This is a genomic window from Novosphingobium sp. 32-60-15, assembly GCF_002280675.1.
Lineage (GTDB): Bacteria > Pseudomonadota > Alphaproteobacteria > Sphingomonadales > Sphingomonadaceae > Novosphingobium.
Map to the genome: position 1 here is coordinate 57,672 of NZ_NCEN01000010.1, position 56,194 is coordinate 113,865.

A 56,194-nucleotide genomic window follows, 5' to 3' on the forward strand; every position below is an offset into this window, starting at 1 on the left:
TTTCTGCCTACAGGTTCCTGTACGAACGGCTATTCGGCGCTGAAGTGCGCCCATGGCTACCATCGGCATTCTGTGGTGCGGCGGCCTTGCCAATCATCCGCCCGGATCAGCGCCGCGTATTACTGCAATCGATCAGCGAAGCCGCTGCCACGGCGCATGGCTGGTCAACACGTGCGCCGTCATTCTATCCCGAATTCGTTGAAGCCGAAGCCGCATAAATCTATAATTTTTGATCCCGGTCAGTTGACGAGGGCGCACTTTTGGCCAAACCGAGCCGCACAGAGCGGAGGATTCGAATGGCCGAGAATACGCAGATCGAACATGCGGACGTCATTATCGTCGGCGCAGGCCACGGCGGCGCGCAAGCAGCTATTGCCTTGCGCCAGAATGGTTTTGAAGGGCGCGTGCTGGTTATCGGGCGTGAGCCTGAAATACCTTACGAACGCCCGCCGCTATCCAAGGAATATCTGGCGCGCGAAAAGACGTTTGAACGCATCTGCATCCGCCCCGAACAATTCTGGGTGGATAAGGCCATTGAAATGCGGCTTTCATCAGAAGTCGTCAGCATCGATCCGGCAGCGCACACCGTCAAGCTGGGTGATGGCACGCAAGTCCAATACGGCAAGCTGATCTGGGCCACCGGAGGCGATCCGCGCCGCTTGTCATGCATGGGCGCCGATCTTGCCGGCGTTCACGCCGTGCGCACCAAGGAAGACGCTGACCGTCTGATGCGCGAACTTGATGCTGGGGCCAAGCGCGCCGTGGTCATCGGTGGCGGCTATATCGGGCTGGAAGCGGCCGCCGTGCTGACCAAGTTTGATGTGCATGTAACCCTGCTCGAAGCGCTGCCGCGCGTGCTGGCGCGCGTTGCCGGTGAATCACTATCCGAATTCTATCAGGCCGAACACCGCGCCCACGGCGTTGATCTGCGCACCGGCGCAGCGATGGATCGCATCGAAGGCGATGGCGTTAAAGTGACCGGCGTTCGCATGGCGGATGGCAGCTTGCTCGCTGCCGATATCGTGATCGTGGGCATCGGCATCATCCCCTGCATCGGCCCCTTGATCATCGCGGGCGCAGCAGGCGGCAACGGGGTGGACGTGGACGAGTTTTGCCGCACGTCCTTGCCCGATGTCTATGCGATTGGCGATTGCGCGGCCCATGCCAATGACTTTGCCGATGGCGCGGTAATCCGCCTGGAATCCGTCCAGAACGCAAATGATATGGCCACCACGGCTGCCAAGGATATCTGCGGCGTGTCCGTGCCTTACAAGGCGACGCCGTGGTTCTGGTCCAACCAGTATGACTTGCGCTTGCAAACCGTCGGCCTTTCGACCGGCCACGATAACGCGGTGCTGCGCGGCGATCCCGCCACGCGTTCGTTCTCGGTCGTTTACCTCAAAGGCGGCAAGGTCATCGCGCTTGATTGCGTGAACATGGTCAAGGATTATGTGCAGGGCAAGAAACTGGTCGAAGCCCGCGCGCAGATCGCGCCTGAACTGCTGGCCGATGCGGGGGTGCCCTTGAAGGAAATGCTGGTTTAGGCGGCAACCACCGCCCCCAGCCTTTCTAAAGCCCAAGCCGCGGCGTCGGCCACCGCCAGATCGGCATCACCGGTCAACGCCTCGACTTGAGGCAACAGCGCGGCATCCCCGCTGTTGCCCGCGGCATAAAGGCAATTGCGCACCATCCGGTCACGCCCGATCCGTTTGATCGGCGATCCGGAAAATACCTTGCGGAATGCCGCATCGTCCAGCGCCAGCAGATCGGCCAGGCGGGGCGCGCTCAATTCCGCACGAGGCAGAAACGCGCGGTTGGCCTGCGCGCTGGCGGCAAAGCTGTTCCACGGGCAGGCGGCAAGGCAATCGTCGCAGCCATAGATGCGGTTGCCCAGCGCGGCGCGCAATTCTTCCGCCACCGGCCCCTTATGTTCAATTGTCAGGTATGAAATGCAGCGCCGCGCATCCAGCCGGTAAGGTGCGGGGAAAGCATCGGTCGGGCAAGCCGTCTGGCAGGCGGTGCATGATCCGCAGCGGTCGGCGTGGGGGGTGTCGGGGGCGAAGTCTATGGTGGTGTAGATCGCGCCGAGAAACAGCCAGGAACCATGTGTTCGGCTGACAAGGTTGGTGTGCTTGCCTTGCCAGCCGATGCCCGCCAATTGGCCCAGCGGTTTTTCCATGACAGGGGCCGTGTCGACGAAAACCTTGACCTCCTCGCCGGGGGCTTCTGCGACCAACCAACGCGCCAAAGCCTTGAGATTGCGCTTCACCACATCGTGATAATCGCCGCCCTGCGCATAGACCGAAATGCGCCCGTGATCGCCATGGGCGGCCAGATCGCGCGGGTCTTGCGCCGGGGCATAGCTCATGCCCAGCGCGATCACGCTTTGCGCATGTGGCCACAGCGATTGCGGCCCGCGCCGGTGGTGCAGGCGCGCCTCCATCCATTCCATCGTGCCGTGGTGGCCATCGCCCAGCCACTGTTCCAGCCGTTCGCCCAATTGCGGATCATCGGCGGCAGGCGCAATGCCGCAGGCCGCAAAGCCAAGCCGCGCCGCCTCGGCTTTCAGGCGTTCCTGCAAAAGTCCTGACGCGCGGTTAACCAAACTTGCTGTCCTGCCCGTTCACTGCTTATCGTTACGCCTATGAACCATGAAAATAGAGCTAGGGGAATGGCCTGTGTCCGGCAACGGGGCTGAGGCCGCGAATGTGGAACTCGCCATCGAGGCGCGCGGGCTGGTCAAACGCTTCGATGGTTTCACCGCGGTCGATGGGGTCGACATCGCGGTGCCCAAGGGGTCGATTTACGGCATTCTGGGGCCGAACGGCGCGGGCAAGACCACGACGTTGCGCATGTTGCTGGGCATCATTGATCCGGACGCCGGTTACCGCCGCGTGCTGGGCTGTGAACGCCCCACAGAAGTAGCGCGGCGTATCGGCTATCTGCCCGAAGAGCGCGGGCTGTACCCGGCGATGAAGGCTTATGAGGCCATCGCCTTTCTGGCCGCTTTGCGCGGGGTTCCGCTGAAAGACGGCCGCCGGTTGGGCCGCGAAATGCTGGAGGAGCACGGCCTTGGCTATGCCGCTGACCGGCAGATCCGGCAGATGTCCAAAGGCATGGCGCAACAGGTGCAATTGCTCGGCACGCTGGTCCACCAGCCCGATCTTGTGGTGTTTGATGAACCGTTCTCGGGCCTAGACGCGCTCAATCAGGGCAAGCTTGAACGCATGATCCGGGCCTTGGCAGCGCGCGGCACGACTGTGATTTTCTCCACCCACGTCATCGCCCATGCCGAACGGTTGTGCGATCAGGTGGCGATCATTGCGGGCGGCAAAGTGCCGTTTGCCGGGCCGGTTGATGTGGCGCGGGACCGTTTGCGCCCGCAAGTGCGGCTGGAAACGCGCGCGACCGACGGGCCGTGGCGCGCGGCCTTGCCCGCCGATGCGCGGCACGAAGGGGCGTTCTGGTACTTTACGCTGCCCGAAACGGGCATCGAACCGCTGCTGCGCGCGCTGATTGAAGGCAATGCGGGCATCCTCAGCCTGTCGATCGAGCGGGCGGGGCTGCACGATGCTTTCGTGGCGATTGCCGGTGAGGCAGCGGCCAAGGCGCTGGAAGAAGGCCCACTTGGTGAAAATGGGGGCGACACGCCATGACAATGTGGTCTGAAAAGCTGCGCGCGGCGCTGGTCATCGCGCGGCGCGATTTTGTGGCGGTGATCTGGTCCAAGACCTTCATCTTCTTTCTGATCGGGCCGCTGTTCCCGGTTCTGGTCGGCGGTTTGGCCGGAAACATCGGCGATAAAGTGCAGCAGAGCGCGGATCGCCCCAGCATCGGCCTTGCGATGGGCAGTGAAGACGTGGATCGTCTGCTTCGCGCGCGCGATGATCTGGACGGGCGGCTGGCTGGCCCAATCCCTGACATTGTGGTGCTCAAACGTCTGGAGGCGGGTGAGGCGTTCAACGCCCGCGCGGCTTTGGCCAGCAGTGATCGTCAGGTGACAGCCGTATTGAGCGGAACGCTGGACGCGCCGGTCCTGTCCGGCCCGCCGGAACGGCTGCGCCTGTGGAGCGGGCTGGTGTCGAATCTGGCTGCCACCGCGCGGTCTGACAAGGCCTTGGCCTATCCCGAAATAACGATGGACGAAGTGGCGGGCACGGTGGCCAAGGTACGCTCCGGCCAAGCCGCAACCGCGCAAGGCGGGCAAGTGATCCTGTTCCTACTGACCATGCTTCTGGCAGGCATGGTCCTGTCCAATCTGGTCGAGGAAAAGGGCAACAAGATCATCGAGGTGCTGGCCGCTGCCATCCCGATGGACGCAATGTTCATGGGCAAGCTGTTTGCCATGTTGGGCGTCAGCCTTGTCGGCATTGCGGTGTGGGGCGCGGCCGGGGCCACGCTTGTCATGCTGGGCGGGCAGGGCATGCCTGCGCTGGCGATACCGGCGGTCGGCTGGCCGCTGTTCCTGATGCTTGGCTTCCTCTATTTCGCCATGGCCTATCTGTTGCTGGGATCGCTGTTCCTGACGGTCGGCGGCATGGCCAGCACTGTGCGTGAAGTGCAGACGCTGTCGATGCCGGTGTCGATGTTCCAGTTGATGGTGTTCTTCTTCTCCAGCTATGCGCTGACGGCGGCGGGTACATGGGTGGAATGGGTTTCGTGGATATTCCCGGTCAGTTCGCCATACGCGATGCTGGCCCGTGCGGCGCAATATCCGGAAGTGTGGCCGCATATCCTGGCGCTGGCGTGGCAAGGGCTGTGGGTGCTCCTGATCGTGCGGGCAGGGGCGCAATTGTTCCGCCGCAGCGTGATGAAATCGGGGCCTTCACAGGGAAAAGGCGTCTTTGCGCGGCTGCTGCGGCGCGGAGCAGGCCAAACACGTTGAGAGCGTTGCGCAAGACCGAAGCCGGGCTTGAAAAATCGTGAAGTAGTCTCACTTATGACAGGGGTCACGATAGGTTTGGCACAAGGCGGCTAGTCTTGGCCGTGTCCTGCCGATAGGCTTCAGTCTTTGGGCCCTCTCACCCTTCCAGCCTGTCGGCAGGACACCAAGGTTATCGCCATCATGCGCAGTTTGACCGATCTTCCCCGCCGCCGGTTCCTCGCGTTTCTGGGCGCAAGCGTAGCGATGCCGTTTGCCAGTGCATGCAGCGCAAAGCCTGTCGCCAAGGGCAAGTTCCCGATCCAGAAAACCGAAGCCGAATGGCGCCGGTTGCTGACGCCCGCCCAATATTACATCCTGCGCGAAGAAGGCACGGAACGCCCCGGGACATCGGCGCTGAACAAGGAAAAGCGCAAAGGCACTTTTGTCTGTGCAGCCGATGGCAGCGCGCTGTTTGCATCATCGACCAAGTTTGACAGCGGCACCGGCTGGCCCAGCTTCTGGAAGCCGCTGCCGCGCGCTGTCGGCACCAGCACGGATCGTTCGTTGGGCATGGCCCGCACCGAAGTGCATTGCGCGCAATGTGGCGGGCACCTTGGCCATGTGTTCAACGATGGACCGATGCCCACCGGCCTGCGCTATTGCATCAATGGCGATGCGCTGAAATTCAAGCCCGCCTGAGTTTTCGCAAGTACCGGTTTTTTGGGCGCAAAGCCATTGACGCATCTTCCTGATCTGCCATCGGCGTGCCGTGCGCCGATTTACCCTTATGATGCTGTTGTTTGTCCCGCTTTTGTGGGTGACTTTGGGCTGGCATAGGCTTCCGGCTGAAGATGGCCGCGTTCGCATCACGTCTTTGACGGCAACGGTGCCCTTGGCAGACCGGACCGCGCTTGGCCCGTTTGTCTTGGAGCAATTGTGGCGGCTATCGTCGGGCAACAAGCGCTTCGGCGGCTATTCCGCGCTTGTCCCTTTGCCATCCGGGCAGTTCCTGGCGGTCAGTGACCGCAATGGCTGGTTCCGTTTTGTGCCTCCGCGTGCCGAAGGGACGGTGACGCTCCCGATGGGACGGATGCTGGTACATCGCCCGCGCAAGGATGATCGCGAGTATTTCGATACCGAGGCGGCGGTGCGTGATCCTGCGGATGGTTCGCTATGGATCGGGCTGGAAGATGACTGGCACGTGGCGCGCATCGGCCGCAAGGGTGGCCCGGCGCGGTTCTATCCGGTCCCTGCCTTGCGTGACTGGCCCGAAAACGGCGGGGCAGAGGCCATGGCGCGGCTGAATGACGGGCGCTGGGTCATGCTGTGCGAAACATGCGGCGGCGGCCGCGGGGGGCTGCACCTTGGCTTGCTGTTTGCAGGGCGTCCGGGCTTTTCGGCGGTGCAGAAGTTCGGCATCATCCTGCCTGCGGGCTTTGATCCGGTTGATGCAGTGCCGCTGCCCGATGGCCGGTTGCTGATCCTGACGCGCAGTTTCGGCCTGTTTCCGCCGCACTTTTCCAACCGCATCGTGCTGGCCGATCTGGCAAGGCTGGACGTGAAGCGCCCGCTGGCAACGCAAGAGCTGGCCCGGATCGAAGGCAGCGCAGTCCGTGAGAATTACGAAGGTATGGCTGTGCGTCCAACCGCAGACTGGCAATTGGCGGTCTGGCTGATTTCCGATGCCAATGATCTGGCGCTTCAGGAAACCCGGTTGATGCAATTGCGGCTCGATCCCGCCAAGTTGCCCGCTGAAAAATAGGCGGCTGTTCTCTCTGCAAGCGCACCCGTCGTAAACCGATTCTGGCCCCTGTTTAAAGGGAGTAGTTTGAGACTGCAGCCCGTCATGCTGAACTTGTTTCAGCATCCATTTCTCCCCACGCACCGGCGGTTTGAATGGAGGGATGGACCCTGAAACAAGTTCAGGGTGACGAAAGAGGGTGACATATGCAAGCGGGATAAGCGCCACAGACCAAAAGCCCCTTTTCCGCGATGGGAAAGAGGGCTTTTGAAATTTGCGTCCCTTGCGGGAGAAGGTCTTAGGCGGCAGAAGCCTTGACCAGATCGCGCTTCACCTTGAGGGCGCGCGAGCTGAGCTTCACGTCCGACTGCTTCAACAGCCAGTTATCAAGACCACCGTTGTGCTCAACCGAGCGCAGGCCGTGCGTCGAAACGCGGAACTTGAAGCTGCGATCCAGCTTCTCGCTCATCAGCGTGACGTTCTGCAGGTTGGGCAGGAACAGACGCTTGGTCTTGTTATTGGCGTGGCTTACGTTGTGACCGACTTGGCGGCCCTTACCGGTCAGTTCGCAGATACGCGACATGGCTAAAACTCACTTGTCTGGTCGATAACACTTATCGGGAAGGCGCGGCTCTTATCGATCCAACAGGCAAAGTCAAGGATTCGCACATTGCGAAATGCCACTTTGGCGATTAGCCCGATTGCGATGACCCGCTGGCCTCTTCCCGATCCGATGCGCGCAGCGCTGGAACAAGCCGCCCTTGCGCGCGATGCGGGCGAAGTGCCGATAGGTGCCGTCGTGGTGCGGCAGGGGCAGATCATCGCCATGGCCCACAACCAGCCGCGCGCGCTGTGCGATCCCACCGCCCATGCCGAAGTGCTGGCGATTCGCGCTGCGGCCCGTGCTTTGGGGCAGGAACGGCTGGACGATTGCGATTTGTGGGTCAGCCTTGAACCGTGCGCGATGTGTGCAGGCGCGATTGTCCACGCCCGGATTGCGCGGGTCTATTATGCCGCGCCCGATGCCAAAGGCGGTGCGGTGGAACATGGCAGCCGGGTGTTTGATCAACCAACCTGCCTGCACCGCCCCGAAGTCTATTCGGGCATGGGCGAGGCCGAGGCCGCAGACATGCTCCGCACGTTTTTTCGTGAACGGCGTTAGAAACTGCGCCAGATTTTCACCGGCACCGAATCGGGCGGGCCGTTGCCCGTGGGGCAGCGCACCGGTTTCATGGCGCGCGAATGGCACACGTGGACTTCGCGCAGCCAGCCGCTGCGGTTCAGCAGCAGCTTGACCATGTCGGGCTTCAGGCGCGGATTGGCGATGACCAGTGCCTGGCGCACCATTCCGGCATCAAGGCCCGGTTGCCGCGAAAGCCGCGCCATATCGGGGAACTGCATGGCCTGAAACAGGACGCGGCCCTGATCGAAATAGGCGGCAGGGTCTTTGGTCATGCACGATCCGTGCTTGGCCCATTCGTGCATGAGCAGATCGGCAGACGGCGTGGTGCACAAGTTGCGGCGCAGTGTGGCGGCATCAGGCGCGCGACGTACCGGGCACCACTGCGGGTAGGCCCCGCCTTTGCCATCGGGCCACAGTCCGTGCAGCACAAAGCCGAACCGCCCCATCGATCCTGAACATTGCGTGGCATGGGCAGGATCGGCCTTGCGCGTGCGGCAGAACTCGGGCGACCAGCTGAGCGCCAGCGTATAGCCGGTGGTCGGCACCACACGCGGCGGCGCGTCCGGTTCTGGCATGGCGGGCACAGAGACTTGTGGCGGCACCCGGCATTGCCAGCCCTGGCCAAGGGCCGGGGTGGCAGCGGCAAGGCACAGGGCCGTCAGGAGGCGTCGCATGGCGTCAGCTTGGCCTGTCACGCTTCAGCCAATCGTTCGAGGCTGGCAGGAACATCAGGATGGCGGCCGCTATCAACAGCAACACCGCAACCGTCGAGAACGCGGCAAACGGTACGCCGATCATGGCCGCAACCGAAGGAATGCCTGCAAGGCCAACAACATCCAGCGCAATCAACACAATCAAAAACCATCGCGCAAAGCCGAATTTGCCCCGGCTTATGGCCAGCCCCAAACCAATCAGCACCGCCGCATTCACAAACGGGCTGATCAGAAGCGTTTGCGGGGCAAGGCCGGTGATCTTGGCCATCACCTCAATATGCAGCGAAATTGTGGCGATGCGAATGATCTGGCTGGCAATCAGCGCATATTCGAACCAGCGCAGCGTGTCGGGTCGGTCAGGTTTCATAGGAAGCAGACTGTCAGCCCAGCGGCGTGAAGTCGAGGCCGATGTCGGCGGCGGGCGCGCTTTGCGTCAACCGGCCGACCGAGACGTAATCGACACCCGATGCGGCAATGGCGCCGATGGTATCAAGGCGGACGCCGCCCGATGCCTCGCACGGCACGCGGCCTGCAACCAGCGCCACAGCCTCGCGCAGCATGTCTGGCCCCATGTTGTCGAGCAGCAGGCGGGTGGCGCCAGCGGCCAGGGCAGGTTCGATCTGATTGATGTGGTCAACCTCGCAGATGACATCTTTGACGCCTGCTGACAGCGCACGGCGCACAGCTTCGGCCACGCCGCCCGCGACAAGGACGTGGTTGTCCTTGATCATCGCGGCATCCCACAGGCCCATGCGGTGATTGCTGCCGCCACCGGTGCGCACCGCGTATTTCTCAAGGTGGCGCAGGCCAGGGATGGTCTTGCGGGTGTCGAGCAGGCGGGCCTTGGTAGTGCCCCCAAATGCATCAATCGCGTCGACATACTGGCGGGTCAGCGTGGCGACGCCCGAGAGGTGCTGCACGGTGTTCAGCGCGCTGCGCTCTGCCGTCAGCATCGCGCGGGCATTGCCTTCCAGCCGCATAAGGTCTGATCCGGCAGGAACGCGCGCGCCCTCCTCGACCAGAATTTCGATGGTCATCTCAGGATCAAGCGCGCGGAAGAACGCTGCGGCAATGGGTAGCCCGCAGACGGTAATCGCATCGCGGCTGTCCATCACGCCGGTAAAGCGCGCATCGGCGGGGATCACGCTTTCGCAAGTGACGTCATGCCCGCCACCGGGCAGGCCATTGCCCAGATCCTCGGCAAGCGTGGCGGCGACGAAGGCTTCCAGATCAAAGCCGGGAATGGAGAAACTGCTCATGTGCAGCCCAATACCACCCCCACCGTTCGTGTCGAGCGTAGTCGAGACACATTGCACAGTGTCTCGACTACGCCGTGTTAGCGCAGGGTCAGTGAACGAAGCGCGCCACCACGTCGCGGTAGGAGCGGCTGACCTTCACCTCGGCCCCTGATTCCAGCACGAGGAAACATTCGCCGTTGGTGTGGGGGCGGACCTGGCGGACCTGATCGAGGTTGACGATTTTTGACCGGTGGACGCGCTGGAACACGCGGGGATCAAGGCGGCGTTCAAGGTCTTTCATCGTTTCGCGCAGGATCAGCGAATTGTCGCCGGTGTAAATGCACATGTAATCGCCCGCCGCCTCGATGCGTTCGATGGTGTCCACATCCACGCGGAAAATCTGCCCGCGATCCTTGATGTTGATCAGCTTTTCAAAGCGTCCGGCGACAGGTTCGCCTTCGTCCTCGCTGTCGGGCATGGCGTCAGGAGCCACTTCGGCCAGAACGATTTTAAGCTTGTCCGCTTCTTCGCGGCCACGCTTTTCGGCAATGCGGGTGCGGGCGCGGTCAAGCGCGTCGGCCAACCGGTCCACTTCCACAGGCTTGAGCAGGTAATCGACCGCATTTGCCTCAAACGCCTTGATAGCGTGTTCGGAATAGGCAGTGACGAAGACGAACAGTGGCGGATCGATTTCCATCACGCCTTTGACCACGGAAAAACCATCGAATCCGGGCATCTGGATGTCACAGAACACAAGGTCCGGTTTTTCGGTCTTGATCTTGCGGATTGCCTCGCGCCCGTTCGAGCAGGTGTCGATCACTTCGACATCAGGGAAGGCTTCAAGCCGCAATTGCAGCCCCTGGATAGCCAGTTTTTCGTCGTCGACGAGGATGGTTCGGATGGTCATGCGGTTCCCTTATGGATCACGTTTTGCCCCCGTGAATGCTCCCCTGTTAAAGCGCGCCGGATTACAGCAAATCCGGCAGGCCATATGACAGGACGATGGAAGTAGCGTTTGGTTCCCGTTATCATGCAGGTGCCCCTGCTGCACGCCGCACCGGAATGGCGGCGGCTGCAGGTTCGCGCGCTTCGAACGGTAGTTCTAGCACGACCTGAAATCCGCCTTCGGGACGATTGGAAATATCAAAACGCTGATTCTCGCCGTAAGCCTGCGCCAGCCTATCCCGAATGTTGGCAAGGCCAATACCGGTGGAATCACTGCTGGCTCCGAATACTGTTGAAGGGTCTGTGCCCGGTTGCAAGCCCGGTCCGGTATCAGACACGGTGACGCGCAGCATGGAGCCGACGAGTTGCGCCTCGATGGTGATTTCCGCGCCATATTCCAGCGGGCTGACCGCATATTTGATGGCGTTTTCAACCAGAGGCTGCAGCAAGAGTGAGGGCATCAGCGCATTGCGCACGGCGTCATCAACGCGAAATTCGGTGCGCAGCCGTTCTTCAAAGCGCATCAGTTCGATGTCGAGATAAAGCTTTAGCGTCTCGATTTCCTGCGCCACGGTAACGCGCGCGGTGGGCTCGTTAACCAGCGTGTAGCGCAAGAACGATGATAGCCGCGAAAGCATCGCGTTGGCAGGTTCGGTTTGCTTGAGCAGCACCAGAGTTGATATGGAATTGAGCGTGTTGAACAGGAAATGCGGGTTCAACTGATAGCGCAGCATGGCCAACTGGGCGCTGGTCGCTTGCGCCTCCAACCGCATCAATTGATCATTCTGCTCTTCCACCTGAAGGAAGAAGTTGATCGCGTAATAAAGCCCGGTCCACGAAATAAGCAGCGTGAGATCGAGGTAGAGCGCCCCGATGAACAATTGCGCAAAACTGACATCGCCACCTTGCAAGTAAAGACTGAACACCCATGAGTTGATGAAGGCAGACAAGCTCACTGCCAGCGACAGCACCAGCGCGGTTACTCCCCAAGTGAAAATGGGCCGCCTACCCATAACTGCACGGTAGATCACCGAAAGGATCAGCGAGATCGAAAATCCGGTGATCGTGGCGATGATCACAATGACAAGGAATGACCACGGCTGGGTATAGGCACTGGCGGATACCGCGCGCAGCAGCATTGCGCCGCCCCAGCCAAGGATCTGCAAGCGCCAGAAAGCGCGGTTCTTGTTGCCGAAGAAGGGCGTCGGTCTGAACGGCAATGCGGCCATGAACGGATTGTAACGGTTAGATGGCAGGGAAGCTAGCCTTAGCCGGAGACATCGGACCAGAAACGCAGATCATCCCTTGCGCGCCGTGTCGATGGCGGCCTGCAAGTCGGCTGCGGGGACTGCGCCGGAGATCATCCTGTCGCCAATCACCCATGCCGGTGTGCCGTTGACGCCCAATTGGCGGGCCACTTCCAGATTGCGCTTCAACTCGTCCTCCACACCGCTGCTGGCGCCAAAGCTGCGCGCGGTGGCAAGGTCCACTCCTGCGGCCGTTGCGGCGGCGGCGATACTTTCCTCGCTGGGGCGCGGGCCTTCGAACATCTGCTTGTGATAAGCGGCGTATTTGCCCTGTGCTGCGGCGGCCAGCGCCATGCGGGCGGCTGGCGCGCTTTCGGGGGCAATGATCGGCAATTCGCGGATGACCACGCGCAAATCAGGGTTCTTTGCGATCAGGCCTTCCAGCGTTTTCATGCTTTGGCGGCAATAAGTGCAGGCAAAATCGGTGAATTCCACCAGGGTGACTTTGCCGGCGGGATTGCCCAGCACCGCACCGGGGAAGGGCGTTTCCAGCGCGCCGCGCATGGGGGCGATCTGGGCGGCGGATTCACGCTGTTGCAGGCGTTCCATCGCTTGTGGCAGCACTTCGGGGTGTTCCAGAATATACTGGCGCACCAGCCCTTCGATGGCGGCGCGCTCTTTGCCGCTGATCCCGGCGCTGGCAAGCGAGGCTTCCAGTTGCGCATCGCTGCCTTCTGTGCCTGCTGAACGCTGGTTTTCAAACCACCATCCGGCACCAGCGCCACCTATGGCAAACAGCGCGGCGACAAGGACGAAAGCGCCAATGCGCCGGGGTTTGGTTTCAGTCATTGCAGCAGGCCCTAGCGCGACTTGCGCTGCCGCTCAATGATTGCGCGCGCAGACATGGCAATGTCTTGCGCCCGCAACCAATCAGGCGTTCCCTTGGGCAGGGCGGCCTCGGCGGCTTCGGCGCTGCGCAGCGCTTCGGGCAGGCGCATGTTCATAAGCTGCTGTTCTGCGCTGGCGAGTTGGGCGCGGGGAATATCGCCGCGCGCCTGATAGACCACGCCAAGCTGGTACCATGTGAACGGATTGTCCTTGTCGCGCGCAACGGCGGTGCGCAGAACCTTCTCGGCCTCGGCAAAGTTATCGGCGTCTTCGGTTGCGATCAGCGCGTGACCGAATGTGGTGGCGATCAAGGGTTCGTTATTGGTGGCGGCAACCGCCTTGCGCAGGGGAACGATTGCTTCGGCAGGGCGGCCTGATTCCAGCAGGATCTGCCCTTCCAGTTCCAGAAAGAACGGGTTGTTCGGGTCTTGCGCAATCAGGGCTTTGGTTTCTTCCAGCGCCTTGTCAGCATAGGCCTCCTTGTGAAACGCATAAGCACGGGCATAGCGGGCGGGAATGTCGTTCAGGTATGCCGGATAGGCGCGCAGAGTGTCTTGTGGATCGGCCAGATAGCCATAAAGCTTGGCCTTCACCCGTTGAAACCGCGCCTGCAAATCAGCCGCTGGCGGCGTGTTCCAGGCAGGGTCTTGTTCGTAAGTGTCTTGCAGGGTGGCAAGGCGATCAGACGTCATCGGGTGCGTGCGATAGAACTCTGCATCGGGATTGGCGCTGGCATTGTAGCCATAGCGGAATTCCTGATTTTGCAGCTTCTTGAAGAATTCAATCGATCCGCGCCCGGAAAGGCCCGCTTTTGAAAGGAACTCTGCGCCCGCAGCATCGGCTGATGATTCCTGCGCGCGGCTGAACGCCAGAAACTTGCCCATCGCGGCCTGTTGTCCGGCCATGAACACGCCCATCGCCGCGTCGGGCGATCCGGCAGCAGCAGCAAGCCCGCCCAACAGCAGGCTGAGGACGGTGATGCCGGTGGCAGGCTTCATGCCTTCATCAAAGCGGATGATGTGGCCGCCGGTGATGTGGCCCAGTTCGTGCGCGATCACGCCTTGCAGTTCGTTGACGTTGTCTGCCGCGCCGATCAGGCCCGAATGGATATAGATCGCTTGCCCGCCCGCTACGAAAGCGTTGATCGAGCCGTCGTTAAGCAGGACCAGATCCACCGCGCGCGGATCAAACCCCGCTGCTTTGAAAATCGGTGCGCCCGCATCACGAAACAGGGCCTCTGTCTCGGCATCGCGCAGCACCGATTGCGCGGTGGCGGGCTGAAGGCACAGTGACAACGCGGCAAAGCCGGTTGCCCATTTGGCCAGAAGCCGGTTCAATTTGCTGGGGCGGATGATCACAAGTTCCGATTATCGGGCTTGGGCCTTAACGGCAACTGAAGACGGGGCAGCAGCGGACAGTGCGGTCACTTTCGCCAGAAACGGCAAGACCGCATCAAGCGCGCGGGTATCGCGGGAAAACGGCTTGGCGAACTGCATGATGATCTTTTCATGCGTAACGCCTTCGAGCAGGATCGGGGTGGTTGGCACGCCAGCCTTGGTCAGGCGCGCGGCCAGTGCCTTGGAGTTGCGCGGCTTTACCCGCGTATCGGCATCGCCTGTTACCAACAGCATGGGCGGCGCATTGCCGCGGACAAAGTTGATCGGCTGGGTCAGCGCCGCATCGGGTGCAGAGCCAAAGCTGTTGATCGTGGCGTCTGTATCAAAAGGGAAGAAGTCGAACGGACCGGCCAGCGCCACTGTGCCACGGATTGCCCGATCATCCAGCCCGACCTGCTTCAACCATTGCGGGTCGAGCGTGATCATCGCCACGTTATAGGCCCCGGCAGAGTGGCCCATCAGCGCAATCCGTGCGGGATTACCGCCATGTTTTGCGGCATTGTCATGCACCCAGCGAAGCGCCGCAGCGCCGTCTTCCAGCATGTCCGGAAAGCGCGCCTGGGGGTAAAGCCGGTATCCTGCCAGCACGACGGCATAGCCTTGCGCGCACAGGGTTCGGGCGATGAAGCGGTAGTCTGCCGGATTACCGCTGGCCCAACTGCCGCCGTGAACGAACAGGATGACCGGCAAAGAGCCCTTCGCGCCTTGGGGCACAAACATTTCCAGCTTTTGCGCAGGGTCGGCACCGAACCGCTCGGCGGCCACTTGCCTGATTGCGCCATCGCCGCCATTCAGCAACTTGTCGCCGCCGTTCAGCACCGCAACAGCATTGGTATTTAACGCGTGGCGAAACGCGACCAAGCCGACAGCGCCAAGCAGGACGAGCGTGAGCGCTGTCCAGCCGATCCAACCCATGCGCCACACGCCTTTTGCCACCCGTGCCATGAGGCAGGGCTAGCAGGCGCGAGGCATAGTGAAAAGCAGCCTCTTTGCGCCTATTGCCCGATCAGGTTGCGCGCGGCGCGCTCGAACAGCGCGGCATCGTCCATAACTTCACCGATCATCGCAACTTCGCCATTTTCAAGGCGACGGACGAGAACCAGTGCGAATTCGGCGCCGTCGGCAGGGACAATTTCGGAAACCTTGCGTGGCGGCAGGGCGCGTAGCGATTCAGCCAGCGCTTCAGGGCCGCGTTTGGCCAGGGCGTGGCCCGCTTCCTCACGGCGCATCCGGCGTTCGGTAGTGACCACGCCCTTCAACCCGCCGTGCGCTTCAGCCAGATATTGGCCCAATTCGCCACGGCTAAGCCCGATGCGCTGGGCATGGGTCAGGGCGGCGGCATATTCGGTCAGGCGTGTCTTGTCGTAATCGGCGCCAAACACCAGCTTCACCACCGGAGTCATCGGTGCGCGTTCCTGCATCGTCAGGCCCGCATCTTCCAGAAGTTCGGCAAAATCATCGGGCGCGCTTTGTGCGGCCAAGGCAAAGTCCCACGCCCGGCCAATCGCTGCGTAAAGCGCGCTGCGGGTGCGGTCCTCGCTGGAATTGGCAACGCGTGCCAGATCGCGCGCCGAAGCAAGCCAATCGGCCAGCGCTTCGGGTTCGTCCTGTGGCAGCGCCACAGTTGCGTCCGCTTCGAAGCCATCCAGTGCAAGGACGTGTTCTGATCCAAAGGCGGGTTCGGGGAAGGTAGCCAGATCCAATACCGTCGGACCATCGGCCCATGCGTCATTTGATTCCATCAGCGAACGGCGCGACTGGGACTTTTGTTGTGGTGCATCAAGCACTTGTCCGATTGCCAGCAACAGTTCGTCCGTGGTGGCCTGATCCGCCAGCTCTTTCCAGTTGATCACACCCATGATGTAATCAATCTGCAAACCGTCAGACGAGAACGGCAATAGAATTCCGCGATAGAGAATCGTGCGGCCATGCTGGTTGACGAATTCGGCTTCAAAACCAATCGGGGCCTGATTGGCGATAATCTGCATGTAATGATCGGTGATGCGCGAAAGCAGCGAACGGCCCGGAACCTGGCTCAGCCGTTCAATCGAACTTTCGGTCCCGCATTCTTCGGCAAGTCTGGTGCCCACAAATTTGATCGCAGGATCTTCAATCCCGTCGTCAAAGTGGAGCAGCACCGCGTTTTCGGCAAAGTCTGGATAGACGCCTTCGAGCAGGGTGGTGACCGGCGGAAAAGTACCGTCCCCCAGCAGGCTGGCCCAATAATTATAGGCACGCACTTGCATGCGGCGCTCGTCCAGCCCGATGGGCGGGGGTGGCGGTTCGCTGATCACCTCATCCTCGAAGCCGGCAAGGTCGAGTTCCGTGTCGGTATCGTGCCGGTCAAATCCGCGAAAGCTATCCATCAGGCTCACCAAATCCCTTGTGAGAGACCGGTTTGGCGCAACTTTGTAAAAATGTGCTTAAGTCGCGCCAGAGATGGTGCCGCAGTTATCCGCGAGCGGCGATGGCCCGTGCTTTGTCCAGCAGCAAGTTGGCTTGGGCAAGGTGCAGTAATTCGGCCATTTTTCCGTTAACCCGCAGCGCGCCTTTGCCCGCGTTGGCAGGTTCGGCAAAAGCCGCAACAAGCGCTTGTGCTTCGGCAATATCATCGGCACTTGGCGCAAATACCCGGTTGCAAACCCCAAGTTGCGCAGGGTGGATCAGCGTTTTTCCATCAAATCCCGAATCGCGCGCCTGCACGCATTCGGCTTCCAACAGGGCGGTGTCTTCAATCGCGTTGCAGACCCCATCAAGGATGATCAAGCCATTTGCGCGCGCGGCCAGCACGGCCATGGTCAGCACCGGCACAAACGCAGCACGGCCGGGCAATTGTGCAATGCCGCTATCTTTGGCCAGATCGTTCAGGCCCAGCACAAAACCCTGTAGCCTTGTTGTCGCAGCGCAAGCCGCGATGCGTTCCAGCGCCAGCACCGCGCGCGGGGTTTCGATCATCACCCACAGCGCCACGTCCGGCGCCAAGCCTGCATTATCCATCGCTTGGGATAGTGCGACGATATCGGCCGCGTCATCAACCTTGGGCGCAAGCACAGCCTCAACCGGGGCTTGGCGCAGCGCTGCAAGATCATCGTGCCCCCACGGCGTGGACAGCGCATTGATCCGCGCGATCAAGCGGCGATGGCCAAAGCCGCCCGCTTGCGCCTCTGCCACCAGTGCTGCCCGCGCATCAGCTTTGGCCTCGGGCGCGACGGCGTCTTCCAGATCGAGCGCGACAGCATCACAATCCAGCGTGCGTGCTTTGGCCATGGCGCGCGCATTGCTTGCGGGCATGTAAAGCACGGAGCGTAAGGGGCGGGAATCGATGGTCACGGGCGCTTCTCCGGAACGACAGTAAGGATGCCTTCTTCGCGCGTCGGCATAGGGGCAAAAAAGTGCAAGGCAAGCGTCAGGACAAGCCAGCCGGCGGCGCCATAAAGTGCCGTGGCAAGGCTGGCTGCGTCTGCGACCATGCCCCAAACCCATGCCCCCAGTGCCATCCCGCCAAAGGTAATGGCCTGATAAATAGACAAACACCGCCCCAGAATATCTTCAGGACTGCGCAATTGCATGGCGACGTTCAGGCTGGTCATCGCCGATACCCAACCCATGCCGCCCACAAACGACGCGGCGATGGCGAGCGGCAGGCTTTGCGCACTGGCCAGCAGCACTTGCGCCAATGCCAGGATCAGCGTCGCCGCTGTCACCACCACCTCACTGCCAAACCGCCGTCGCAATTTCGAGACCCACAGCGCCGTCATAATCGAGCCGATGCCGAACGCGCCCAGCATCACGCCATAATCCAGTTCATCGCCCCGAAGGATGTCGCGTGCTATGCTTGGCATCAGCGCTTGCAAGCTGGCGGTGCCAAGGCCGATGGCCAGGCCCCGCAGCAGCACTTTGCGGATGGGTGACGAACGGGCGCAAAAGCGCATGCCCCGGGCAATGGCCGAAAGCATAGGCTCCTTGCGGCGTACCGGAGCCTCTGGCCGCCACATCAGCAGCACCGCAATCATGCCAAGATAGCTGACAGCGTTCAGCCCGAAGGCGAGGCTGGTGCTCCACAGTGAAATCAGGATGCCGCCCAGCGCCGGGCCGACACTGCGCGCCAGATTGAACGATATGGCGTTAAGCGAAATCGCCTGCGGCAAATCACGCGGCGCAACCTGCAAGCGCACCGAAGCTTGCCACGCCGGGCCATTGAGCGCCGTACCGATGCCCACCATCAGCGTGAGCACCAGCAATGACCACGGGCCGATGTTCCCGCTCCATGAAAGCGCAGCCAGCACACCTGATACGACCAGCATTCCGGTTTGCGCGGCCAGCATGACCCGTCGCCGGTCAAAATTATCGGCAATCGCGCCCGCAAATATGCCAAGCAAAAGGATCGGGATCGTTGCCGATGCTTGCACCAACGCAACCATCACGTGCGAGGTCGACAGTTCGGTCATCAGCCATGCCGCGCCGACCGATTGGACCATCGCGCCAATGTTCGAAAACAGGTTGGCCAACCAGATCGCGCGGAAGGCCGGATAATGGAACGGCGCCAGTGCCCCGCCGGATTTGGGATGCGCTTGCAAGGGCACTAGAGATAGCGGACTTTCATGGTCATCCGCACGGGCTTGCCTGCCACAACGTCAAATGCGGTGGCATTGAAGCTGGGCGGGCCCATGCGCAGGGGAGCATCGCGCGAGAAGCCAAAGCCTTCTTTGGGAAGGATAAACTTCATATCCATCTTCTTGTTGCCGTTTTCATCATGCAACAGGACAATGGCATAGCGGCCCGGCGCAACATCGTTGATCACCAGTGATCCGGCATCGCTTGCTTTGATCGTCGCCACGCGCCGTTGTGGATCGCTGTCGCAGCCTTTGGGATAGACAGAAGCCTTTGCGGTCATGCAGACATGGACCAAGCCGGTCTTGTTGCGCAGCCCGGTGATGTCAACCGAGACTGTTGTCGCGCCCGGTGCATTTCCCAGCGTCAGAAGCAGCGGCAGCAGCAAAGTGATACGTTTCATGGGGCGGATAGTCCCTTGTCTGTGCCGCAAAGCCGGTCCCAAAAGCGGAAATAGAGGCCGTAATTGCAGCGATACTGTTCATGATGGCGGTTATGATGGCTTGCCGTTATCAGCCAGCCTCCCAACCTTGAATGAACAAGGGCCTTGGGGAAAATCTCCCAGCCCATATGATTTGTCACGCCCATCACGGTCATCACCAGCAAAACCATGCCCAGCATGCCGGCGTGGATAGGGATCACGAAGACCAGCGCGGGGATCAACAGCGAGACAATGGCCGCTTCGATCGGGTGGAAATTCATCGCCGCCCATGCCGTGGGCGGGCGGCTGGCGTGATGGATTGCGTGAACCTGCCGGAATACCGCAGGGCGGTGCATCCAGCGATGCGTCCAATAAAACCACGCATCGTGGATCACGAGATAGGCCAGCAACGATAAAGGCATCCACCACAGCGGATACGCCAGCGGATCGGTATAAATTCTTGTCCAGCCGCGTTGCTGCCAACCCCACGCGACGATCCCGGCTGGCACGCCATAGATGGCGGCCGTGGCCAAGCTCCACGTGATTTCCGAACGGATCTGTTTGCCAAGCCCGCGATAATGTCCGGGCCGCACTTTATGCGTCAACCATGCAAACAGCCCGCTGGTGGCCAAATAGCGCAAGGCGACGATCATCGTCATCGCAAGGGCAGAAGCAAAGGCGCTGTTCATGGCTCGCGCTATGCCAAGCTTTGCGGCGAAGGGACAGCCCTGCCTTGGGGCATGGGCTGTCCTTTATGCATCAGCTTGCGCGGCGCACCTTGTTGCGGTGCGCACCAACGCCGGGAGCGCCGCCGCCACGCGGGCGGAAGGTGCGGGGCTTGTCACCGGCAGCACCTGCATCACCCAACGGATTGCGGACGGGACCACGATCATTGCCGCGCTCACCATCACGCTGTTCCTGACGCGGGCTGACGTCGCGTGGACGACCATCGCGGCCTTGCGCGCGGCCTCCGTGGCTTTGACCACCACCACCGCCGCCGCCACGTGATTGACCGTTGCCGCCACGGCCACCATTGCCGCGCTGGGCGCGGGCATCATGGCGGGCGTCACGCTCTTCTTCGGCAGGCTTGCGGCTTGGCGCAGGAAGCTTGGCAGCTTCGGCCATGAAGTTTTCAGGCAGGGGCATCGTATCCACCTTCAGGCGGGTCAGACGTTCGATATCCTTGAGGTACGGCTTTTCATCGGGCGCACAAAAGCTCATCGCGATGCCATCGGCGCCCGCGCGCGCTGTCCGCCCAATGCGGTGGACGTACTGTTCAGGCACGTTGGGCAGTTCATAGTTGAACACGTGGGAAACGCCCGAAACGTCGATGCCGCGCGCGGCAATGTCCGTGGCGATCAGAACCGGGCACGAACCCTGACGGAACGCATCAAGCGCGGCAGTGCGCTGCGCCTGGCTCTTGTTGCCGTGAATGGCGCGTGCTTCGATCCCGGCAGACGTCAAATGGCGGACAACGCGGTCAGCGCCGTGCTTGGTGCGGGTAAACACCAGTGCGCGGTCCATTTCCTTGGTTTCCAGCAGGTTGCGGATGCGCAGCGTCAGCAGCGCCTGCTTTTCGGCCTGATTGACGAAGGTCACGTACTGTTCAACGCGTTCCGCCGTGGTCGAGTTGGGAGCAACTTCGACGCGCACCGGATTGATGATGAACTGCTTGCCCAGGTCCTCAATCGCCTTTGGCATCGTGGCCGAGAAGAACAGGCTCTGGCGCGTCTTGGGCAGCAGGTTTGCCACACGCTTCAGCGCATGGATAAAGCCCAGATCCATCATCTGGTCGGCTTCATCCAGCACGAAGATTTCAGTGCGGCCCAGCGTCAGCGCGCGGTTGTCGATCAGGTCGAGCAGGCGGCCGGGCGTTGCGACAAGGATGTCGATGCCGGGCACCAGACGGCGGGCCTGTTTGCTGATCGGCACACCGCCGAATACGCAAGCGACCGAAATCTTGAGGTACTTGGCGTAGCCTTCGATGTTGTCGGCAATCTGTGCGGCCAGTTCGCGCGTTGGCGAAAGGATCAGCATCCGGCACGAAGCGGGCTTGCGCTCAATCGGGTTGGCAGCAAGGCGATGCAGTGATGGCAGCGCGAACGCCGCCGTCTTGCCGGTACCGGTCTGCGCAATGCCGAGAAGATCGCGGCCTTCAAGCAGCGCAGGGATCGCCTGACGCTGGATCGGAGTAGGATCGCTATAGCCTTTGGCTTCAAGCGCACGGAGAATGGGTTCGGCAAGGCCGAGTTCTGCGAAAAATGACATGGAAATGCTTTCATAGGCACGTCAGCCAAAGGCGGACGTGCGGGTTTGGTTCGCTGTGCGCACCAACCTGAATAGGAGACGCGCGGGGTCGATCATGCGACCCGTGCGTGAAAGGGGAAGCGGGCGGGGCAAAAACCATTCATCCGGGGCGGATTTCTGCCATTTCAGCGAAATCTCACGCCAGCACCCGGATTGCAACGGAAGTCCGCCGCTAGTCGTGCTGGGGTGCCTTTAGGCTCGGACCTGCGATAAAGCAAGGATTTTCCGGCGAGAAGGGCGTTGCCAGCCTTGGCACACATCGCCAACGTGCGCGGCAAAGGAGTGCGGCATGCGCGTGATGTTCGGAATTTTGGCTGGTCTGGCGGTACTAACCGGGTCTGCGCAGGCAGCGTCTTCGCCGTTAGCGCCTTCACCGACCGAGGCAAGGATGATTGCCACGGTCGATGCCGAACAGGCGCGCACGCTGAAATTTCTCGAGACGATGGTCAACCAGAACTCGGGCAGCCGAAATCTGGATGGCGTGCGCAAGGTGCGCGATATTGTGATCCCGCAATTCACGGCGCTGGGCTTTACGGCGCGCTGGATTGCGATGGAGCAGACCGAGCGCGCCGGACACCTCGTGCTGACGCACAAGGGCCGCAAAGGCGCCAAAAAGCTCCTGTTGATTGGCCACCTTGATACTGTGTTCGAACCTGATTCGCCGTTCCAGCGCTATGTTCTGGAAGGCGACAAAGCCAAAGGACCGGGCGTTGGCGATGACAAGGGCGGCATTGCGGTGATCGTGGCGTCGCTGCGCGCGATGCAAGCGGCAGGCACCCTGAAAGACGCCAACATCGAAGTGTTTCTGACCGGTGACGAGGAAGAGGCCGGTCATCCGGTTGAGGTGGCGCGCGCCGATCTGGTCGCCTCTGCCAAAGCCGCACACGTCGCGTTGGATTTCGAGGGCCTCAGCCGCGTTGACGGCAAGGACATGGGCTCCATCGCGCGGCGATCATCGCAAAGCTGGACGCTGACGATTGATGCGAAATCCGGCCACTCCAGCGGCGTATGGAGCGCGAACGCTGGCGATGGCGCAATCTATGCCGCCGCGCGCATCATCACCGCCCTGCGTGATGAACTGCCCGAACCCTATCTCACGCTCAACGTCGGCCTGATTGCCGGCGGGGCCGAGGCTGAAGTTGCGGCGGATAACGCCCATGTTTCGGCACAGGGCAAAACCAACATCATCGCCGGAAAAGTGGTTGCGCGGGGCGATTTGCGCACGCTCAGCCCTGAACAGAACGCCGCCGCCATGCGCAAGATGGAAGCAATCGTCGCGCGCAAATTTCCCGGCGTCACATCCGCGCGGATCGAATTCAGCGAAGGCTATCCCCCGATGGCTCCGACCTATGGCAACAAGGCGCTGCTGGCGCGGCTCAATGCAGTCAACACCACGCTGGGGCTTGAACAAATGCAGCCGCTTGATCCGATGAAGCGCGGGGCAGGCGACATCAGCTTTGTTGCGGCCTATATCGATGGGCTTGTAGGCCTCGGCCCTTATTCAACGGGTGACCATGCGCCCGGAGAGACAGTTGACGTGCCAAGCCTTTGGACGCAGGCAAAACGCGCGGCTTTGCTGATGAGCCGCCTCGCCAGTGAAAAGGCACCTGCCGCAAAGTGATCGCCGACCCGCCCAGCCCTTGTACCAAAATCTGCACAATCCATCCGGTGACGCAAATTTGCCGGGGTTGTGCACGCACGCTTGGCGAAATCGCAGCTTGGGGCGGTGCAAGCGCTGCGGAAAAGAACGCAATCCTTGCGCAAGTTGCGCAGCGTCAAAGCGTCAGCAGCACGTCCACATAGCCATAGCGGGCGTTGCCTGTGGCGGGCGCATTGGGCGCATCGCGCAGCACGCCGCGCTTGATCAGCACCGCTGCGCCTGCATCCACTTGCAGCAGGCCCGGCACAATCCAGTGCCGCACGCGCGCCTCGATCTGATGCCCTGCCAACCTGCCCGAAGCGCCACTGGCATCGCGCACGCCCGTTGCGGCAAAGCTATCGCGCTGATTTTGCGCCCATGCGCTGCGCCACGCAACAAAGGCGTCGGTGCGCTTTGAGGGTGCGATCTCCAACCGTGCCGATGGCGACACGATGTTTGCGCGGCTGAACGGTCCGTAAAGCCCGTTCGGCCCGAATTCAAACCGCCGCGCGCCGTAAAGCGTATCGAACCGGCTGAATTTTTCCGCGCTGCCGCCATCGCCGCTGGCGGCATCGAACATGGCGACAATGCGCGGGTGCCAGCCCCCCGCCAGTGTTTTGCCCAGTTCTGCGTGCACAAGCCAGGCGGACACATCAAGGTCGGCAACGTCTGCCACGCTGGTTGATCGCCGTGCTTGGCCGAACTGGTACGCCGCTTCAACATCATGGTCCCAGTGGCCAGCCGATGGTGCACGAAACAGGCGCGCGCCAACCGTGCCAAGGCGGCGGTTACGGGTTAACCGGTCAGGGCTATCGCGCTCGATCAGGCCATAGGCGTAAGGCTGGATCACGCCGCCCAACACTTGGCGCAAAGTGCCCTGCGCGCCAAAGAACATCAGGTCGGTGCTTTCCTGATCCCACACCACGCGGTCTGCGCGCACGCCTGCTGCGTCTTCGGGCAAGCGCACGTGCGGCATCGCCCATATCACGTCGATCTTCTGCCCGCCTTGCGCCGTCCACCCCAGATGCGCGCCGGTAAAAGCATTGGTCGTATTGCGGAAGCGCTGGCGCGAAACCAGCCGCCGCCCGCCAAGGTCAAGCGTAAAGCGCCCCGCCGTCAGCATGCCGTGGCCGCCACCGGCCTTGCTGCCCAGTTCAACCTTGACGTGGGCCTGCACCAGTTCGAGCGCGTTGACTTCCGCCGTCCCCGCAGATGACCGAGCATCCTGCCTCCAAGCCCGCGCATCCCACAATTCCGCGCCGAACCGCACCGGTCCTGCATCGTATTCAGCCTCAATCGTGGTTTTGAGCGAGACCATCGTATCGTTGGTTGGTGCATTGGGACGGAATTGTCCGTCGATGGATTCGACCCGCAGCCGCACCGAAGCGGCAATCGAAAACGGCACATCCCCGGCCAAAGCCGCCGAAGGAATCAGGCCAAGCGCAAGGCTTGCTATGGCAAGGGTTCTGGACATGGGTTTCCTCGTATCGCTTGTCGCCTAGCGCGCACTTGCAGGCTTGGCCATCCGCGACTATCGGATGCCCCAAGTCACTTGGGGAGTAGTCACCGTGCCCGCGCGGTCCCATCCATCGTCTTGATGGCGCGTCAACATACTTGGCTGAGAGGCCATGGCGCAGGCAGACGGAGCAATCCTTCTGGACGAGACCAATGACGGCAGCTTTTCGTCCGGGCCGGACGGAGAGGGCATGCCGTCGTTGTCTCAGCTTCCGTCCGGCCCCGAGAAGATGTCCATGTTCGAAGCTTTTACCACGTCCACCGCTATCGTCGCGCTCGCCGAAATTGGCGACAAGACGCAATTGCTCGCTATCGTGCTTGCCACCCGGTTCAAAAAGCCGGTGCCGATCGTGCTGGGCATCTTGTTCGCCACGCTCGCCAATCATTTCCTTGCCGCGCTGCTGGGCGCAACCGCTGCGGCGTTCCTTGATGGCATGTGGTTCCGTTTCGCCATTGCCACAGGCTTCGTCGCAATGGGCCTGTGGACACTGGTGCCCGACAAATTTGACGATGACGACGCGCCAAAGCCCTCTCGCTTTGGTCCGTTCCTCACCACACTGGTTGCGTTTTTCATCGTCGAAATGGGCGACAAGACGCAAATCGCGACAATCGCATTGGGCGCGCGGTTTAACGATGCCCTGGCAGTCACCGCGGGCACCACGCTTGGCATGATGATCGCCAATGTGCCCGCCGTTTTCCTTGGGCAAGCCCTGATAAAGCGTGTGCCGCTGGATGTGGTGCGGATGATCGCGGCGGCCTTGCTCGTCGCAACCGGGGTGTGGCTGTTCATCCAGACGCTGGGAATTTGGTAAAGGGGGGCATTTGGTAATGGGGGGCATCTGGTAAAGGCGCTTTACGCGTTCGTCATTTGTTCTTATCGTGACGGGCATGAGCGAATCAACCACCGCCGTAATCGAAGCCGCTGTAGAGCGTGAAGCGCGGGCAGTGGCACGGGGTATCTGCCGCCTGTTCGCGCGCAACGATATCTGGTGCCTGCCCGAAATGCCGCTGCGGTCAAACCGCCGCGCCGATCTTATGGGGATCGATGCCAAGGGTCAGGTTGTGATTGTGGAAATCAAGGTTAGCCGCGCCGATCTGCTCGGCGATAGCAAATGGACCGATTATCTCGATCATTGTGACCGGTTCTATTGGGGCCTTGCCCCGCATCTTGATCGTGCGGTGCTCGATACCGAGGACTTCCTGCCGCACGCCTGCGGGGTGATCGTGGCCGATGGTTATGATGCAGAAATCCTGCGGCCTGCGCCGACGATCCCGCTGGCAGCGGCACGGCGCAAGGCCGAGGTTGAGCGTTTGGCTCGCGCATCTTTACGGCGGCAATTGGTGGGGCTGGATCCGCACTGCGCCACGTGGGGCACACAATAGCACCCATCAGGCGCGGCGTTTTATGCCCAACGGCGGTATCAGCGTCAGCAGCGCAGCGCGCGAGGTAACAAACTCATTCCACAGCGCCTGTGCCGCCGGAACAGGCGAGATTCCCCGCGCTGAAACGGCCAGCAAGGCCGTCAATCCCGGCTCCATGAATGATGCCAGATCATCGACACCTTGCTTGGCCAGATCATAACGCCACCCGCCGGTGTCGCGCATGATCGCCGGGAAATTGCGAATATCGGGCTTGCGCATTTCTTGAGGCAGGCCCGCCAATGTGCAAACAACCCCCGCGGCATCATGCAACGCGGCCCATGTCATCGACAAGGCATTGCCTGACGCCTGCCCAAAGCTCGGCTGGCCAGACCCCTGCGTCGGGCCAGGTTGCGTCGAATCACGAGTGCCAGAAGGTGTCGGTTGCATGAGTCGCACTGATACGCGCCCGCCACCTACCAAATCGCTAAAACGCAAACTCGGCTGCTTAAAGCCACAACAAAACCACTAGCAACCACGCCAAGGCGCTGCTAGGTCGCACTCCAGCTTCAGCACCCGTAGCTCAGCTGGATAGAGTACTGCCCTCCGAAGGCAGGGGTCACAGGTTCGAATCCTGTCGGGTGCACCAGCTTTTCAACGTTTTAGGGTTCGTATTAATCGGGCTGCTTGTGCTGCCGATCCGGCCGGATTTTGACGCGGCCGGTGTTCGGCTATTTGGCGGCGCTGCGCTTTGGTTTGGCTGGCTTGTCCGGAGCGAATACCAGCAGGGCGTTGCCTGCCATGTGGCTGTACATGCCATAGCCTGAATTGACGAAGACCTTGCCTTTCCAGACGGCTGCGCCCGGGCCGCTCATGCTGCCGCCTTTGGCGGTGCCGCCATCGATCGACGGGACGGGCAGGGTTGTGTCGGTCTGCCACAAGACCGCGCCGGTGTTGCTGTTATAGGCGCGGAACATGCCATCAAGATGCCCGGCAAACACCACGCCTGGGATCGCCGTAACGGCAGCAGAGATACCGGGGTCACAGAATTTCGCGCCCTTGCATCTGGATGGTGCACGCGCGAACCAACGCACTTTGCCCGTGCCGGCGTTTAGCGCATGAAGACCCGCGCCGCGTTGTTTCCTGTCATAGATGCGCGCGTCATACGTGTCGGCCATGTCGTTCACCGGCACGAATACGGTTGATCCTTCGGCGGCCATGCCAAAGTGAATGCCGCCTTGGGTGCCGCCATGGCCAAGCCGTTTTTCCCATGCGATTTTGCCCGTATCGGGATCAAGGCCCCATGCTTGCCCTGACTTCTGGCCAACCACCAGCATCCGGGTTGCAGGCCCGGTGTTGATCAGCAGCGGGGATGCCGCCACATCGTAATCAGGCCCGTTTTCTGTCGGGCACGATTCGTTGCCGATCATGCAGCCAACATTCCAGGCGTCATTTGCGGTCAATTGCGTGCGCCAAATCCGCTGGCCCGTGCGGGCATCGACCGCGAAAATGGCGTCCGAATTTTCATCAGCCGGGCTGGAGTAATTCTCGCCCGAGCCAAAGAAAACGCGGTTGGTTTGCGCATCATAACTCGGGCTGTTCCAGACAGGCGCGCCCGATGGCCCAAGGATCAATGCGCCTGCTGCGGTTTTGCCCTTCTCCTTGGGTTCACCCGCAGTCCACGCACGCCATACTTCCTCGCCGGTTACCGGATTGACCGCCACGACCGAGCCGCGGAATGTGCAGCAAGCGTATTTTGGATCGCCAGCCTGCACCACTTCCAGCGATGACAAGGGCACATAAAGCAGGCCCCCGCCCAGCGTTGGCGTACCCGTGATCGTGGCGTCGGCGTGATCGCTCATCCGGTGCGCCCACAGCTCTTTGCCGGTCAGCGCATCAAGCGCGTGCACTTTGCCCAGCAGATCGCCAAAATAAAGGCGCTTCGTTTCGGGATCGGCGACGATCGCCGTGCGCACTTCGGCGCTTAACCGCGTGGTCCAGCGCGTGCAGCCCGTATCAGGATCAAAGGCATAGACCGTGCCGTCCTGGCTGCCCACAAACAATGTGCCCCATGCCAGTGTCGGCTGGGAACGCGCGCGATTGGACGCAGGATAGGCAAAGGCCCACTTGAGCTTCAGGCGCGGCACATCGCCTGCAGAAAGCTGCGCAATACCGGCGGGCACAAAGCGGCGATTGTCACGCCCCCAACCAATTGGCGCGGGCGTGTCTGCCGTATCGAAGTTCACCGCAGAGCCGGTGCATACCGGCGGCGGCGCGGGCCGTTTGTAGGAATCATAAGGCGTGCGCGTGATGTATTCGGCAAGCGCGATCTTGTCTTGCCGGGTCAGGCTTTCGCCCTGTGCGCGCATCACGCCATGCGTCAACGCATTCACGATGGAATCAGGCGGTAGCATCGCAAGGAATGCTGGCGATGGCGCTTTGGGCACGCCGCCCATGTGGCACATGGCGCAATTTTGCTCAAAAATGGGTCGGCCCGGTGCGGTTGCCGGATCAATGCGCGGGGTATCGTAAACTTGCAGGTCTTCGGGTGATTTGATCCGCTGCGGCGGGGCCGCGTTCAGCAGCGTTGCAAGCGAGACGGTGCCGAGCGCAACGGCAGGGAGGCACAGCGCCAGCGCGCGTTTGAAGATGGTGTTCATGCAAAGTCCCCCTGGCTCAACCGATTGAACGGTAAAAAGCGATGGTCATATCCTCGGCAAGGCATTCGAGGATTGGCGGCACGAGGCGATCATGGAAATCGATGTGCATGTGCTTTTCGAACGCCGCATCATCACGGAACGTGGCAACGCACTGGAACAGGTCCGGATCGTCATCTGATTGGAAAAGTTCGTAAACCATGGCGTCGGGCTCATGCGCGAACACCAGATTTTTCAGTTCGGTTTGCAGCGCAATCAAGGCGTCCCGCTTTTCGGGCTTTGTGCGCAATTGTGCGATGAAGCTTTTCTTGGCCATGGTCATCACTCTCCGGGTGTCGCCACAAGATCGTGCAACAATTCACGCACATAGTTGCCGTCCATGCAGGCGATCATGCTTTCGATCAGCGGTTTGTTGTGGTCATAGGCCATGTGCGCGGCATCGGCGGCTTCATCGACAAAGCTTTCGTACACGGCGAACATGTTCGGTTCGTCCAGTCGGTAGAATTTGTAGCCAAGCGTTCCGGGCTCATCTTTGGCGAGCGCTTCCATCTGCACGGCAAGCGCCACAAAATCCTGTTCCCGATCAGGTGCAATGCGAAAGCGCGATAGGAATGAGAATGCCATTGATTGTCTCTCCCGCAGGAATGTGTGTGTCAGGCCGTTGTGGCATGTGATTGTTCGTATGCGATCCAGTCGGCTGTGCCTTCGGGGAAGTCTGCGGGCAGGGGATCGGCATAAGCATGATTGCGGTTGCGACGGCCCAGAATGCCGGGGTAAGCTTCAACCGGTACATAATAGAGAAAGCCGAGCACGCGTTCGGCAAACTTCCAGCCAGTGGCGCACTTGCAGTAGCGGTCGGCGTAGCGAATGGCGGCGACCATCATCCGGCCATTGCGCCACAGTTCGGCATGGCCTGATACGCGCCCGCGCGCTTCATCATCGCTGACAAAATCGATTTGAATATCGTGCATTACATGGTGGCCGGGGCCAAGGACGGCAAAACGGCCATCGAATTGCGCCATGATCGCATCGACGCCCGCTGCGTGCATGACGCCATCTTGGGAACGCAGCACCGCATCGTCTGCGAACAGCGCGCGCACGCTGTCCACGCGGCGGTCATCGATATCAAAGCTATAGCGGGCAACGAGTTGGCGGATCTGCGATTCGGCTTCCAACCGCGCAATTCTGGACTCAAGATCAGCCACGTTCTGCATTCTCCCGTCGAAGGCCTCTTCGGGCTCCTGCTGCGGAATGATACTCTGCCGCCTTTCAAAAACAATCATGAATGTATTCCAGGGCCCAGATTTATGGGCAGTCCATTCCCGTAAGCAGGGTGTCGGCGGACTGCCCGAACGGACCTCTAAAAAAACATACATGTCTGCTTGCAAAATGTCTCTTTGGGGTTAAGCTTCGACCCAACCTGCAACGATGGCGGGAAATGAGGAGAGACGGATGTTCAGCAGTTTTCTGCAGCGATCAACAGCTGTATGCGCCTTGGTTGCAGCGGCCATGACAACGCCGGCAATGGCCAATACCGCAGCTGACCAGAGCAGTGCTCAGTCTGCTGAGCGCGTTGGTACTGACCAGCTGGATTCCAACCGGTTAAGCGAAATCGTTGTCACCGCGCTGCGTCGTGATTCAAACCTGCAATCAACGCCGATCGCAGTGTCCGCCGTGGATGCCCAGCTGATCCAGCAGGCCAACCCGCGTGACCTTGGTGATCTGGCGGCATTTGTGCCGAATTTCTCGGCCAATACCATCACCAACTTCAACGCAGCATCCTTCGCCATGCGCGGTGTCGGCCAGACGTCGATCATTGTTTACTTCGAACCGCCTGTTGCGGTTCTGGTGGACGATTTTGTCGTGTCCTCGGTCCAGACGCAATTGCTCGACGTGTTTGATGTCTCGCAAGTCGAAGTGTTGCGCGGGCCGCAAGGCACTCTGTTCGGCAAGAACACCACCGGCGGTGCCGTTACAGTGCGCACAAAGCGTCCGGAACTTGGCACTGTGGGCGTTGACGCACGGGCCGAATATGGCAGCTTTGGCACGAAAAAGTTCCAGACCGCGCTGAACGTGCCCATCGGCGATACTCTTGCGTTCCGTTTCGTCGGCGGCATGGAAAAAACCGATGGCTTTTACAAGAACGGCGCCTGCTATGGCCCTGTCACGGGCTTTGTGCCGAACAAGTTCAATGGTCGCTCGGGCTGCCTCGACGGCGCTTCGGCAGGTGGCAAGGATGTGCTCAACTTCCGTGCCAAGCTGCTGTGGGAGCCAAGCGACCGCATCAGCTTCCTGGCGCAATACGAACATTTGCGTGACAAGTCGCAAACCGTCCCTTCGGTCAATGAAAACGGTCTTTACACCGGCACAGCACCGTTCCTGACCGATTTGTTGAACTCGGTACGTCCCAACCCGAACAGCAGCGATCCGCTTGATAATGCGGCGGTCAGCTATCGCCAGGATGGCCTGATCAAGATGCGCGATGGACAGCGCATCTCGGTTGACGGGATTTACCTCAACGGTGACATCGATTTCGACTTCGGCACGCTGACTTCAGTTACCGGCTGGCGCAAGCAGGAATCGCGCATTCCAAACTCTTACGCCGGCGCTGTGCCGATTGCGGCCGACGGACAGCCGCTTTCGATCTTCGATGCAACGCGCGATGACAACCGCAAGACCTTCCAGCAGGAACTGCGCTTTGCTACCGATCTTGGCGGTAACTTCGATATGGTGCTGGGCGGTTTCTACCAGCGCGAGACCATCGACTTCTGCGTTGCGCAGTTGCTCGGCTTCCTTGATCTGACTTCCGGCCCGCTGCCATTCGGCAACTGGAACGATACGCCTTACATTCTTTGTAATGCGCAAAAGTCGCGTTCGAAGGCAGCCTTTGCCGAAGGCACTTACAAGATCACGCCGGAAATCACGTTTACCGCCGGTGTGCGCTATACTTGGGAGGACAAGGAATGGTACGGACGCCAGCAGGTATTCATTCCTGCGCTGAATGGCGGCTTTGATCCTTCGATCCAGATTGACGATGCGCTTGATGCCAGCGTGTTCAAATATCCTTCCGGTGTCATCCGCGTTGATAACAGCGCGCGTCGTGCAACCTGGCGCGCCAGCCTTGGCTGGCAGGCCACGCCCGAGGTCTTTGCCTACGCCACTTATTCGCGCGGGTTCAAGAGCGGCGGCTTCAATGACCAGATCGGCGGCTTTGCAGCCTTCGGTGCTGACGTTAACGCATTCCGCACAGCGGCACGCGCCACCAATGCGGAAACGGCTGACAGCTATGAAGCTGGCATCAAGACCGAACTGTTTGACCGCCGCCTGCGCTTCAACCTCACCGGCTTCTATGTGAAGTACAAGGATCTGCAAAAGCAGCTCAACGTGCCGATCATTGTAAACGGCCAGTCAAACCAGGTGACAATCTTCGTCAACGCGGCAAGCGCCACGGTGAAGGGGCTTGAAGCCGAAGCAACCGCCCGTCTGTTCGAAGGGTTCACCTTGCGTGGTGTGCTCGGCTATCAGGATGCGGCTTATGACAGCTACACTGCGCCCGGCGCAGGGTATGACCTGTCAACCGCTCCGCTTGACCGCGCGCCAAAGTGGCAGTGGACGGTGGATGGCACGTATGAAGTGCCGGTGAGCAGCGAATTCAAGTTCGTTGCCAATGCATCTGCTGCCTACACCAGCGAGAACCTCAACACGCAGGCAATCGATGATCCACGCGGCAACACGTTCCTTAACGCACGTACGCTGGTGAACGCATCGCTGACCCTCTCGCAAGTGGACAACAAGTACTATGTCCGCTTGATGGGCCGCAATCTGACTGATGAACGCTATCGCATTGCATCGCAGAACGTCGCCGGACTTTGGCTCAACTCCAACTTCGGCGCACCGCGTTACTTCGGCGCTGAAATTGGCGTGAAGTTCCGCGGCCCCTGATCGTAATCGCTCGGGAGGATCAAGAACCAGACACACGGCCGCGCTTCAGGGCGCGGCCGTTCCTGTCAACGGGAGACGGACATGAAGACCGATTTTGACCTTTGGGACATCCACACCGGCGCGCACCATCCGTTCAACGATCGCGCAAACCGCATCGATAACGGCACAGGCCGCGCTGATCCGCAGCGCTATACCAGCCCCGATTTCGCGCGCGAGGAATGGGACAAGGTGTTTGCGCGCAGTTGGCTTCTGGCCGGCTCTGCATCCGACATCCCCGAATCCGGCGATTTCATGAAGTTCGATATCGGGCCGGAAAGCTTCATCATCGTGCGCGATGACGAAAACGTGATCCGCGCCCATTACAACGTCTGCCCCCATCGCGGCAGCCAGTTGGTCAGCGGTGAAACAGGATCGCTGGATCGCTTTTCCTGCCCGTTCCACAGCTGGAAATTCGCGCTTGATGGCCGCAACATTGCGGTCACTGATGCCGAAACATTCCGCCCCGAAGTGCTGTGCCACGGCACTGACCTGACATCGGTGCGCTGCGAAGTGGCCGCCGGACTGGTGTTCATTTCAATGGACCCCGAGATTCAGCCACTGCGCGAATTTCTGGCACCCATCCTGCCCCAGTTGGAACTGTACGAAATCGATCAGATGTACGTGGTGCAGCACCGCCGCTCTGATTGGGGGGCAAACTGGAAGGGCGGGGTCGATGCCTTTGCCGAGATTTACCATCTGCACGCCGTGCACCCGCAAACGCAGTGCCTGATGGATGATCGCACGCAGATCGATCTTTGGCCGGGCGGTCTCAGCCGCCAGTTCGTGCCGTTCGCGCAGCCCAGCCAGCGCTATCCCGATCAGGAAGGCGTCAATCCCGGTATCCAGATGATGCTGCGCGACGCCGGAATTGACCCCGAAACCTATCAAGGCACTGCCCGCGAAACCCGCGCCGCCGTGCAGCAGGCCAAGCGCCACAGGTCAGATGAACTGGGCCTGCGCTACGACCGGTTCAGCGACAGCCAGCTTTCGGACTCGGTCGTTTATTCGATCTTCCCGAATGTGCAGATCGGCTGCCATCCTGAAGCGGTCTTCCTGCACCGCTTCATCCCGCATGCAACCGATCCCAACCAGTTCACTTATGACACCTGCATCCTCTATCGCCATGTCGATGCGCCGGGATATGGCGCGCCCGCCTGGATGGGCTTGGGGCCTGAAGTGGACTTGTCTGGCCGCACTCGTCCCGAGGTGATTCACACCAAGCTTGGCGAACCACCCTGCCTTGGCGAAGTGCTCGATCAGGACAGCGATCTTCTCCCCGTTGTCCAGAAGGGCGCCCACTCGCGCGGCTTCAAGGGGCCATTGTGGAGCGAACAGGAAGGTCGTCTGCGCCACTTCCACGCCGAACTGGACCGACGCATGGCCCGCTAAGGCCAAGGTATTACGCATAAAAAAGGGGGGCGGCACCATCGCGGTGTCGCCCCCCTTTTTTGATGTCCGTCGATCAGAACGGGCGGATCGTCACCCCGTTATCGATCACCAGTTCGGCACCGGTAATGAAGCGCGATTCATCCGATGCCAGGAATACAACCAGCGCCGCCACATCATCTGGATGGCCGGGCGTGCCGTATGGCAAAACGCCTGCCGGTATTTCCTGCACTTGTCCGGGGCGTCCTTCTGCCTGTTGCACCATCGGTGTTTCAATCGCGCCGGGATGCACCGAATTGCAGCGGATCTTGTAGCCCTTCACTTGCGCCATGACGGCAACCGATTTGGTCATCGAACGCACCGCGCCCTTGGCAGCGGAATAGGCAAAGTAGATCGGATAGCCGAGCAGCGCGCCGACCGATGACATGTTGATGATCGATCCGCCGCCGCTTTTGTTCATCAGCGGAATGGCATGCTTCATGCCGAGGAACACGCCATCGGTCATGATCGAATTGACCCAGCGGAACTTCTCCAGCGAAGTGTCTTCGACATCGGCGTTCAGCACCACACCGGCATTGTTGACCAGAACGTGCAAACCGCCGAACTGCTTCTCGATCTCGGCTATCACGCCAATCCATTGCTCTTCGCTCGACACATCAAGCGCCAGCGCAATCGCGCCGCCGCCGATGCTTTGTGCCACGGCCTGTGCACTGGCGAGGTTGACGTCGGTCACGACCACCTTCGCCCCCTCGCGGGCAAGCGCAGCGCTGTCTGCCGCGCCAAGCCCCGATGCCCCGCCTGTCACCAAAGCGACTTTGCCTTCTACGCGGCCCATAACCTTCTCCCGATTATTGTATGTTTAAGCGGCACCATCTTCCGAAAAGTAATCCGGCATGCCCGCAGGCCAGATCACGCCCCATTGCGCCTGCCCGCCATCAATGATCATCAGATCACCGTTCATGAAGCGCGCGGCAGGCGATGCCAGATAAGCAATGGCCTCGGCCACATCCCATGCATTGCCGCGCATTTTCATCGGGTTGGCTTTGTGGAACCGTGCCAGCGCTTCTTCGGGATACATCCGGAAGCCCTCGGTCTCGATCACGCCGGGGCCAATGCAGTTGACGCGGATGTTCAGCGGCGCCCATTCCGTAGCCACTGTTTTCGAAAGGTAAATGACGCCAGCGCGCGCCGCGCAAGTATGCGCCGCCTGCGGCATGCCGCGCTCCACATTGGCAACGATATTGATGATGTGCCCGGCCTTGCCATCGGCCTGCCAGCGTTTGGCAGCCTCCTGCATCATCCACCACGTACCGTTGAGATTGGTGTCGATCACCGCCATCCAGCCCTTGCGGCTGAAATCAATCGCGTCCTGCGGGAACTGGCCACCAGCGTTATTCACCACGGTATCCAGGCCACCGAAATGATCGTGAACGTTGGCAATCAGCGCTTCAACGGCATCAGGATCGCGGATGTTGGTAGATTGGCAAAAAGTCTCGTTGCCTGTGCTCTCGCGGATCAGGGCTGCAGTGCCCTCCAACTTTTCCATGTCACGGCCGCAAATGGCCACGTTTGCGCCAAGCCGTGCGGCAAGATAAGCCGCAGCTTTGCCCATACCGCTGCCTGCGCCGGTGATCAGGATTGTGTGTCCCGCCAAAAGATCATCGCGAAAAACGCTTGTCTGCTGGACCAGCGTCTCATCGTCCAGCCCGCGACGCGGACGGCCCGGATCACCCGGCTCGGGACGAAAAATCTTCGGTTCTTTCATCTTCGGCGCGTCCAAAGGCTCTCCCCTCGCGGTTCGATCATGTGTCTGGTCCCGTCGAACCTGTTATCGGGGAGGTTAGCGCGATGCGACAAAAAAGACAAACAGGTTTGATTTTCATTTTGCACAGAGCCTGCGCATTTTGATTGGTGCCGCACTGCCGACTTCTAGTCATATCCGCGTCGTTACGCGCGGAAATCACTGTCATTTTATGTGTAGTTCAGGCCTGATTCCGGCCTGGAATTGACCGCCTGTTTCCATGAATTTCAAGTGTTGGCTGGCGGGGCAAGCGCGCCGATCTGCCCTTCCAGATGGCGCAGCATCGGTTCAACTTTGGCAGAATCCATGGCGCCGGTTTGAAGGCTGATGGCCATACCTTCAAGGATGGTTTGCGACAGCGTCATCGCCAGTTCGAAGTTTGCCGGAGCAGACGCCCATTCGGGAAAGAGCTGCTCTGCTTGCGCGTTGAACTTTTCCCGGAATTCGTCTTGCAACGGCATCAGGATCGAGGCCAATTCTGCGTCAGTTCGGGCAGCGACGGCCAGTTCGTGAAACGCAATGAACGCAGGCTTTTGCAGTTGCCGCCAATAGGTTTCGACAAGGTCGGTCACTTCATGATCGGGCTTATCTGCGGCGCGGCGGAATGCGCGCAGGCGTTTGTCATGCAATTCTGCAATCGCGGCTTTGATCAGTGCCGTGCCATTTTCAAAATGGTGCATCATCGCGCCGCGTGAAAGACCGGCTTCAGCAGCAACTTTTGGCGTTGTCGTATTGGCATAACCGTGTTTGACCAGACAGCGCACGGTTGCATCAATCAGTCGCGCCCGCGTTTGCGCTGCTTTTGCCGCCTGAAGCTGGGGCCCCTTGTCGCCAACAGGGCGAGGTTGCCGAACGGGCCGCGTAACCCGTGTGCGTGAAAGTGCCATTATTATTCGCCTGATGTCTAACGTGCAGCGCAGGCTGCACGCTTCTTAATTCGCCCATAGCGCGATGGTGCTGGATGGCGCAAGAACCGCAATGCGCAAAGGTTTATTGCTGCTGCGCGACAGGTCTGGATTTGGACAGCAGGGCTGCGACAATAGCGGAAATATCTCTCTAAAAAAGACAGATATGATTGTCTTTTTATTCCGGCGGTGTATCAATTCTCCTTAAACAACAGCGCCAGCGCAAGCACGGTAGACTGAACTCACCCGGATGGGTGAGGGCCATATGGGTAAGGGGATGAATGGTGCACCGGCAATCAATTTACACCATGGGTGCAATGATCAGGGCCTCCGCGAAAGAATTCGGCGATGCCGAAGCGTTGGTGTTCCCCGATCAAAGAATCAGCTATCGCGAACTTGATCGGTCGGCGAGGCGATGGGCACGGGCGCTGATTGCTCTGGGCGTTCAACCGGGCGAACATGTCGGCCTTCTGATGCCAACGTGCGTGGAATTTATCGAAGCATTCTATGGCATTGCCATGGCAGGCGCGGTCGCGGTCCCGATCAATGCGCGCTATCAGGCGCATGAACTGGCCTATGTCGTGCGCGATGCCGATCTGGTGGCCTTGATCACCGCCGGGAAATTGACCGATTCGCTCGACTATTGTGAACGTGTCATCGCCGCCCTCCCATCGTTGAGCGGCCAAGTGGCGGCGCAAAACCTGAATCTTCCAGAAGCGCCCAAGCTCCGCCATATCATCTCGCTCGACGAAGTATGCGACCCGGCCATGATGCCCGCTGGATCCGCGCTTACGCAGGGCGGGTCAGTGCCGCAAAGCGAAGTCGATGCCCGGATTGATGCGGTCGATCCGCAAGATACGGCGATGATCCTCTATACATCCGGCACCACGTCCAGCCCAAAGGGCGCGCTGATTTCGCATCGCGGGCAAGTGGGCAACAGCCGCAATCTGGGCACACGCTATGAATGCACGGCGGCGGACAAGGTCTGGTCGCCACTGCCGATTTTCCACATCGCGGGCATCCTGCCGATGACGATGATCCTTGATCGCGGCGGCTGCTACATGACCGTGCCTCACTTTGAACCGGGCCTTGCGCTCGACATGCTGGGGCGCGAAGGCGCGACGATTGCCTATCCCAGCTTTGTCACCATCATGCAGGACCTCATCAATCACCCGTCGTTTGCGCAAACCGATTTGTCGCGGCTGCGCGTGATGAATTCGAACTTCGCTGTTCAGCCCGCATGGATCAAGGAAGCGGTCAAAGCCGCCATGCCACATACCATCCAGGTGGGTACATATGGCCTGACTGAGGCCGCGGGTACGGTTTCCACCAGCCAGTTAAGCGACAGCTACGAAACCCGCACCGAACGCTGCGGCTATCCGCTGGATGAATGGGAAGTGCGCATCCTTGATGCCGAAACGGGTGCGCCGTGCGGGGCAGGGGAGCGGGGCGAGATCGTGCTGCGCAGCCCCAACATGCTCAAAGGCTATTACAACGCGCCTGAAAAAACCGCCGAAGCTTTGCGCGATGGCTGGTTTCATACAGGCGACGTGGGCTCCATCGACGCTGATGGCAATGTGATGTTCCATGGTCGCACCAAGGATATGCTGAAGGTGGGCGGTGAAAATGTCGCCGCCGCTGAAATCGAAGCCATGCTGCAATCGCATCCGGCGGTGAAACTGGCGCAAGTGGTCGGCCTGCCCGATGCGCGCTATGTCGAAGTGCCCGCAGCCTTTGTTGAACTGGTCGATGGCCAAAGCGCTTCAGAGGCCGAGCTTATTGCCCATTGCAAAGGCAAACTGGCCAGCTTCAAGATCCCGCGTCACATCCGCGTGATCGACGAATGGCCGATGTCGACCTCGAAGATCCAGAAATTCAAACTGCGTGATATGCTGATCGCGGAATTGCAGCCCGACGCCGTGTAACGGCATCGGGCGTCAAGCCTTTATGAAATCACCGCGCCGCTTTCTTTCAGGGCGGCAATCTCGGAATCGCTAAAACCTGCTTCTGCCAGCACCGCGTGATTGTCTGCGCCCAGCACAGGGCCGGGGTCGCCAATGGCGCCGGGCGTGTGTGAAAACGATGTGGGGATGCCGGGGAAGCGCAGGCGTCCGGCCTCTGTCTCGCGTTCTTCCCAAAAGCCAGTCTGCTCAAGGTGCGGATCGCGCAGCAAATCGCTCAGCGATGCAATAGGCGTTGCCGGGATTTCGGCACGGCGGAACAGCGCCATCCATTCCTCGGTCGGGCGCGTTTCCATTTCGCGCTCAACCTGGGCCAGCACCGTGGTGATGTTCTCGGTCCGGCTGCGCAAGGATGCAAACATCGGGTCTTTCGACCAGTCGGGATCGCCCAGTTCGCGGAAGAATGCCTGCCACTGCTTGTCGTTGTAGATCATCACGCCAACATAGCCATCCGCCGTGCGATAGGGCTTGCGCGATGGCGACGTGGCGCGCGGATATTCGGGCGGCCCCAGCGGCGGTTCAAACAGCGATCCGCACAAATGCTCCACGGAAGCGAACGAGACCATAGTTTCGAACATCGGGACTTCGAGTTCCTGACCTTCTCCGCTGCGTTCGCGCGCAAACAGCGCCGCGATCACCGCATAGGCTCCGGTCAGGCCGCTGACCTTGTCGGCAATCACATTGGCAGAATAGGTCGGCTCCCCGCCCGATAGCCTTGCTTGCAGATCAACGATGCCAGATGCGGCCTGCACGATATCATCATAAGCGGGATAATCGCGGTATGGTCCGTTGCGGCCATAACCATAAAGGTTGGCGTAGATAATCCGGGGATTGGCAGCAGACAGCGCGGAATAGTCTAGCCCCAGCCGCGCTATGGCCTGCGCCCGCATGGAATGAATGAACACATCGGCGTTTGCCGCCAACCGCAGCACTGCATCGCGCGCCGTAGGTTGCTTCAGATCAAGCGCAAGGCTGCGTTTGCCGCGATTGACGTTCAGGAACATTGCGCCGCGCGTAGAATCCGGGCCGGGGGGGATGGCGCGGGTGGTATCACCTGCCGGACCTTCAATCTTGATCACATCCGCGCCCAGATCGGCAAAGATCTGCGTCGCATACGGCCCCATCAACACGCTGGTCAAATCAAGGATGCGTAAGCCCGCAAGCGGGCCTTTGCCGCGCCCGCTCATTGTTCGGCCTTCATCGTCATCTCAGGTCCTTGTCCGGGGCGCAGCGCAACAACACTCATTTCAAGGAAATCCAGCAAAGGATCAATCAGGCTTTTGTCCACGGCCCCGGTCAGGCTGGCAATCTGGATGCCTTCCATCAGGATTTGCGAAAGCGCCATCGCCAGCCTTAGCCGCTCCGGTTCCTGCACCCATTCGGGATAGAGCTGGCCTGCCAAAGCCTGAAACTTCTGTGTGAATTCGGCTTGCAGCGGCAGCAGGATTTCAGCCAGCGCAGCATCGGCTCGCGCCGCCATTGCCAGTTCCTGAAAGGCGATGAACCCCGGTTTTTGCAATTGCTGCCAGTAATCGCGCACCATGGAGCGCACGTCGCCGACGTTGGCCTGAGATGCGCGCCGAAACGCTTTCAGTCGTCGGTCGTGCAATTCGACGATTGTTGCCCGGATTAGTGCATCACCACTGATGAAGTGATGCAACATGGCCCCGCGTGAAAGCCCGGCTTCCGCTGCGACCATCGGCGTGACGGTGTTGGCATAGCCGTGCTGTACGATGCAGCGGATCGTTGCATCCACCAACCGCGCGCGGGTTGCCGCGCTTTTCAGCGATTGGCGGCCGGGTTCCGATTTCGCGGCGCCATGCTTTGAAACCGGCTCTGCCAATGGGTTGGACGATTGCGCGGACATTGCCCGCTTTGCCTGTGTCGCCATGCGTTTGTATCCGCTGTCGAGCGGCCTTTCCCCGTGTAGCTTTGCGCAGTTGTTGTCTTGCGCCCATTGCCACGGGCCGCGCTTGTCAGGACATCATGCGGCACCATAAAAAAGCATGCAAGCATGTTTTTTTGTTGCACTCGGGATCATTGCCAATAGAGTGCGGGACGAGGGAGAATGGATGATGCAAGCGGCTGCGCCCCCATAGGGAAAGGCAGCGCGGCATCGGCGCTCGGGCAGATTGCTCCGGCGCTATGCGGTCATTGTGTGCCGCTCAAGATCCCTTTGAATGCGCGTGCGTTGGGAAAGGATTGTTCATGGATCTCGGGCTTCAGGGAAAGAAAGCCATCGTTGTTGGCGGCGCGCGCGGAATCGGCTTTGCCGTTGCCGAAGTCCTCGCCCGCGAAGGTTGCGATATCGCACTCAGCGCGCGCGGGGAAGATTCCGTCAAGGACGCGGTGGCGTCACTTTCCCGCTATGGCACCAAGGTTATCGGCAAGCCGGTGAACGTGCGCAAGGCCGATGAATACAAGGAGTGGCTGGATTGGGCAATTGAAGCGCTTGATGGCGTGGATGTTTTGATCCCGCTCAGCTCTGCCGGCGGCGGCATTGGCAGTGAAAAATACTGGTCCAACGCCTTTGAAACCGATGTGATGGGGCCTGTCCGCGCCGTCGAAGCGGCAATCCCGCACATGACCAAGCAAGGCTCCGGCTCGATCGTTCTTGTCGCCACCACCTCAGCGCTTGAGGCGATGGGGGGCCCGCAAGCTTACAACGCGATGAAGGCTTCGCTGATCACTTATGGCAAGCAACTCGCGCTCGCCCACGGCAAGGATGGCATCCGCGTCAATGTCGTATCGCCCGGTCCCGTCGAATTCGAAGGCGGCAACTGGGACATGATCAAAGGGACGATGGAAAAGTTCTACGCCGCGCAATTGCGCCAGCAGCCGATGGGCCGGTTGGGTAAGCCTGAAGAAATTGCCCGTGCCATTGTGTTCCTTGCCAGTGAGGCGGCCAGCTGGTGCAGTGGTTCGCACCTTGTGGTCGATGGAGCCTATACCAACCGGACGCACTTCTGATGTGGGACACCGCGCGCATGGACGTAAAGCGCGTCGTCGATGTGATCCGCGTGGACCCTTCGACTGTGACGACTGGCACCCCGGTGGAAAAGGCTCCCGAACCGGAACTTGGCACTGCGATCATCCCGGCGGAACGATACTATTCCGAAGAATTCATGAAGCTGGAATGGGAGAGGGTCTGGACCAAGGTCTGGTTACTTGGCGGCCGCGCTGACGATATCTCTGAGCCAGGTGACTATATCTGCACCGATATCGGCAAGGAAAGCGTGCTGATCGTGCGTCAGCACGATGGGGCTTTACGCGCATTTCCAAACGTTTGCTTGCATCGCGGCAACCGTTTGCGGCCTGAAGGGTTGGGCAACGCAACAGAATTCCGCTGCATGTACCATCATTGGACATACGGCCTCGATGGCGTGATTGAGCGTTTGCCAGATCTTTGCACTTTCACACAGGGCGGTCCGCCGGGAATGGCGTTGCCCAGCCTGCCGTGCACCGAATGGAACAGCTTTGTCTGGTTCTCGCTCAACCCCGAAGTCGAACCGTTTGACGACTATATTGCGCCGCTGAAACAGCATCTTGAACCCTACCATCCCGAACGCATGGCGTGGAAGCGTGACGTGACGGTGGAATGGGATTGCAATTGGAAGGCTGCGGTCGATGCCTTCAACGAAAGTTACCACGTGCAGGGCGTCCACCCGCAGCTGAAGTGGTATCTTGATGACGTGAACATCCAGATCGACTGCTATGAACGTCACACCCGCTACATGATCCCGTTTGCCACGATTTCGCCGCGTGTGGCACTTCCTAGCCAAATCCCTCCGGCAATCGATGAGATCATGCGCAATGCGGGCATGGACCCAGCGGAATACGAAGGGCGTATAACCGACATTCGCCGGGATGTGCAGTTGTTCAAGCGAAAGCATGGCCCTGCGCAAGGCAAGGATTATTCAGCGCTTAATGATGACCAACTGACTGATGACTTCCATTATCTCATTTTTCCCAATGCGTCGCTGAACGTCCACGCTGACGATGTCTTGATGTTCCGGATGCGCCCCCACGCCACCGATCCCAACAAGATGCTTTATGATGTCTGGGTGTTCGAACTGGTGCCCGAGGGTGAGGAGTGGCCCGAGCGCGTAAAGCATCGCCGCTTCAAGCATGGCGATCGCAGCATCGGGCAAGTCCTCGATCAGGACGCGTATAACCTGCCGACGGTGCAACTGGGCATGAAGTCTGACAACTTCCCCGGCCTGTGGATCGGTGAACAGGAATTGCGCATCCGCCACTTCCACAAGGTGCTGGACGATTACATCTATGGCCCCGGCGGCAAATCCCCGGACGATATCTGAGAGGAACAGGCATGTTGCAACTGGGCCATGACCAGTTGCTCGGCGCTTACCGGCGCATGAGCACGATCCGCGCGTTCGAAGAACGTCTGCACGATGAAATCAAGACCGGCGAGATCGGTGGCTTCACGCATCTTTATGCAGGGCAGGAAGCTGTGGCCGTCGGCATTTGCGACCAGCTGACAGTTGATGACAAGATCGTTTCCACTCACCGCGGCCACGGGCATTGCATTGCCAAGGGCTGCGATGTGAAAGGCATGATGCTCGAAATCTATGGCAAGGCCGATGGCCTGTGCAAGGGACGGGCAGGATCGATGCACATCGCCGATCTTGAGGTCGGCATGTTGGGGGCCAACGGCATTGTCGGCGGCGGCGCACCGCAGGCGGTGGGCGCTGCGCTGGCGGCCAAGATGGATGGCAAGGGCCGCGTCGGCATTGCCTTTTCCGGCGATGGTGCTTGCAATCAGGGCACCACGTTCGAAGCGATGAACCTTGCTGTCGTGACAAAGGCACCTGCGATCTTCGTGTTCGAAAACAATCATTATTCCGAACATACTGGCGTTGATTATGCTGTCGGCACGGCCAAGGACATCGCCAGCCGCGCCGAGGCTTTCGGCATGAAAGTCTGGCGCGCCAACGGATGCGATTTCTTCGATACCTTTGAACAGTTCCGCGATCTTCTCGCATATGTCCGTGCCGGAAACGGGCCAGCTGCCATCGAACTGGATACCGAACGCTTCTATGGCCACTTCGAAGGCGATCCGCAGCGTTATCGTGGCTCCGGCGAACTCGACCGTATCCGTGAAGAGCGCGATTGCCTCAAGGCATTTCGCAAGGTCGTTACAGACGCGGCACTGCTGACCGACGCCGAAATGGACGCCATCGATGATGAGGTGCGGATCCTGATTGATGAAGCCGTCGCACAGGCGCGGGCCGGGGCCGATCCTGATCCGGCAACCGTCGCCGACGATGTTTACGCCGAATATTACTGAGGATTTGCGACAATGGCTGTGATGAACATTCGCGAAGCAATCCTGCGCACCCTGCACGACGAGATGGAGCGCGATGGCGATATCCTTGTGTTGGGCGAAGATGTGGTGGGCGGCAACGGCACCGCCGGCGGGCCGGAGGCCATCGGCGGCATCTGGGGCACGACCGGCGGCCTGTGGGAAAAGTTCGGCCCCAACCGCGTGATTGATACCCCCATATCGGAAAGCGCGATTATCGGCGCTGCGGCAGGCGCTGCGCTGGCGGGCAAACGTCCGGTGGCCGAACTGATGTTTGCCGATTTCGTGGGCGTCAGCCTGGACCAGTTGTGGAACCAGATGGCCAAGTTCCGCTATATGTTTGGCGGCAAGACCAGATGCCCCGCTGTGGTCCGCATGGTCTATGGCGCGGGCATGCAGACGGCGGCACAGCACAGCCAGTCGGTATATGCCCTGCTCACCGCCATGCCCGGCCTCAAAGTCGTACTGCCCACCACGCCCGCCGATGCAAAGGGCCTCCTGACTGAAGCTTTGCGCGGCGATGACCCCGTGATGTTCTTTGAACACAAGGCGCTTTACGGCGTGAAGGGTGAAGTGCCCGATGGCGATTACCGCATTCCGTTCGGTCAGGCCCGGATGGTGCGCGAAGGCGGCGATGTTACCGTGGTTGCCTGTGGCCGCATGGTCAATTTTGCTGAAAAAGCGGCTGATAAACTCGTCGCTGATGGCATCGGCGTTGATCTGATTGATCTGCGCACCACCAGCCCGTTGGATGAAGACGCGATCCTTGATTCGGTGGAACAGACCGGACGCTTGGTGGTGGTGGATGAAAGCCCGCCGCGTTGCAGCCTTGCCGCCGATATTGCCGCATTGGTCGCCACACGCGCTTTCACCAGCCTCAAGGCACCGCCCGAAATGATCACTGGCCCGCACGCGCCAATCCCGTTCTCGCGCGTGCTGGAACGGGCATGGCTGCCATCGCCGCAGACCATCGAGGGTGCGATCCGTCGTACCCTTGCGTTTCGTTGAGCGGGGGGCAGACCATGGCCAAGCTCAAAGCATTCACCATGCCCAAATGGGGCATCGAGATGGCCGAAGGCACCATCGCGGAATGGATGGTGGCCGAAAACGCCCCCTTCGCACGCGGCACGGTGCTGACGCTGATCGAAACCGACAAGATCACGAACGAAGTAGAGGCCGAAGCTGATGGCTGCTTTGTCCGGATCATCGCCAAGGCGGGCGAGACTTATGCGGTCGGCGCGCTGCTGGCGGTCCTATCCGATGGGGGCGAGGCCACGGCTGCTGAAATCGATGCGCTGATCGCAGGGTTCCGCCCGTCCGAAACCAGCTTCGAACCTGAAGCCGATACGCCCGCACCCGCGGCTCTTGTCGCTGTGCTTGAAGGCATTGCCATCAGCCCGGTGGCTCTGGCAAGCGCGCAAGAACTGGGCGTCGATTTGGCGCAAGTCCGCGGATCAGGCCGCAATGGGCGGATTTCGGTGCAGGATGTCCATCAGGCCGCGCGCGCGCCGCAGCCTCTCTCTCTGGTCGGCGCATTCCCGCTCCTGCCCGAAGGCCCGGTCATGGCAACGCCTGTTGCCCGCCGCCTTGCCGCACTGCACGAACTCGATCTTGCCAAAGTCACCGGCACCGGCCCGCGCGGTCGGGTGCGTAAGGTCGATGTCATGGCAGCTATTGCCAATGCTATGCCGCCGCCACCGCCCGTCGTGGTTGCGCCCCTCATCAACGCCGCGCCAATCGCAAACCCCGCAAGCGGTGCGCCAGACGTTGTGCCAATGTCCTCGATGCGCCGCACCATCGCGCGGCGCCTGACGCAATCGAAGCAGGAAATCCCGCACTTCTATGTGCGGCGCAGAGTCCGCGCAGATCGCCTTCTGGCGCATCGCGCGGCCACCACGGGCGAAAAGCCCAGCGTCAACGATTACCTCATCCGCGCCTGCGGCCTCGCACTGCTTGAAGTGCCTGCGGTGAACATTCAGGTCCACGGCACTGACATCCACCAGTTCCATCAGGCCGATATTGCTGTGGCCGTGGCAACCGATCGCGGACTGGTAACGCCCATCGTGTTCGGCGCTGACGATCTTGGGCTGGCAGAGATTGCCAATGCCATGAAAGGACTGGCGCAAAAAGCCCGCAGCGGAAAATTGCGGCCCGAGGAGTTTGCAGGAGGCAGCTTCTCGCTATCCAACCTTGGCAGTTTTGGCGTGGAACAGTTCGATGCCATCATCAATCCACCCCAAGGCGCGATTTTGGCAGTCGGCACGGCACGGCCCGAACCCATCGACGATGATGGCGCGATCCGCATCGTGCCGGTGCTGCACCTGTCACTCAGTTGCGATCACCGCGCCATCGACGGGGCAGACGCCGGCCGCTTCATGGCCGCGCTTGCCCGGTTAATTGAACAGCCCGCCCTGCTCACCGGCAATTGAAGGGAAGCCCCAGGATGACGCGCTTGCTCCACATCAGCGGCAGCCCCCGCAAAGACCGCTCGCGGTCAGACATGGTGGCGCGGCGCTTTATCGGGCAGTCGGGCGTGACCGACCCCGAAACGCTCGACCTTGAAGCCATCAACCTGCCAGACTTCAACGGAGCAGCCATCGAAGGGCGTTATGCCCTGATCGAAGGGCGCGAGGTCAGCCCTGAAATGCACGAGGTCTGGGCGCAGATTGGCAAGACCATCGAGCACTTCTTGTCGTTCGATACGTATGTGTTCAGCGTGCCGATGTGGAATTTCGGTGTGCCGTGGCGGCTGAAACAATACATCGACGTGCTCACCCAGCCCGGCCTCACCTTCTCCGTCAGCGCCGAAGGCGTCACCGGCATGGCGGCAGGGCGTCAGGCCATACTGATCTGTTCAGGGGCCTTGGATATAAGGCCGGGACAAGCTGACAGCGAACTGGATTTCCAGACCGCGTTCATGAAAGCGTGGCTGGGTTTCATCGGCATTACCGACGTTCACGTCGTCCAAGTGCGCCCGACTTATGGCACACCCGAACAGGTCGAAGCCGCGATGGCACAAGCTTATGATGAAGCCGCTGCACTCGCCGAACGATTGGCCCGCGCGCCCCGCGTATACACCAGATTGATGCTCTCGAACGTCACGCATTGCGTGCCATCGTCCAGCAGCACGGCATAACGCGTCACCGCCGTCCCGCGATCTTTACCGCTGCGCGATGGCTCAAGGCTGATAATCTCGCTCGTCACATGGATCGTATCGCCCGCCCGTACCGCACGTTTCAGGCGCAAATGTTCCCAGCCTATCCCGCAGACAAAATCAATGTCGGCATTGATCGTGTGATCAAGCTGACGCCACATCGCCAGCACATGGATGCCACTTGCAACGATCTCGCCGAACACCGATGCTTTGGCCGCTTCAGGATCTGTATGGAACCACTGCGGATCATAGGCTTTGGCAAAAGTCACGATCTCATCCTCGGTCACCGTGTGCGATTCAGAGCGCCGGACCTGGCCAATGACCAGATCTTCAAACTGAAGCCACGGCGTGCTGAGGGGGGACATCTCTGGATGGGCCATCAGATCTTTCCCTCGCGCTTTTCATCAAGCCGCCGGGCCAGACCTTGTTGGACCACGGTGGCCACAAGCGTACCGTCCCTTTTGAACACTGTGCCGGTGCCCAAAACGCGTGCCCCTGATGCCACGGGGCTGTCGATCACATAAAGCAGCCAGTCATCCACGCGGAATGGTGCGTGAAACCAGATAGCGTGATCAAGGCTGGAGGTTTGCAAGTGATCATCGGTCCAGCATAGTCCCAGGGGACGCAGGCCCGTCTGCATGATGTGTGTATCACTGGCATAGGCCAACAGCCGCTGATGCACAGGCAGCGGTGCTTCCACCACGGCGTTTGCGCGCAGCCAGAAATGTCGGCGGGCAGGACGGATATCTGCGTTGCCGATGCAAAACTCTTCCACCGGACGCCAATCAAACTGCTGTCGCCTGCACCAAAATGGCCGGTGTCGCAGCGGCAAATCGGCCAACCTGCGCGTAAGGATGGACGCGAGCGGTTCCAGTTCTTCAGGCCCTGCCACATTCGGCATCGCGTCTTGATGTACGCCGCCTGCTTCCGCCGTTTGGAATGACGCCATAGCATAGGCGATCGGCTGCCCGTCTTGCGTTACCGACACCCGGCGTTGTGCAAAACTGCGGCCATCGGTGTCGCGCTCTATGGCAAAGTGCAAAGGACGATCAATCAATCCCGCGCGCTGATAGAACACGTGGATCGCATGGGCGAACTTATCGTCAGGCACCGTCTGCTGCATCGCTGCGAGTGCTTGTGAAACAATCAGCCCGCCAAAAAGACGCAGCAACCCGCTGGGCAATGGACGCGATTGAAAGCGATCCGGTCCTGTACGGTCAAATTCGTACGCAGCGTGGCGTTCAAGATCGGGGTCGTCGGGGAACGGGTTGGCCGCGCCGATTTCTCCAGCCAGTTTGTTCGGGGGCATTGGCACCACGATCAACCGTGATCCACAAACGGGGCAAGCACAGGCGTTATTCGCGCACCTTGCGGCACCCGGTCAATCCCGATGCGGCGATCCAGCTCCTCATGCCAATGGTAAATCCGCCGTTCCTGATAATTCAGCGACATGCCCTCAAAGCCTGCTCCTTCCAACGATTCCTGAATCTGCGGGGCAAATTGCAGGTCTTCGTACAATATCCGCTCCCAGTTCTTGATGCGGGTTTCCCACAGCGGGTTGGGGTTGGCCGGATCATGATCTGGCGCCACCCAGCTTGATACAACCCGCGTGCGGCGCGGCCCCAGCGGCCAGAATTGCAGGATCGGAATCCCCGTGGGCGCAGGCGGCATCACGAAATTGGGGTAGATATGATAGCTGATGTTGTTGGTCGCGGTGAATTCCGAAACCGTCGGAATTTCGGGCATCCCCTTGGTGCCGGGGTCCACCCAGCCTTCCCTGCGGTTGGGCGTCACCATTCGGCTGTGCCCGTTGGGCCACAGCGTCACGATCATGGCGCGGTGATCCAGAAACCGGTCCACCGTGTTCTCGTGGATCGATTTTAGGTGGTACACCTCAAGGAACGCATCGAGCAGCACCTTAACGTTGCAATCAACTTCATATTCACGGGCATCGACCAGCTTCAGCGTCGCCAGTTGCAGCTCCTCAAGCTCAGCCGCCATCGGGCCGATATGCTTGATCAAAGGCTGGGCATCAGGGTCACCGTTGATGAAGATCAGCGATCCCAGCAACTCGCACCGCACCGATGAAAGCGAATGGCACGCCATATCGAAATCGGGAAAATCGCGCTTGTCACGCACCGCCGTCAGCTTGCCGTCAAGCGTGTAGCTCCACCCGTGATAACCGCAGACGAACCCGCGCGCGCTGCCCGCATCCTCTTTCACCAGCGGCGCACCGCGATGCTTGCAGGTGTTGTAAAACGCCCTGACCTCGCCCGAAAGCGTACGCACAACAATCACCGGACTGCCGGTGCTGCGCGTCAGAAACCATGATCCCGGCTCGGCCACCTGATCGGTATGTCCGGCATAGAGCCAGGCCTTGTTCCACATCTCGCGCTGCTCAAGGCTCAGGAAATCGGCATCGACATAGCGCGCCGCCGGTATGGATGGCAGCGCCGGAAAACCCTCGGGCGGGTCCTTGCGGTCCCGCTCCCACGCCATGCGATCAAGGTCGGCTTGATGACCCCGGCTGGTCGCCTGATCTGGCATGGTACGCTCCTTGGAAAGTGGGTCTTGTACGCACATAATAAAAACATACATGTATGCTTGTAAAGCGCGGATTGGCGATAGGCAAGGATTGGTAAATCTGCGATTTGTGGGGCCATAAAAGCCAAGCCAGATCGGGCGCGGAACCAGGACAAAAAAGCACCATGGATATTTTATCCGGCATTTTCCATCACGGCATCATCGTCGAAAATATAGAATCAGCCATGGCGGACATCACCAGCGCGACGGGCGTCACATGGTCACCCGTCCGCGCATTTGATCCGTTGCGCGTCTGGACGCCGGAACACGGGCGCGGTGAGGCGCATCTGCGCGTTGCCTATTCCCGCGCGGGACCCGTCCGCCTGGAACTGGTCGAAACACAGCAGGGTTCGCCTTACGATGCCTTACGCACAGGCGACATGTCGCACATCGGCGTGTGGGTTGATAGTGTCGGTGATGCGTTGGACGAACTGTGCGCACAAGGCTGGCAGATCCTGCTGGCCGGGGCATCGCCGCGCCATCGCCATGGCTCCATGGCCTATATCCGGCGCGATGATGGCCCGGTTATCGAACTGGTTGGCAAAGAACTGCTGCCCATGCTGGCCGAGTGGTGGGACTGACGCCAGACAACCTTCGATCACCCCCAAAAATTCCGCCGTCCCCACCCCCGACATGCCGGAATTGCGTACATGGCTCTCCCAAAAGGAAGTTGACTCCATGTTGCCGTGCAGCATTATCAATCCCGGACAAACGTCAGGGAACTGAAATAAAACGGCGCTTGTCACCGGGGTAATACAACAAAGCTGAACTGGCTGCGCCATGCGTGGCGGGGGCTGAGGGCGCACATGCCTTTTGCCCGGCGGCGGTGTTTGCCCTGCCGGATTTGACCGTTGGAGTGACGCGTAAGCTCATGTTGCAACGCAGCAGAGCCTCCAGATCGGAGACCAAGGGACGGGTGCGGTGAAGGTGCGGGAAGACCTGCGTTTCAGCATAGGGGGTTGAATTGATGAAGACTAAAACCGGGCTCAAATCACGGGCCATGAGGGCACTGGGTGTAAGCACGATCCTTTCAACGCTCGTGTTACCGCTGGCTGCACACGCCGCCGAACCGCAGGAAGCCACCGCTCCTGCCGCCGAACAGCCCGCCGATCAAAGCGGCGGCCTTGGCGAGATCATCGTGACGGCGACGCGCGATGCCACATCAATCCAGAAGGTGCCGATTTCGATGCAGGCGCTAAGCACCGAAGTGCTCGCGCAGCGCCAGATCAAGGGCCTGACCGATTTTGCCGCATTGCTGCCATCGGTCACATTTGCAGGCATTGGCCCGGGCCGTAACACGCCCTATTTCCGCGGCATCGTGCCAGCCGGTGGCGCGCGTGAATCGGTCGGTTACTATATCGACGATATTCCGATCACCGGCACCGGCCTGCCTGACGTGCAGGTCTATGACATCGCGCGCATCGAAGCGCTGTCAGGTCCGCAAGGCACGCTCTATGGCGCGGGTTCACTGGCCGGTACGATCCGATTCATCTCGAACAAACCCAAGCTTGATACGTTTGAATTCGGCTATGATGCTGAAGTGAACAAGTACGGCAAGGGCGATTTCGGCGGCCAGTACCAGACGTTCATCAACGTGCCCGTTTCCAGCACCTTGGCCGTGCGCGCGATGGGCTTTTACCGCAAAGATGGTGGGTACATCGATAACACGCCCAATAATGGCGTATTCAATGATGGTTCGTCATCCACGCTGACGTTGGGCGACAATAACCCGGACACCAATTTCACGATCAACAACGCTGACTTTGCGCAAGACGATTACAACACGATCGAAGGCTATGGCGGTCGCTTGCAAGTGCTGTGGGAACCCGCTGACGGCTGGGCGATCATGCCGCAAGTTACTGCGCAAAAACAAATCGCCAATGGATATTTCGGTTTTGATCCGCGCGTTGGCGATCTTGAAGTGCATGATTATGATATCACGCAGCAGAACGACCAGTTCTATCAGGCTGCGCTGACCATCAACGGCCACATTGGTGATTGGGATATCGTATCGGCCACTGGTTATTATCAGCGGCAAGTTAAGTTGCGCAACGATTACACTTACTACACCGTCACCTATGACAAATTTGGTGCAGGGTATGAGAACTACCTGCAGTTCTTTGATCAGAACGGCTGCACCGGTGCGGGTGCAACTTTGAAGTGCAACAGCCTGATCAACCCGACCCAGTATTATCGGGGTTTGCGTAACGAAAAGAAATTCACCCAGGAACTGCGCATCTCGACGCCAAAATCGTGGCCGTTTGATGTCACGCTTGGCGGCTTCTACCACCGCCAGAAGAACGAAGTGAATAACGATTACGCGATTCACGGCTTGGACAAGATCGTGGGCTACACGCAATCGGGTGGCGGTGACGATAATCCTGCCGGTTTCGGCATCCCCACCGCGCAAGGCGGCACGATGATTCTGGGCTCGCCCGCGGTGAAGCGTGACGCGTTCTACATGACCGAGAACAACAACAACTGGAGTGATTACGCGGTCTTTGCTGAAGGGCACTCATTGTCGGCTTTGCCGGTGTGGCAGGATCTGCGCGCAATACGGTAACTTCACTTTACGTCCCGACTGGCCAGATGGGCTGTCCGGTGCCGTTCCCCGAAGCGCGATTGCAGTGCCTCAACACAAACCTTGCGGCAGCGGATCAAACCGGGCGGTACAAGGAAAATGGTGAAACCCATAAGGTTGCGCTGAACTGGCAGTTTGATGAATCGAAGATGCTCTATGCCAACTACTCAACCGGCTTCCGTCCCGGCGGCTTCAACCGGCCGTTGCGCATTCGCAACATCGGCGTTGCCACGGTTCCACCGTTCCAATCAGAAACGCTGACCAACTATGAATTGGGCTTCAAGGGCACCTGGAACAACAAGTTCCGCTTTAACGCAGCGGTTTACATGGAAGATTGGGACAACATCCAGTATTCGGTAGTTGTTTCCGGGGCGCAAGGCGCAGGCATGACGGGCAACGCCGGTAAAGCGCGCGTTTATGGCGTAGAATTCGATGCCGACCTCAAACTGGGTGCGTTCACGATCTCGACCAGCGGCGCATACAATGATGCAAAGCTGAAGGGGAATTTCTGCAACTTTGCGTTTGATGCCGCGACTTTGTCGATTTCACAGTTGCCCACTTGCGCCGCTGGCCAAATCGTTCCGGGTTCATCCCCGCCAACCCCGCAAGTCGCCGCAGCAGATGGCACGCGTTTGCCCCGTCAGCCAAAGTTCAAGGGCACAACGTCCATCCGCTATGACACGCAGATGGGTGATGCCGATGCCTATATCCAAGGCGCCGCGCTGTATCAAAGCAATGCAACCCAAGACCTTAACGTGTTCAACAACAACCTTTACGGAAACACGGCAGGCTTCGTCAGCTTCGACTTTTCCGCTGGTATCAAGAAGAACAATTGGACCCTCGATGTCTTCCTGCAAAACGCTTTTGACAAGCGTGGCGAGCTGACGAAGAACACCTTCTGCTCAATCACGTTCTGCTCGGATTCTGCGCGCACTTTCACCATCAAGCCGCAGTTCTTCGGCATCCGCTGGGGGCAGCGCTACTAATCCGCGATCTTACACCTGCGTAAGGCGCCTGGCCCCCACGAGAAATCGTGGGGGCTCTTTTTGTTAAAGAGGAAGGGCCCCGCGCCCGTAAGGGGGGCGGGAGCTTTGCGCAAACGCTTCTCCCCCCTCCCGCTTGCGGGAAGGTCGGGGGTGGGCATCACAGCGTCCGTAAAATCAGGCGGAGGGCGCGTCCGGATAAGCCGCCAGAACCGGCCCCAGCGCATCGACCAATGGCCCAAGCCATGGCTCGTAATTCCGCCAGGGCTCAAGCCCGTCGCGGAAGATCGGTTTGCGCACTTGTTCCGAACTGGCCGTGCGCACGGCGCGGTCATTGTTGTAAAATTCAAGGCAGCCCTGCTCGAACGGCAGGCCGATATAGTCCAGCACACGCCGCACTTGCGCTTCGGTATCGGCCACCATCTCTTCATAAATCACGCGGTGCACAGCGCCGGGGGCATGCATGTCAAACGCTGCCATCAGCCCCACATAATCGCGGTAATAGCGCCCGATCTCGCCCAGATCATAAGTGAAGGTCTGGCCACGCGCGAAGTGCTGCTTCCAGCCGGAAATGCAGCATGACAGCGGATGCCGCCGCGCATCGATGATCTTGGCATTGGGCAGGATCAGCTTGATCAGGCCCACGTGCTGCCAATTGTTGGGCATCTTGTCGATAAACAGGGGCCGGTCGGTCTGCCGATGCACCCGCGTCCGCTCGATATATTCCTCGCCCAATCGCGTGCGGTCATCGGGCGAAAGCGAGGCTATCATTGCGCCAAAATCGGGAAATTCACCCTCGTCCACGCGCGATTGCAGGCGGGCAGCCATCATCATCATCTCGGGCAATTCCATCGTGCCCTCGATCTGGCTGTGGCTCGCCAGAATTTGTTCCACCAGCGTCGATCCCGAACGCGGCAAGCCCACCACGAATACCGGGTCGGGGGCAGGGCAACCGCCCGGTCCCATTTGTGCGATGAAGGTGGCGGTAAACGTCTGCGCCGCAGCGCGCGCTTCGGCGCTGAAGCTATCGGCATCGTGCAGCACCATCGTGCGGCGCAAGGCATTGCCCGCGTCATAATGGCGGAACGATGCGGGATAATCCCGCGCATCCTCGAACGCCTTGCCCAAAGAGAAGTGCAGGTGGAACACATCCTCCTTGCGCTCCTCCGCCTCGCCATCCAGCGATGCCAGTGCGGCTTGCATCGTGGCAATATCACCCGCGTCCAGCTTTACCGTCTTCAGATTGGCAAGGCTCCACCAAGCCTCACCCATCGTCGGTTGATAGTGCACAGCCTGCCGGTAAGCGTTCACTGCCTCGTTCTGTGCGCCCAGCGTTTTAAGGACGTGGCCAAGGTTCTGCCACACTTGCGGCTGTTCGGGCTGTGCGGCCAAAAGCTCTTCGTAAATCCCGCGCGCGCGGTCCTGATGGCCCAGCTTCACCAGCACGGAGGCCAGAATCAGTTTGTGCCCCGGCGCTTCCACCGGCGATTCGATCAGCACTTCGGCATGGGCCAGCGCATCGGGCAGTCGGTTGGTCTGCATCAGCAACCGGATCAGGAAATCGCGCGCCAGATCAAAGCCGGGAGCCGCCAGAACCGCGCGCTCCACCCATTCCAGCGCCGCCGTCATATCCCCGCGCCGCCATGCGATTTCGCCCACCATCCGGCATGCAGGCGGATCATCGGGCAGTCGCACCAGCCGCGCTTTCAGCACCGCGTCGGCCTCGTCCAATTGCCCGTCGTTCACGGCCAAGGCGGCCTTTTGCAATTCGGCATCGTGCGATGAAGCGTAGATGGCCGATAGCTCTGCCCGCCACGCATCGCCCGCATGTCCCAGCTTGCGCAAGCACCGCGCCAGCACGAACCAGCCCGCCGGAATGCCCGGCTGCACTTGCGTCAGCGCCTGCAACGCTGCCACCGCGCGCCCGTTGTCGCCCAGTTCCGCGCTCAATTCGCCCAGTTCCCACAACACTGCGGGCACCCGCGCATTGGCCCGTGCCAGTGCATCCAGCCGCGCCAAGGCTTGCTTGCCTTTGCCTATGCGTCGCAAAGCACGCGCAGCAAGGAACTCTGCGGGTGGATATCCAGGCGCTTGCCGCAGCAGCGCTTCAGCCTTTGTCAGCGCCACATGTGGCTGTCCGTCCAGCAATGCCTCAGCCTCGGCCAATGCCGCTGCAGGCGGCGCGGGTCTGCGGACAGGCGGACGTGTCGTCTGGATCATGCGTCCTGTCTAGGCTGCACCTTCTCACTCGCGTGTACGTCAATCGGCGCAAACCGGGCCAGCACGTCGGCGCGCGCTATAGGCCTGCCATGACAGTTCGCCGCCACCCAACCGGTTACTTGCGCCACGGCAAAGCTGATGCCGTACAGGTTGCGCTGTTGCGGTACGCCGGGGATGGGGCGGGGATAGCCCGCGGCATAGACCACCCCATCTGCGCCAAGGCCGGGAGCCCCGCGCGGCACATCCCAATCCAGCCCCACGCCCAGTACTTGCGGCAAGCACCCCGGCCAGCACGGCGCACCTTCGGCCTCGCGCGCGGCCACGATCAATGCTCTTGCCGCCACTGCCTCATCGGCCAGCGCCGCAAACACATCGGCATGCGCTGCATTGGGCGTGCCAAGGCTGAGGTTGATCAGATCCACCCGCGCTTCAATCGCGCAACGGATTGCGCCCGCCAGCGCCCGCGCACTGGCACGCAAACCCTCGCGGAACACCCGGATCGGCAGGATCAAGGCATCGGGCGCTTGTTCCTGAATGGCTGCTGTCACAGCGGTTCCATGGCCCAGCCGGTCCAGCGCCTCGTCCTCTCCA

Annotated in this window: 54 protein-coding genes, 1 tRNA gene and 1 pseudogene (2 of these 56 only partly in view); 23 read left to right on the plus strand and 33 right to left on the minus strand. The window is 60.3% G+C overall.

All coding sequences use genetic code 11. From position 1 onward, the window contains the following. Together B7Y89_RS09345 and B7Y89_RS09350 are read left to right on the plus strand one after the other, a co-directional pair. Nucleotides 1-218, plus strand: the 3' end of a protein-coding gene (locus B7Y89_RS09345) for a hypothetical protein (RefSeq protein ID WP_292937880.1). The gene continues 310 nt to the left of window position 1, outside the view; only the last 218 of its 528 coding nucleotides appear in the window; the start codon falls outside the window, past its left edge; it ends in the stop codon at nt 216-218. Between the two features lie 78 nt (nt 219-296). Beyond that, nucleotides 297-1,544 carry an FAD-dependent oxidoreductase gene (locus B7Y89_RS09350; protein WP_292937882.1) on the plus strand — a complete coding sequence of 416 codons (1,248 nt, stop codon included), beginning with the start codon at nt 297-299 and terminating at the stop codon, nt 1,542-1,544. Here the strand turns inward: B7Y89_RS09350 and queG are convergent. After that, a complete protein-coding gene (queG, locus tag B7Y89_RS09355) occupies nt 1,541-2,605 on the minus strand; it encodes a tRNA epoxyqueuosine(34) reductase QueG (protein WP_292937883.1) in 1,065 nt (354 codons plus the stop codon). The two genes, B7Y89_RS09350 and queG, sit on opposite strands and share 4 nt — an antisense overlap. A 46-nt stretch (nt 2,606-2,651) precedes the next feature. Between queG and B7Y89_RS09360 the strand changes: the two genes are divergently transcribed. The 4 genes from B7Y89_RS09360 (at nt 2,652) to B7Y89_RS09375 (ending at nt 6,626) form a co-directional block, all read left to right on the plus strand. Further along, nucleotides 2,652-3,656, plus strand: coding sequence for an ATP-binding cassette domain-containing protein (locus B7Y89_RS09360; RefSeq protein WP_292937885.1), 1,005 nt, complete (start codon nt 2,652-2,654; stop codon nt 3,654-3,656). Continuing rightward, nucleotides 3,653-4,885 carry an ABC transporter permease gene (locus B7Y89_RS09365; protein ID WP_292937887.1) on the plus strand — a complete coding sequence of 411 codons (1,233 nt, stop codon included), beginning with the start codon at nt 3,653-3,655 and terminating at the stop codon, nt 4,883-4,885. The genes B7Y89_RS09360 and B7Y89_RS09365 overlap by 4 nt, the downstream gene beginning before the upstream one ends. Nucleotides 4,886-5,065: 180 nt before the next feature. Next, the gene (msrB, locus tag B7Y89_RS09370; RefSeq protein ID WP_292937889.1) at nt 5,066-5,563 is read left to right on the plus strand and encodes a peptide-methionine (R)-S-oxide reductase MsrB; all 498 of its coding nucleotides are present in this window, start codon (nt 5,066-5,068) and stop codon (nt 5,561-5,563) included. A 70-nt stretch (nt 5,564-5,633) separates the two neighbouring features. Then, nucleotides 5,634-6,626, plus strand: a complete 993-nt coding sequence (locus tag B7Y89_RS09375) for an esterase-like activity of phytase family protein (RefSeq protein ID WP_292937890.1) — start codon at nt 5,634-5,636, stop codon at nt 6,624-6,626. Between the two features lie 277 nt (nt 6,627-6,903). Here B7Y89_RS09375 and rpmB read toward each other — a convergent pair whose 3' ends face one another. Continuing rightward, nucleotides 6,904-7,188, minus strand: a complete 285-nt coding sequence (gene rpmB, locus B7Y89_RS09380; RefSeq protein WP_292937892.1) for a 50S ribosomal protein L28 — start codon at nt 7,186-7,188, stop codon at nt 6,904-6,906. 123 nt (nt 7,189-7,311) lie between these two features. On the opposite strand from rpmB, the gene B7Y89_RS09385 reads away from it, so the two are divergent. After that, nucleotides 7,312-7,767, plus strand: coding sequence for a nucleoside deaminase (locus tag B7Y89_RS09385; RefSeq protein WP_292937894.1), 456 nt, complete (start codon nt 7,312-7,314; stop codon nt 7,765-7,767). Here the strand turns inward: B7Y89_RS09385 and B7Y89_RS09390 are convergent. The 14 genes from B7Y89_RS09390 to B7Y89_RS09455 form a co-directional block, all read right to left on the minus strand. Continuing rightward, a complete protein-coding gene (locus tag B7Y89_RS09390; protein WP_292937895.1) occupies nt 7,764-8,462 on the minus strand; it encodes a ribonuclease T2 in 699 nt (232 codons plus the stop codon). The two genes, B7Y89_RS09385 and B7Y89_RS09390, sit on opposite strands and share 4 nt — an antisense overlap. Before the next feature lie 4 nt (nt 8,463-8,466). Continuing rightward, the gene (locus B7Y89_RS09395) at nt 8,467-8,868 is read right to left on the minus strand and encodes a hypothetical protein (RefSeq protein ID WP_292937897.1); all 402 of its coding nucleotides are present in this window, start codon (nt 8,866-8,868) and stop codon (nt 8,467-8,469) included. Nucleotides 8,869-8,881: 13 nt separating this feature from the next. After that, nucleotides 8,882-9,760, minus strand: coding sequence for a carboxylating nicotinate-nucleotide diphosphorylase (gene nadC, locus B7Y89_RS09400; RefSeq protein ID WP_292937899.1), 879 nt, complete (start codon nt 9,758-9,760; stop codon nt 8,882-8,884). Nucleotides 9,761-9,848: 88 nt separating this feature from the next. Then, nucleotides 9,849-10,646, minus strand: coding sequence for a LytTR family DNA-binding domain-containing protein (locus tag B7Y89_RS09405; protein WP_292937901.1), 798 nt, complete (start codon nt 10,644-10,646; stop codon nt 9,849-9,851). A 121-nt stretch (nt 10,647-10,767) separates the two neighbouring features. Continuing rightward, nucleotides 10,768-11,913: a sensor histidine kinase gene (locus tag B7Y89_RS09410; protein WP_292937903.1), complete on the minus strand. Its 1,146-nt coding sequence runs from the start codon at nt 11,911-11,913 to the stop codon at nt 10,768-10,770. A 69-nt stretch (nt 11,914-11,982) separates the two neighbouring features. Then, complete coding sequence (locus B7Y89_RS09415; protein WP_292937905.1) at nt 11,983-12,780, minus strand: DsbA family protein; 798 nt, start codon at nt 12,778-12,780, stop codon at nt 11,983-11,985. Nucleotides 12,781-12,791: 11 nt separating this feature from the next. Then, nucleotides 12,792-14,156, minus strand: a complete 1,365-nt coding sequence (locus B7Y89_RS09420) for a M48 family metalloprotease (RefSeq protein WP_292938003.1) — start codon at nt 14,154-14,156, stop codon at nt 12,792-12,794. A gap of 30 nt (nt 14,157-14,186) precedes the next feature. Continuing rightward, on the minus strand, nt 14,187-15,161 hold the full coding sequence (locus tag B7Y89_RS09425; RefSeq protein ID WP_292937907.1) for an alpha/beta hydrolase: 975 nt from the start codon (nt 15,159-15,161) through the stop codon (nt 14,187-14,189). Nucleotides 15,162-15,211: 50 nt separating this feature from the next. After that, entirely contained in the window at nt 15,212-16,582 is a 1,371-nt protein-coding gene (locus B7Y89_RS09430) for a hypothetical protein (protein WP_292938005.1), read from the minus strand. An 85-nt stretch (nt 16,583-16,667) separates the two neighbouring features. Continuing rightward, a complete protein-coding gene (locus tag B7Y89_RS09435) occupies nt 16,668-17,540 on the minus strand; it encodes a CoA ester lyase (protein ID WP_292938007.1) in 873 nt (290 codons plus the stop codon). A 2-nt stretch (nt 17,541-17,542) separates the two neighbouring features. Then, nucleotides 17,543-18,799, minus strand: coding sequence for an MFS transporter (locus tag B7Y89_RS09440; protein ID WP_292937909.1), 1,257 nt, complete (start codon nt 18,797-18,799; stop codon nt 17,543-17,545). Further along, a complete protein-coding gene (locus B7Y89_RS09445; protein WP_292937911.1) occupies nt 18,799-19,230 on the minus strand; it encodes a DUF2141 domain-containing protein in 432 nt (143 codons plus the stop codon). Before B7Y89_RS09445 ends, B7Y89_RS09440 begins: the two co-directional genes overlap by 1 nt. Further along, nucleotides 19,227-19,937 carry a sterol desaturase family protein gene (locus B7Y89_RS09450; RefSeq protein ID WP_292937913.1) on the minus strand — a complete coding sequence of 237 codons (711 nt, stop codon included), beginning with the start codon at nt 19,935-19,937 and terminating at the stop codon, nt 19,227-19,229. Before B7Y89_RS09450 ends, B7Y89_RS09445 begins: the two co-directional genes overlap by 4 nt. A 70-nt stretch (nt 19,938-20,007) precedes the next feature. Beyond that, a complete protein-coding gene (locus tag B7Y89_RS09455) occupies nt 20,008-21,516 on the minus strand; it encodes a DEAD/DEAH box helicase (RefSeq protein WP_292937915.1) in 1,509 nt (502 codons plus the stop codon). Between the two features lie 328 nt (nt 21,517-21,844). Here B7Y89_RS09455 and B7Y89_RS09460 point away from each other — a divergent pair, with 328 nt between their 5' ends. Beyond that, nucleotides 21,845-23,176: a M20/M25/M40 family metallo-hydrolase gene (locus B7Y89_RS09460; protein ID WP_292937916.1), complete on the plus strand. Its 1,332-nt coding sequence runs from the start codon at nt 21,845-21,847 to the stop codon at nt 23,174-23,176. A gap of 47 nt (nt 23,177-23,223) precedes the next feature. Then, the gene (locus B7Y89_RS09465) at nt 23,224-23,358 is read left to right on the plus strand and encodes a DUF1289 domain-containing protein (RefSeq protein ID WP_292938009.1); all 135 of its coding nucleotides are present in this window, start codon (nt 23,224-23,226) and stop codon (nt 23,356-23,358) included. Here the strand turns inward: B7Y89_RS09465 and B7Y89_RS09470 are convergent. Then, nucleotides 23,331-24,668 carry an alginate export family protein gene (locus tag B7Y89_RS09470; RefSeq protein ID WP_292937918.1) on the minus strand — a complete coding sequence of 446 codons (1,338 nt, stop codon included), beginning with the start codon at nt 24,666-24,668 and terminating at the stop codon, nt 23,331-23,333. The genes B7Y89_RS09465 and B7Y89_RS09470 overlap by 28 nt on opposite strands. A gap of 277 nt (nt 24,669-24,945) precedes the next feature. Here B7Y89_RS09470 and B7Y89_RS09475 point away from each other — a divergent pair, with 277 nt between their 5' ends. After that, on the plus strand, nt 24,946-25,521 hold the full coding sequence (locus B7Y89_RS09475) for a TMEM165/GDT1 family protein (protein WP_292938011.1): 576 nt from the start codon (nt 24,946-24,948) through the stop codon (nt 25,519-25,521). A 76-nt stretch (nt 25,522-25,597) separates the two neighbouring features. Then, nucleotides 25,598-26,092, plus strand: coding sequence for an MmcB family DNA repair protein (locus B7Y89_RS09480; protein ID WP_292937920.1), 495 nt, complete (start codon nt 25,598-25,600; stop codon nt 26,090-26,092). Between the two features lie 6 nt (nt 26,093-26,098). Here the strand turns inward: B7Y89_RS09480 and B7Y89_RS09485 are convergent, their stop codons facing one another. Next, complete coding sequence (locus B7Y89_RS09485) at nt 26,099-26,350, minus strand: hypothetical protein (protein ID WP_292937922.1); 252 nt, start codon at nt 26,348-26,350, stop codon at nt 26,099-26,101. Between the two features lie 290 nt (nt 26,351-26,640). On the opposite strand from B7Y89_RS09485, the gene B7Y89_RS09490 reads away from it, so the two are divergent. After that, nucleotides 26,641-26,717, plus strand: a tRNA-Arg gene (locus tag B7Y89_RS09490). An 82-nt stretch (nt 26,718-26,799) separates the two neighbouring features. On the opposite strand, the gene B7Y89_RS09495 is transcribed toward B7Y89_RS09490, so the two are convergent. From B7Y89_RS09495 to B7Y89_RS09510, 4 genes are read right to left on the minus strand one after another with little or no spacing between them, the layout of a single operon-like run. Beyond that, entirely contained in the window at nt 26,800-28,728 is a 1,929-nt protein-coding gene (locus B7Y89_RS09495) for a PQQ-binding-like beta-propeller repeat protein (protein ID WP_292937924.1), read from the minus strand. A gap of 16 nt (nt 28,729-28,744) precedes the next feature. Further along, nucleotides 28,745-29,041, minus strand: a complete 297-nt coding sequence (locus B7Y89_RS09500; RefSeq protein WP_292937926.1) for an antibiotic biosynthesis monooxygenase — start codon at nt 29,039-29,041, stop codon at nt 28,745-28,747. A gap of 5 nt (nt 29,042-29,046) precedes the next feature. Beyond that, nucleotides 29,047-29,349 carry an antibiotic biosynthesis monooxygenase gene (locus tag B7Y89_RS09505; protein ID WP_292937928.1) on the minus strand — a complete coding sequence of 101 codons (303 nt, stop codon included), beginning with the start codon at nt 29,347-29,349 and terminating at the stop codon, nt 29,047-29,049. Nucleotides 29,350-29,378: 29 nt separating this feature from the next. Beyond that, entirely contained in the window at nt 29,379-30,008 is a 630-nt protein-coding gene (locus B7Y89_RS09510; protein WP_292937930.1) for a nuclear transport factor 2 family protein, read from the minus strand. A gap of 241 nt (nt 30,009-30,249) precedes the next feature. Here B7Y89_RS09510 and B7Y89_RS09515 point away from each other — a divergent pair, with 241 nt between their 5' ends. Together B7Y89_RS09515 and B7Y89_RS09520 are read left to right on the plus strand one after the other, a co-directional pair. Next, nucleotides 30,250-32,667 carry a TonB-dependent receptor gene (locus B7Y89_RS09515; RefSeq protein WP_292937932.1) on the plus strand — a complete coding sequence of 806 codons (2,418 nt, stop codon included), beginning with the start codon at nt 30,250-30,252 and terminating at the stop codon, nt 32,665-32,667. A gap of 81 nt (nt 32,668-32,748) precedes the next feature. Further along, nucleotides 32,749-34,095 (plus strand): aromatic ring-hydroxylating dioxygenase subunit alpha, encoded by a 1,347-nt coding sequence (locus B7Y89_RS09520; RefSeq protein ID WP_292937934.1) that lies wholly within the window; start codon nt 32,749-32,751, stop codon nt 34,093-34,095. Between the two features lie 73 nt (nt 34,096-34,168). Here B7Y89_RS09520 and B7Y89_RS09525 read toward each other — a convergent pair whose 3' ends face one another. The 3 genes from B7Y89_RS09525 to B7Y89_RS09535 all read right to left on the minus strand — a co-directional run bounded on the left by B7Y89_RS09525 (nt 34,169) and on the right by B7Y89_RS09535 (nt 36,780). Further along, nucleotides 34,169-34,927, minus strand: a complete 759-nt coding sequence (locus B7Y89_RS09525; RefSeq protein ID WP_292937936.1) for an SDR family oxidoreductase — start codon at nt 34,925-34,927, stop codon at nt 34,169-34,171. Nucleotides 34,928-34,951: 24 nt separating this feature from the next. Next, a complete protein-coding gene (locus B7Y89_RS09530; RefSeq protein ID WP_292937938.1) occupies nt 34,952-35,857 on the minus strand; it encodes an SDR family oxidoreductase in 906 nt (301 codons plus the stop codon). Nucleotides 35,858-36,120: 263 nt separating this feature from the next. Then, nucleotides 36,121-36,780, minus strand: a complete 660-nt coding sequence (locus tag B7Y89_RS09535; RefSeq protein ID WP_292937939.1) for a TetR/AcrR family transcriptional regulator — start codon at nt 36,778-36,780, stop codon at nt 36,121-36,123. 335 nt (nt 36,781-37,115) lie between these two features. Here B7Y89_RS09535 and B7Y89_RS09540 point away from each other — a divergent pair, with 335 nt between their 5' ends. After that, nucleotides 37,116-38,723: a class I adenylate-forming enzyme family protein gene (locus B7Y89_RS09540; RefSeq protein WP_292937941.1), complete on the plus strand. Its 1,608-nt coding sequence runs from the start codon at nt 37,116-37,118 to the stop codon at nt 38,721-38,723. 20 nt (nt 38,724-38,743) lie between these two features. On the opposite strand, the gene B7Y89_RS09545 is transcribed toward B7Y89_RS09540, so the two are convergent. Then, nucleotides 38,744-39,946, minus strand: a complete 1,203-nt coding sequence (locus tag B7Y89_RS09545) for a CoA transferase (protein WP_292937943.1) — start codon at nt 39,944-39,946, stop codon at nt 38,744-38,746. Next, nucleotides 39,943-40,650, minus strand: a complete 708-nt coding sequence (locus B7Y89_RS09550; RefSeq protein ID WP_292937945.1) for a TetR/AcrR family transcriptional regulator — start codon at nt 40,648-40,650, stop codon at nt 39,943-39,945. The genes B7Y89_RS09545 and B7Y89_RS09550 overlap by 4 nt, the downstream gene beginning before the upstream one ends. A 317-nt stretch (nt 40,651-40,967) precedes the next feature. Between B7Y89_RS09550 and B7Y89_RS09555 the strand changes: the two genes are divergently transcribed. Genes B7Y89_RS09555 through B7Y89_RS09580 form a run of 6 tightly spaced genes read left to right on the plus strand, consistent with a single transcriptional unit; the run spans nt 40,968 to nt 47,218 of the window. Beyond that, a complete protein-coding gene (locus B7Y89_RS09555; RefSeq protein ID WP_292937947.1) occupies nt 40,968-41,729 on the plus strand; it encodes an SDR family oxidoreductase in 762 nt (253 codons plus the stop codon). After that, entirely contained in the window at nt 41,729-43,078 is a 1,350-nt protein-coding gene (locus tag B7Y89_RS09560; RefSeq protein ID WP_292937949.1) for an aromatic ring-hydroxylating dioxygenase subunit alpha, read from the plus strand. The genes B7Y89_RS09555 and B7Y89_RS09560 overlap by 1 nt, the downstream gene beginning before the upstream one ends. A gap of 14 nt (nt 43,079-43,092) precedes the next feature. Further along, nucleotides 43,093-44,067 carry a thiamine pyrophosphate-dependent dehydrogenase E1 component subunit alpha gene (locus B7Y89_RS09565; RefSeq protein WP_292938012.1) on the plus strand — a complete coding sequence of 325 codons (975 nt, stop codon included), beginning with the start codon at nt 43,093-43,095 and terminating at the stop codon, nt 44,065-44,067. A 12-nt stretch (nt 44,068-44,079) separates the two neighbouring features. Beyond that, entirely contained in the window at nt 44,080-45,090 is a 1,011-nt protein-coding gene (locus B7Y89_RS09570) for an alpha-ketoacid dehydrogenase subunit beta (protein ID WP_292937951.1), read from the plus strand. Nucleotides 45,091-45,104: 14 nt separating this feature from the next. Continuing rightward, on the plus strand, nt 45,105-46,511 hold the full coding sequence (locus tag B7Y89_RS09575; protein WP_292937952.1) for a 2-oxo acid dehydrogenase subunit E2: 1,407 nt from the start codon (nt 45,105-45,107) through the stop codon (nt 46,509-46,511). A 14-nt stretch (nt 46,512-46,525) separates the two neighbouring features. Beyond that, nucleotides 46,526-47,218, plus strand: a complete 693-nt coding sequence (locus tag B7Y89_RS09580) for an NAD(P)H-dependent oxidoreductase (protein ID WP_292937953.1) — start codon at nt 46,526-46,528, stop codon at nt 47,216-47,218. Here B7Y89_RS09580 and B7Y89_RS09585 read toward each other — a convergent pair. Genes B7Y89_RS09585 through B7Y89_RS09595 form a run of 3 tightly spaced genes read right to left on the minus strand, consistent with a single transcriptional unit; the run spans nt 47,104 to nt 49,783 of the window. Next, nucleotides 47,104-47,616 carry a MaoC/PaaZ C-terminal domain-containing protein gene (locus B7Y89_RS09585; RefSeq protein ID WP_292937955.1) on the minus strand — a complete coding sequence of 171 codons (513 nt, stop codon included), beginning with the start codon at nt 47,614-47,616 and terminating at the stop codon, nt 47,104-47,106. The two genes, B7Y89_RS09580 and B7Y89_RS09585, sit on opposite strands and share 115 nt — an antisense overlap. Beyond that, nucleotides 47,616-48,545: an acyl-CoA thioesterase II gene (locus B7Y89_RS09590; RefSeq protein ID WP_292937957.1), complete on the minus strand. Its 930-nt coding sequence runs from the start codon at nt 48,543-48,545 to the stop codon at nt 47,616-47,618. Before B7Y89_RS09590 ends, B7Y89_RS09585 begins: the two co-directional genes overlap by 1 nt. A gap of 11 nt (nt 48,546-48,556) precedes the next feature. Further along, complete coding sequence (locus tag B7Y89_RS09595) at nt 48,557-49,783, minus strand: aromatic ring-hydroxylating dioxygenase subunit alpha (protein ID WP_292937959.1); 1,227 nt, start codon at nt 49,781-49,783, stop codon at nt 48,557-48,559. 161 nt (nt 49,784-49,944) lie between these two features. Between B7Y89_RS09595 and B7Y89_RS09600 the strand changes: the two genes are divergently transcribed. Beyond that, on the plus strand, nt 49,945-50,400 hold the full coding sequence (locus B7Y89_RS09600; RefSeq protein WP_292937961.1) for a VOC family protein: 456 nt from the start codon (nt 49,945-49,947) through the stop codon (nt 50,398-50,400). A 133-nt stretch (nt 50,401-50,533) separates the two neighbouring features. Here B7Y89_RS09600 and B7Y89_RS09605 read toward each other — a convergent pair whose 3' ends face one another. Then, nucleotides 50,534-50,821 carry a hypothetical protein gene (locus tag B7Y89_RS09605; RefSeq protein WP_292938015.1) on the minus strand — a complete coding sequence of 96 codons (288 nt, stop codon included), beginning with the start codon at nt 50,819-50,821 and terminating at the stop codon, nt 50,534-50,536. Between B7Y89_RS09605 and B7Y89_RS09610 the strand changes: the two are divergent. Further along, a pseudogene (locus tag B7Y89_RS09610) lies at nt 50,787-53,386 on the plus strand (TonB-dependent receptor). The gene B7Y89_RS09605 and the pseudogene B7Y89_RS09610 overlap by 35 nt on opposite strands. Nucleotides 53,387-53,560: 174 nt before the next feature. Here the strand turns inward: B7Y89_RS09610 and B7Y89_RS09615 are convergent. Next, nucleotides 53,561-55,603, minus strand: a complete 2,043-nt coding sequence (locus B7Y89_RS09615; protein ID WP_292937963.1) for a tetratricopeptide repeat-containing sulfotransferase family protein — start codon at nt 55,601-55,603, stop codon at nt 53,561-53,563. Beyond that, nucleotides 55,600-56,194, minus strand: partial view of a S8 family serine peptidase gene (locus B7Y89_RS09620; protein ID WP_292937964.1) — the 3' portion only. The gene runs 119 nt beyond the window's last position; only the last 595 of its 714 coding nucleotides appear in the window; the start codon falls outside the window, past its right edge; it ends in the stop codon at nt 55,600-55,602. Before B7Y89_RS09620 ends, B7Y89_RS09615 begins: the two co-directional genes overlap by 4 nt.

Bases quoted from the DNA above. Each gene is read 5' to 3' on its own strand.
- B7Y89_RS09350 (WP_292937882.1), top strand. From the start codon at position 297: ATGGCCGAGAATACGCAGATCGAACATGCGGACGTCATTATCGTCGGC.
- B7Y89_RS09360 (WP_292937885.1), top strand. From the start codon at position 2,652: ATGAAAATAGAGCTAGGGGAATGGCCTGTGTCCGGCAACGGGGCTGAG.
- B7Y89_RS09365 (WP_292937887.1), top strand. From the start codon at position 3,653: ATGACAATGTGGTCTGAAAAGCTGCGCGCGGCGCTGGTCATCGCGCGG.
- msrB (WP_292937889.1), top strand. From the start codon at position 5,066: ATGCGCAGTTTGACCGATCTTCCCCGCCGCCGGTTCCTCGCGTTTCTG.
- rpmB (WP_292937892.1), bottom strand. From the start codon at position 7,188: ATGTCGCGTATCTGCGAACTGACCGGTAAGGGCCGCCAAGTCGGTCAC.
- B7Y89_RS09385 (WP_292937894.1), top strand. From the start codon at position 7,312: ATGACCCGCTGGCCTCTTCCCGATCCGATGCGCGCAGCGCTGGAACAA.
- B7Y89_RS09390 (WP_292937895.1), bottom strand. From the start codon at position 8,462: ATGCGACGCCTCCTGACGGCCCTGTGCCTTGCCGCTGCCACCCCGGCC.
- B7Y89_RS09395 (WP_292937897.1), bottom strand. From the start codon at position 8,868: ATGAAACCTGACCGACCCGACACGCTGCGCTGGTTCGAATATGCGCTG.
- nadC (WP_292937899.1), bottom strand. From the start codon at position 9,760: ATGAGCAGTTTCTCCATTCCCGGCTTTGATCTGGAAGCCTTCGTCGCC.
- B7Y89_RS09405 (WP_292937901.1), bottom strand. From the start codon at position 10,646: ATGACCATCCGAACCATCCTCGTCGACGACGAAAAACTGGCTATCCAG.
- B7Y89_RS09410 (WP_292937903.1), bottom strand. From the start codon at position 11,913: ATGGCCGCATTGCCGTTCAGACCGACGCCCTTCTTCGGCAACAAGAAC.
- B7Y89_RS09415 (WP_292937905.1), bottom strand. From the start codon at position 12,780: ATGACTGAAACCAAACCCCGGCGCATTGGCGCTTTCGTCCTTGTCGCC.
- B7Y89_RS09425 (WP_292937907.1), bottom strand. From the start codon at position 15,161: ATGGCACGGGTGGCAAAAGGCGTGTGGCGCATGGGTTGGATCGGCTGG.
- B7Y89_RS09430 (WP_292938005.1), bottom strand. From the start codon at position 16,582: ATGGATAGCTTTCGCGGATTTGACCGGCACGATACCGACACGGAACTC.
- B7Y89_RS09445 (WP_292937911.1), bottom strand. From the start codon at position 19,230: ATGAAACGTATCACTTTGCTGCTGCCGCTGCTTCTGACGCTGGGAAAT.
- B7Y89_RS09450 (WP_292937913.1), bottom strand. From the start codon at position 19,937: ATGAACAGCGCCTTTGCTTCTGCCCTTGCGATGACGATGATCGTCGCC.
- B7Y89_RS09455 (WP_292937915.1), bottom strand. From the start codon at position 21,516: ATGTCATTTTTCGCAGAACTCGGCCTTGCCGAACCCATTCTCCGTGCG.
- B7Y89_RS09460 (WP_292937916.1), top strand. From the start codon at position 21,845: ATGCGCGTGATGTTCGGAATTTTGGCTGGTCTGGCGGTACTAACCGGG.
- B7Y89_RS09470 (WP_292937918.1), bottom strand. From the start codon at position 24,668: ATGTCCAGAACCCTTGCCATAGCAAGCCTTGCGCTTGGCCTGATTCCT.
- B7Y89_RS09475 (WP_292938011.1), top strand. From the start codon at position 24,946: ATGTTCGAAGCTTTTACCACGTCCACCGCTATCGTCGCGCTCGCCGAA.
- B7Y89_RS09480 (WP_292937920.1), top strand. From the start codon at position 25,598: ATGAGCGAATCAACCACCGCCGTAATCGAAGCCGCTGTAGAGCGTGAA.
- B7Y89_RS09485 (WP_292937922.1), bottom strand. From the start codon at position 26,350: ATGCGCAAGCCCGATATTCGCAATTTCCCGGCGATCATGCGCGACACC.
- B7Y89_RS09495 (WP_292937924.1), bottom strand. From the start codon at position 28,728: ATGAACACCATCTTCAAACGCGCGCTGGCGCTGTGCCTCCCTGCCGTT.
- B7Y89_RS09500 (WP_292937926.1), bottom strand. From the start codon at position 29,041: ATGGCCAAGAAAAGCTTCATCGCACAATTGCGCACAAAGCCCGAAAAG.
- B7Y89_RS09505 (WP_292937928.1), bottom strand. From the start codon at position 29,349: ATGGCATTCTCATTCCTATCGCGCTTTCGCATTGCACCTGATCGGGAA.
- B7Y89_RS09510 (WP_292937930.1), bottom strand. From the start codon at position 30,008: ATGATTGTTTTTGAAAGGCGGCAGAGTATCATTCCGCAGCAGGAGCCC.
- B7Y89_RS09515 (WP_292937932.1), top strand. From the start codon at position 30,250: ATGGCCAATACCGCAGCTGACCAGAGCAGTGCTCAGTCTGCTGAGCGC.
- B7Y89_RS09520 (WP_292937934.1), top strand. From the start codon at position 32,749: ATGAAGACCGATTTTGACCTTTGGGACATCCACACCGGCGCGCACCAT.
- B7Y89_RS09525 (WP_292937936.1), bottom strand. From the start codon at position 34,927: ATGGGCCGCGTAGAAGGCAAAGTCGCTTTGGTGACAGGCGGGGCATCG.
- B7Y89_RS09530 (WP_292937938.1), bottom strand. From the start codon at position 35,857: ATGAAAGAACCGAAGATTTTTCGTCCCGAGCCGGGTGATCCGGGCCGT.
- B7Y89_RS09535 (WP_292937939.1), bottom strand. From the start codon at position 36,780: ATGGCACTTTCACGCACACGGGTTACGCGGCCCGTTCGGCAACCTCGC.
- B7Y89_RS09540 (WP_292937941.1), top strand. From the start codon at position 37,116: ATGATCAGGGCCTCCGCGAAAGAATTCGGCGATGCCGAAGCGTTGGTG.
- B7Y89_RS09545 (WP_292937943.1), bottom strand. From the start codon at position 39,946: ATGAGCGGGCGCGGCAAAGGCCCGCTTGCGGGCTTACGCATCCTTGAT.
- B7Y89_RS09550 (WP_292937945.1), bottom strand. From the start codon at position 40,650: ATGGCGACACAGGCAAAGCGGGCAATGTCCGCGCAATCGTCCAACCCA.
- B7Y89_RS09555 (WP_292937947.1), top strand. From the start codon at position 40,968: ATGGATCTCGGGCTTCAGGGAAAGAAAGCCATCGTTGTTGGCGGCGCG.
- B7Y89_RS09560 (WP_292937949.1), top strand. From the start codon at position 41,729: ATGTGGGACACCGCGCGCATGGACGTAAAGCGCGTCGTCGATGTGATC.
- B7Y89_RS09570 (WP_292937951.1), top strand. From the start codon at position 44,080: ATGGCTGTGATGAACATTCGCGAAGCAATCCTGCGCACCCTGCACGAC.
- B7Y89_RS09575 (WP_292937952.1), top strand. From the start codon at position 45,105: ATGGCCAAGCTCAAAGCATTCACCATGCCCAAATGGGGCATCGAGATG.
- B7Y89_RS09580 (WP_292937953.1), top strand. From the start codon at position 46,526: ATGACGCGCTTGCTCCACATCAGCGGCAGCCCCCGCAAAGACCGCTCG.
- B7Y89_RS09585 (WP_292937955.1), bottom strand. From the start codon at position 47,616: ATGGCCCATCCAGAGATGTCCCCCCTCAGCACGCCGTGGCTTCAGTTT.
- B7Y89_RS09590 (WP_292937957.1), bottom strand. From the start codon at position 48,545: ATGCCCCCGAACAAACTGGCTGGAGAAATCGGCGCGGCCAACCCGTTC.
- B7Y89_RS09595 (WP_292937959.1), bottom strand. From the start codon at position 49,783: ATGCCAGATCAGGCGACCAGCCGGGGTCATCAAGCCGACCTTGATCGC.
- B7Y89_RS09600 (WP_292937961.1), top strand. From the start codon at position 49,945: ATGGATATTTTATCCGGCATTTTCCATCACGGCATCATCGTCGAAAAT.
- B7Y89_RS09605 (WP_292938015.1), bottom strand. From the start codon at position 50,821: ATGGCCCGTGATTTGAGCCCGGTTTTAGTCTTCATCAATTCAACCCCC.
- B7Y89_RS09615 (WP_292937963.1), bottom strand. From the start codon at position 55,603: ATGATCCAGACGACACGTCCGCCTGTCCGCAGACCCGCGCCGCCTGCA.